Genomic DNA, 47,524 nt, shown 5'->3' with positions numbered 1-47,524 from the left:
CGCGCGATTCGCACGATCTGCACGATCTGCACGAACCGCGTGGCCGTTTTCCCCACTGTACCGATCGGCTGCCGATCGATTTTTCCTCACACAGAAAATGAAACGCGTCCTCCTGTTCCTGGCGACCAACCTCGCCGTCATGCTTGTCCTCAGCTTCACCGCCAGCCTGCTGGGGGTGAATCGCTTCCTGACTTCCAATGGCCTCAATCTCGGCATGCTGCTGGTCTTTGCCGCGCTGATGGGCTTCGGCGGTTCCTTCATCTCGCTGCTGATGTCCAAGACCATCGCCAAGTGGTCCACCGGCGCGCAGGTCATCACCCAGCCCGGCAACGGCACCGAGGTCTGGCTGGTGCAGACCGTGCAGAAGCTGGCCGACCGCGCCGGCCTGCCGATGCCCGAGGTTGCCATCTATGAAGGCGAGGCCAACGCCTTCGCCACCGGCGCCACCAGGAAGAGCTCGCTGGTGGCGGTGTCCACCGGCCTGCTGCAAACCATGTCGCACGACGAGGTGGAAGCCGTGCTGGCGCACGAGGTGGCCCACATCGCCAACGGCGACATGGTCACGCTCACGCTGATCCAGGGCGTGGTCAACACCTTCGTGATCTTCCTGGCGCGGGTGGTGGGCTATTTCGTGGACTCGATGCTGCGCAAGAACGATGAAGAATCGAGTGGCCCCGGCATCGGCTACATGATCACCGTGGTGGTATGCGAGATCGTGTTCGGCGTCCTGGCCAGCATCATCGTGGCGACCTTCTCGCGCCATCGCGAATACCGCGCGGATGCCGGCGCGGCCAGGCTGATGGGCACTCCCACCCCGATGGTGGCGGCGTTGCGCCGCCTGGGCGGCCTGGAGCCGGACGGCCTGCCGCAGAATATGCAGGCGATGGGCATCGCCGGCGGCAAGTCGTGGCTGTCGCTGTTCTCGAGCCATCCGCCGATCGAGCAGCGCATTGCGGCGCTGCAGGCCCGGGGCTGAGCAGGGGCTCAGGGCGGGCGCTTCGCGGGCTGCCGTGCCGGATCGGCCGATGCCTCTTCTCCCCTCGCCTCCGGCTTCGCCCTGAACGCCGCCCTGTACCGCTCCGGCGTGGTCTGCATATGGCGCTGGAACGCCTGCCGCATCACGTCGGCGTTGGCAAAGCCGGTGGCGTGCGCGATGCCCTCCAGGCGCCGCCCGTTCTCCTCCAGCATGCGCCGCACCGCCTCTACCCGCAGCCGCTCCACGTAGCGCGCGGGCGTTTCGCCCACCTGCCGCGCGAATACCCGGGCGAAGTTGCGCGGGCTCATCGCCACCCGTTCCGCCAGCACCGGTACCGACAGGTCGCGTGCCAGGTGCTCCGCCATCCATCCCTGCAACTCGCGCAGTTCCGGGTTTTGCGCGCTCTGTGCCTGCAGCAGCGTGGAGAACTGTGCCTGGTTGCCGGGACGGCGCAGGAACAGCACCAGCTCGCGCGCCACCGCGAGCGAGGCGGCGTGGCCGAGATCGTCTTCCACCAGCGCCAGCGCCAGGTCCATGCCGGCGGTGACGCCGGCCGAGGTGTACAGCTGCCCGGCGCGAATCCAGATCGGGTCGGGATCGACCTGCACCTGTGGATGACGCTCGGCCAGGCGCGCGGCGTGACGCCAGTGGGTGGTGGCCCGGTGGCTGTCGAGCAGGCCGGTGCGCGCCAGCACAAAGGCGCCGGTGCAGACCGCGCCGAGGCGGCGCACGCGCGGCGCCTGCTCGCGGATCCAGGCTACCAGGCGTGCATCGTCGGCCGCCGCCGCATGGCCCGAGCCGCCGACGATCAGCAAGGTGTCGATGGGCCCGGGCAGCATCTCGCCGAGGCGGTGATAGGGCGCGTCCGCCAGCATCCTGAGGCCGCTCTCGGTACGCACCAGGCCATCGTCGCGCACGCTGGCGACGCGGATGTCGTAAGCCTTGCCGGCGTCTCCGCCAAGCCGGTTGGCGTTGCCGAATACCGCGGAGGGGCCGGTCAGGTCAAGCTCCTGCGCGGGATCCGGCGCGACCAGCACCACGATGCGCGGCGGATCGGTTGGCAGGGGAAAGCTGGAAGGCATGGACAGTGACCCGGGGCGCAAGAGTGAGCGCGCAGGCCGCCGGTCCCGGCGGCTGCGCGTGACGTGTCGCCGATCATACTGGCACACACCTTCATCCCGCCAGTATCGCTTCGCGCGGCGCGCTGCGCTGCCAGCCCAGCGTGACCAGCAGCGCCACCGCCAGCGCGGGCAGCACGGCCAGGTTGACCGCTTGCCAGCCATAGCGGTACAGCACCTGCCCGGCCGCGAGCGTGGCCAGCGCGGTGAGCGCCGCGGCGGAGAATTCGGCCAGCGCCTGGGTGCGCGCGCGCTCGGCGGGCCGGTAGCTTTCCGCCAGCAGCGTGGTGCCGCCGACGAACATGAAATTCCAGCCCACCCCCAGGCACAGCAAGGCGGCGTAGAAGGCCGGCAGCGCGGTCGACGCCAGCGCCACCAGCGAACCCGCCGCGGCGAGGCCGATGCCGCACATCAGCATCGGCCCGCGGCCAAAGCGCTGCAGCAGCCAGCCCGAGAAGAACGACGGCGCGTACATGCCGACCAGGTGCCACTCGATGATCTGCGCGCCCTGGGCGATGGTGTGGCTGCACGCCACCGCGGCAATCGGCGTGGCGGTCATCACGAACATCATCACCGCGTTGCCGATGCCGTTGTTGGCAAAGGCGGCCAGGAATACCGGCTGCCGCGCGATCTCGGCCAGCGGGCGCGCCGGCAGCGTGGCGGCGGGCCGGCCGGCTGCCGCGGCGGCCGCCTGCACAGGCCGCTCGCGATAGCCGAAGGCCAGCAGCAATACCGTGGCCAGCCCGAACACGGAGACCACCGCATAGGACCCGGCGAAGGGCTGCGCCACCATCAGGTCGCTGCTCCACGCGGCGATGGCGGGGCCGCACACGGCTGCCACCACGCCGCCCGTGAGTACCGTCGAGATAGCGCGCGGCTTGTCGGCGGGCGCGGCGGCATCGGCGGCGGCCAGGCGGTAGAAGCGGGCGAAGGCCTGGAACACGCCGACCAGCGCGGTACCCACGCAGAAGACGGCGAAGTCGTGGTGCGCGATCGCCCACACCGACACCAGCCCGCCGGCGCAACAGGCCAGCCCGCCGAGGCAGAAGGCGATACGGCGGCCAAGGCGCTCGATCAGGAAGGCGGCCGCGATGGCGGTGAGCGCCGAGGCCACGGTGATCAGCGCGAACGGCAGCGTGGCCAGCGCCTTGTCCGGCGCCAGCGTGTAGCCGACCAGGCCGGTCAGCGTCAGGTCGACCGACAGGGCCGAGGTGAAGAGGGCCTGGCAGATTGCCAGGACCCGGGCCTGGGACATCGCGGGTGGTGCCATCGGGCGCTCCGTCGGAGGGCGTTGGGATGACACCGAGCGTAAGGAAAACGGCAGCGGGCCGACAGACAATGATCCGCAGATTCCTGCCAGGCATAGCGGTGGGCGTGCAATTCGCCTCCGCCGCGCCGGCGGATCCTGCCGGCGCCAGCGCCTAGTTGAACACGTCCTGCCGGTAGCGCCCCTGCGCCACCATCCCGGCCAGCCAGTCGGATGCGGCGGCCTCGTCCATGCCGCCTTGCCGCGCCGCGATCTCGATCAGCGTGCGGCGCACGGCGGGCGCCATCTGCCGCCCGTCGCCGCACACGTAGAAGGTGGCGCCGGCCTGCAGCATCGTCCATACCGCGTCCCGGTCCCGCCATAGCAGATGCTGCACATAGCGCTCGTCCTGCGCGCCGGTGGTGGAGTACGCCGCATGCGCCTGCACCACCCCTTCGGCCTGCCAGCGCGCCACGTCGTCACGATAGAGCCAGTCGTGCTCGGGATGGCGGCAGCCGTAGTAGAGGTGGCTGGCCGCCACCGTTTCCCCTGCCGCCTTCTGCGCCGCGCGTTCTTCCAGGAACCCGCGGAACGGGGCGATGCCGGTGCCCGGCCCGACCAGGATCATCGGCCGCGCGGGATCGGCGTCGGGCGCGAATGCCGGATTTGGCGTGCGGATCGCCGCTGCCACCACGGCGCCGGGCGCGAGCCCCCGCAGCCAGGTGGACGCCACGCCACGGAACATGCCGCGCCCGGACAGCGCGGGGGACCATACCGTGCCGACCGTGATGGTCGCCACGTCCGGCGACACCGCCGGCGACGAAGCGATGGAGTAGAAGCGCGGGCGCATCGCCACGGTGCAGGCCAGCAGGCCCGGCAGCGTCAGTTCGATGGCGGGGTGACGCGCCAGCACATCCACCAGCCCCAGCCGCTGCGATGCCACCTGCGCGGCGTAGCCCTGTTCCGCGTGGTCCGAGCCTAGCCGCTCCAGCGCGGCGCGCGTGACCGGGCAACGGGTGTATTGCAGCAGTGTGCGCAGCGTCTGCCGCGACACCACGTCCTGCAGTTCGACAAAGTGCGTCAGCAGTTCGCGCAAGGGCAGCGCTTCGTCCAGCGGCAGGCCGCGCGCGGCGGATGCAGGCGCGGCGCAGAGCGTGGCCATGGCATCGGGATCGAGATCGAGCCGCTCGCACAACTCGCTCACCGTGGCGGGATGGTTCTGCGGATAGACGGCAAGATGATCGCCGGTGGCATAACGCGCTCCCTCCGGCAGCCGCAGCCGGATATCCCGCGTGGCGGTGCGCGGCGCTTCCTGCGCGAAGTCCCACAGGCCGGCGGGGTCGCTCACCAGCTCGGTGTTGGCCAGCACCGTGAACGCCTGCGTCGACGGCGGCAGCGTGCCCGCGCGGATGGTGGCGATATCGCGCAGCCGCACTTCGATACCGCCAACACCGGCCAGGTCCGGTGCCGCGCCCTGCTCCGCGCGCAGCACCTGCAGCGATTGCCATAGCGCGGCGAGCCACAGTTCCGCGGCCTGGTCGAAGTCGCCATTGCCGTCGGCCTCGCCGCGTGGCAGCAACGGCGTGGCGCCGGCGGCGGCGAAGAAGGCGTCCAGCCGCTTGGGGAAGGCCTGGTAGGTGGCCCACTGCGAGTTGCCGCAGCCGAGCACGGCATAACGCAGGTTTCCGGCACGATAGCTGCCGTGCTCCCCGCTGTCGAGCATGGCTTCGAAGCGCCGCGCCGAGTCGGGCGCGCGTCCGTTGTAGGTGGCCGCGACAATCACCGCGAGGCCCTCGCCGGGTAGCGCGCCCAGCGCCTGGTCGAGGTCGCGCAGCGTGGCATCGAAGCCTGCCGCCAGCGCGCCGGCGTGGACCTGCTCGGCCAGTTCGCGCGCGGTGCCCAGGCTGGAGCCGCACAACACGGCCAGCGGCTGCCCGTTGCCGCTCACCCTGGGAAGCTCGGCCTGCACGCCGGGCGCGCTCGCCGCCGCCGCGGCGATGCGCTCATGCGGGCGGCGCCGGCGCGCGCGCAAGGTGAACGCATCGGGCTTGAGCGTCAGTGTCTCCTTGATGCGGAACTGGTAGTCGTGCGGATCGCTGAAGTCGAAGTTGCGCAACATCAGGGCCAGCGCCAGCTTGGCCTCGGTCAGCGCGAACTGCCGCCCGATGCAGGCGCGCTCGCCGTTGCCGAAGGGCTTGTAGGCATGCGGATGCAGCGTGGCTTCGTTCTCGGGCAGGAAGCGGTCGATATCGAAGCGCTCGGGATCGGTCCACACCTTGGGGTCGCGATGCAGCGCGGTGAGCACCACCGAGATGCGGCGATCCTTGCGGATCCGGTAGCGCCCGCCGAGCAGGGTGTCTTCATACGGCGCCACGGCGAAGCCCGGCGCGGTGGGCCACAGCCGCAGGGTTTCCTTGAGCACGCGGTCGATCACCTGCAGGCGCGCCAGGTCGGCGTAGACCGGCGGCGCGTCGCCGGGCAGCACCGTATCCACTTCCGCATAGGCCTGCGCCAGCACGCCCGGATTGCGCAACAGTTCATACAGGGCGAAGGTCAGCATGCCGCTGGTGGTCTCGTGCCCGGCGATCAGGAAGGTGATGACCTGGTTGCGGATGTTCACGTCGTCCAGGCGCTCGCCGGTCTCGGGATCGCGTGCTTCCAGCATCAGGTTGAGCAGGTCGCTGGCCGGGGCCTGGCCGTTGCCCGCGGTGGCGCGCCGCTGCCTGACCACCTCGTCTACCAGATCGCGCATGAACTGCGTATCGGCGGCGAACTTGCGGTGCGCCGCGTGCATGAACCTGTCCTGCAGTCCAAAGCGGGTGAGCTTGCCCATGGCTTCCTCCAGCGCGCCCACCATGGCATCGATGAACGGATGGAGACGCGCGCTGGAGAAAGAATCGAAGTCATAGCCGAAGCCCGACAGCGCGATGGTATCCAGCGTAAGCCGTGTCATGTCGTCGGCCACCGCGATGTCGGTGTCGGCGCCCTGCCGGTCCCATTTGTCGACCAGGCGGTCGGCCACGCGCAGCATCACGTCGAAGTAGCCCTTCATGGCGCGCTGGCTGAACGCGGGCATCAGGATACGGTGCGCGCGGCCCCAGTTGGCTTCCTCGTTGTCCGCGGTGAACAGGCCGTCGCCAACCACGTCGCGCAGGTAGGACAGCGGCGGCCCGATGATCTTGCGGAAGCGCGCGCCGTCCGCGAGTTCCGCCACCAGTGCCGCAGCACTGACGAAGGGCACGCGCCGCCCGGCGAAATTCATCTCGAAGATGCCGTCGAAATGGCGGCTGCGTTCCAGCAGGTGCTGCGCGAACGCGCCGGACGGGATCTGCAGCAGGTTGCCCACCACCGGCCAGCCGGGATCCTGCGGAATGGGTTCGGCCGCATGCGCGGATGGCGCGGACAGGGTGGCGACGGGAGCGGGAGTGGATACGCGCTGCATGTTCATGGCACCAGGTAGTGGTCGGCGGCGGAACGCCGGGGTTGCACCAAGGGGCCCGCGGGCCGCCTCGTGTCTCGTGTTCGTTGTCGTCTCCGGTCCGTCCTCGCCCGGCCTGGTGCGTGTTCATGCAAGCCGGCGTAGACAACCGTCTACTTTTGCAGCAAAGTAGACGAATGTAGACCGAGTGTCAATTCCAAACCGGATGCCGGCACGCAGGCGTATCCTGCACTCAACATTGACTGGCCTGACACCATGGACGACGTAGCCGGCGGTAAACGCAAACTGATCGACGCGGCACTGCGCCTGGCCGCCGCCCGGCGCAGCTTCGCCGGCCTCGGCCTGCGCGAACTCGCACGCGAGGCGGGACTCAACCCGAATACCTTCTATCGGCACTTCCGCGACATGGAAGACCTGGCGCTCACCGCGGTGGCGGAGGTCAGCAACGAATTGCGCCCCATGCTGCGCGCGGCGCGCTGGGCCATCGCGCGCGACTACCCCGGCGAGGTCGCCACACGGGCCTGCGAGGCGTTTTTCGCCTATGCGGAAGCGCATCCGGATGCCTTCTTCGTCGGCGTGTGCGGCAGCACCGGGCCGCAGCCGGCGCTGCGCGACGCGGTGCGCCAGTTGCTGGCGGACATCGCCGCGGAGATGGCGGAGGACATCGAGCGGCTGGAACTCTGCCCGGGGCTGCCGCGCCCGGTCATCGACGACCTGTCCGGCTACGTGGTGTCCTACCTGTTCCACCTGTCGACCGACTATCTCGAGGACGACGCCCGGGGCCGGCGCCAGCGCATCGAGCAATCCAGGCAATTGATCTGCTGGCTGCTGCGCGGCGCCGCGGAGCAGCAGCGGGCACAGGAATTGGCGCACGCGCAGCCTGCGGCGACGCGCAAGCGCAAGGCGCCGGACCGCCGGCCGCACTGAGCGCGGCAATCACGAGCACCGCGCACCGACACCGAGTCCCGATCACGGAGCAAGGAAGCCCGATGAGCCTGCAGAACCTGTTGCTGTCCTATGGATTGCGCAAGCGCCTGAAACGCGGCGCGCCGCCCGGGCAGATCGACGTGGCCGGCACCCGCCGCGCGATGGCGCGGTTCGGCCACGACGCGCGCGTGCCGGCGGGCTGGCGCATCGAGCGCTCCGGGGAAGCCGCGCTGCCGGGAGAATGGACCCGCCGCGAGGCGGCGCAGGCGCGGGCCGGAGCGAATGCGGACGTCCCCACGCTGTTCTACCTGCACGGCGGCGGCTACTATTTCTGCACGCCCCAGACGCACCGTCCGCTGACGCTGGCGCTGGCGCGCATGGCCGGCATGCAGGTGTTCTCGCTGGACTACCGGCTGGCGCCCGAGCATCCCTTCCCCGCCGCGCTCGACGACGCGGTGGATGCCTACGCGGCCTTGCTGGCACGCGGCATTTCCCCGGGACACCTCGTCATCGCGGGCGACTCCGCCGGTGGCGGGCTGGCGCTGGCGACCTTGCTGGCGCTGCGCGCGCGCGGCATGCCCCTGCCCAGCGGCGCGCTGCTGTTCTCGCCGTGGACGGACCTGGCCGCCACCGGCGCGACCCTGCGCAGCAACGATCGTCACGATGTGATGTTTCACGGCGAGTCGATCGGCCGCGCCGCCCGCCTGTATCTTGGCAACGCCGCGGCCACCGATCCGCTGGCGTCGCCGCTGTACGCCGACCCGGCCGCGCTGGCGGCGCTGCCGCCGCTCTATGTGCAGGCCAGCGACAAGGAAGTGCTGCTCGACGACTCTCGCCGGCTGGTCGAACGCGCCAGGGCGGCCGGCGGCAATGCCGAGCTGCATATCTGGCGCGGCGTGCCGCACGTGTGGCAGCTCTACCATCCCTTCCTGCCGGAAGCCCGGCGTGCGCTGGCCGATGCGGCTGCGTTCGCCAGGCGGATATCGAACGCCTGAATCCCCGCCTTGCCCCATTCCTCAGTGTTTCCCCTGAGCCCGCCACGCAACAGCGGGAAAGCTGGGTGAAGGCTTGCCATGACTACGATGCACAGGCTTGCTCACAGGCCGGACGCGCGTCCGATCCGCGGGCAGCCTCGAAACATCGACAAGACTAGCAAGCCCCGAGGAGATCATCTTGAAAACGAAACACACAGCCCTCGCGCTGGCGATCGGCGCGGCCTGTGCCGGCCACGCCAATGCACAATCGAACGTGACGCTCTATGGTCTCATCGACACCACCATCAGCACCATCAGCAACGCCGATGCAAGCGGCCACCGCCTGACCGGCTACCACCAGCCGGCATGGTTCAGCGGCAACCGCTGGGGCCTGACCGGCGCGGAGGACATCGGCTTCGGCACCAAGGTGATCTTCAAGCTGGAGAGCGAGTTCCAGAGCTACAACGGTGCGATGGATACGCCCGGCGTGCTGTTCAACCGCGACGCCTGGGTCGGCATCAACAGCGATGTCTTCGGCAAGCTGACCTTCGGCCGCCAGAACGCGCTCGGACGCGACCCGATGGCTTCGGGCCTCTATGGCGACCCCTACGGCCCGGCCGCGATCACGACCGAGGAAGGCGGCTACACCAACAACAACAACTTCAAGCAACTGGTGTTCTACGCCGGCAGCGCCACCGGCACCCGCATGGACAACGGCGTGGTGTGGAAGAAACTGTTCGACAACGGCCTGACCGCCGGCGCGGGCTATCAGTTCGGCGAAGTACCGGGCGCGCCGTCGCGCAACACCACGGAAACCGTCACCCTCGGCTACAACGGCGGCAATTTCCACGTCTCCAGCTTCTTCACCCAGGCCAACGTCAATGGCCAGCGCAACCGTACCTATTCCGCCGGCGGCAATTATGTGTGGGACATCGTGCGCGCCAGCGCCGGTTATTTCCACTACACCGCCGAACAGGGCGCCCTGGGCCAGCGCAAGGACGACGCCTACACGGTGTCGCTCAAGGTCGATCCTGCCGGTCCCTTCGACTACGAGATCGGCTACCAGATGATGAAGGCCGGCAATGCCGCGCTCAATGCCGACGGCTTCACCATCAACGCGTACGGCAACACCGCTGGTTCGACCGCGACCGACAGCGGCCGCAAGAACACCATCTACGGCTCGATCTTCTACCACTTCTCCAAACGCACCGAGGTCTACCTGGCTGCCGACTACATGTTCCTGCAGCATGGCTATCACGCCGCGCAGTCCAACGGCTTCGCGCACCAGAGCGAGTTCGCGGTGGGCATGCGCACGCGCTTCTGATCCAGCTGCATCGGCGCGTGCCTCGCGGCGCGCGCCGGGTTCCAGACTTTCCTTGTCCCGGCCACAAGCCGGGTTTTTTTCGTCCTGGTGCGGGAGGGTGGACACTGCGCCGCGCCGCCGTGCCGGACCAGAGCGTAGGCTTCGCTTGCAGTGGCCCCTGGCCAAACCGCCCCTCTCTCCATAAAGGAAGGGGGCGGGCGCTCGCGGCAGTCCGGCAAACCAAAGCAAAAAGCCCACGCCGACGGGGAGCCGGCGTGGGCAAGGGAGATAGCGTCCCCGCGCGTGCGTAGCGATATGGCGGTGCGCCGCCGCGACGCAGAGCTCAGGCCAGGTTGCCGGGCCTCCATTTGAGCAGGTGATTCTCCAGCGTGGTCAGCAGGAAGTCGGCGGCAAGCGCCACCACCGCCAGCACGATCATGGCGGCAAACACGCCGCTGGCATTGAAGGCGCCCTGCGCGGTGGCGATCAGCAGGCCGATGCCTTGCTTGGAGCCCAGGAACTCGCCGACCACGGCGCCGACCAGCGCGAAGCCGAAGCTGACGTGCAGGCTGGCCAGGATCCAGCTCAACGCCGACGGCACCACCACGGCGAAGGTCAGTTGCCGTTTGGACGCACCGAGGATCTGCGCATTGGCGATCAGGTAGCGGTCGGCTTCGCGCACGCCCTGGAAGGCATTGCCGAACACCACGAAGAACACCATCACCACCGCCAGCGCGACCTTGGAGGCCATGCCCAGACCCAGCGCGATCACGAAGATCGAGCCGAGCACCACGCGCGGGATGGAATTGGCAATCTGGATGTAGATGCTGAACACATCGGCCAGCAGCTTATTGCGCCCGAGCACGATGCCGCAGATCACGCCGGCGACCGAGCCGATCAGGAAGCCCAGCCCGGTCTCCTCCAGCGTGACCGCCACCTGGGCCAGCAGCGGCCCCTGCGAAGTACCGTTGACGAACCAGTCGTAGATCTGATCGGCGATCAGCGAAGGCATGGAGAAGAAGAAGGGGTCGATCCAGTGCAGCCGTCCCGCCAGTTCCCAGCCGCCCAGCACCACCACCAGCAGGGCGATGCGCAGGGTGATGATCAGCTGGCGGCGCCGGCGCATGGCCTGCCTGGCATCCCGTTCGAAGGCGTCGAGTTCGTCGGCAAGGGCCGTGTTTGCTTCCATGTTCATTTGCATTTGCATTTGCATTGGCGTTGGCTACGGTTGGCGGCGCTGTATCCGCTGAATCAGTCGATGTGGACTTCTTCGCGCAGATCGGCCCAGATCTCGCGCGAGAGTTCGACAAAGCGCTTGTCGTAGCGGATTTCCGACGTCACGCGCGGGCGCGGCAGGTCGATTTCGTAAACCCGCTTGAGGGTGGCCGGCCGCGCGGTGAGCACGAAGACCCGGTCGGCCATGGCGATGGCTTCTTCCAGGTCGTGCGTGACGAACACCACCGAGCCGGCGTTCTGCGACCAGAGCTGCAGCAATTCGTCCTGCATCAGCGTGCGGGTCTGCATATCCAGCGCGCTGAACGGTTCGTCCATCAGCAGGATCTGCGGGTTGTTGATGAAGGTCTGGGCCAGCGCCACGCGCTTGCGCATGCCGCCCGACAACTGGTGCGGGTAGTGATTGGCGAACTTGGCCAGCCCGACCTTGCGCACCCATTCTTCGGCAAGGCCATAGGCCTGGTCGCGGCCGGCGCCGCGGAACAGTGGCCCCGCCGCGACGTTGTGCAGCACCGAGCGCCACGGGAAGACCGCATCGGCCTGGAACACGAAGCCGATGCGCGGGTCGATGCCGGCCACGCGCTTGCCCATCAGCCGCACCTCGCCGGTGCTCGGCTTGAGCAGGCCGGTGATCAGGCTGAGCGTGGTCGATTTGCCGCATCCCGTCGGTCCGACGATGGCGACGAACTCGCCCTTGCCCACGCGCATGGAGAAATCGCGCAGGGCCACGGTAGCCGAGCCGTCGGGCGCGATAAAGCGGCAGGAGACCCGCTCGAATTCGATCGCCGGGGCGTCTTGCGGCACGGTATTGGTCATGATGGTTCCTTGCAGTCCGCGCGCGCCAGCGGCGCGGACCGGTTGTTCGCCTGGCGCCTTACTTGGCGTGGTCGACGAACTCGTTGGTAAACGTGCGGCCCAGTTCGATGTGCTTGCCCTTGACGGTCGGATCGAACGAGGCGAGCACCTTGAGCACCGTTTCCGGGCCACCGGCGGGCATCCTGCCGTCGTCCGTGAACATGGCCAGCGAGGCGCCCAGGGCCTTGACGTAGAGCTCGCGGTTATTGCCGTAGTAGTCCTTGGGCATCTTCTGCGCGATCTCCTCGGCGCTGTGGGTCTTGATGAAGTGCATGGTCTTGACGAAGGCGCGCGCCAGCTTCTGCACCTGGTCCTTGTGCCCCTCCACCCAGCTGCGCTGCATATAGAGGCTGGAAGCGGGGTAGAGGCCACCCAGCGCCTGGGTGGTGCCCTCGGCGGTGCGCATGTCGACCAGCACCTGCGCCTCGCCGGTCTTGAGCAGTTGCGAGATGGTGGGCTCGGTGGTCATGCCGGCATCGATGCGGCTCTGGCGTATCGCGGCCATGAAGCTGTTGTCGGCACCGACCGGCAGCACCGTGTACTGGCTGGGCGCAACGCCGGCCTTGAAGGCCAGGTACTGCGTCAGGAAGTTGGTCGACGAGCCCAGGCCGGTCACGCCGAGCGTCTTGCCTTTCACATCGGCCATGCTCTTGATCTGGCCCGCCGCGCGCGTGGCCACCATCTCCACCTCGCCCGGCACCTTGCCGAATACCACCACGGCCTCCACATCCTTGCCCTTGCTTTGCAGATCGATGGTGTGATCATAGAAGCCCACCACGCCGTGCACCGCGCCGGCCAGCAGTTCGTTTTCGGCGTCGACCCCGGCCGGTTGCGAAAGGATCTCGACGTCCAGTCCCTCTTCCTTGAAGTAGCCCAGCTGCTCGGTCAGCCTGGCTGGCAGGTAGATGATCTTGGTCGCGCCGCCTACCATGATCGACAGCTTTGCGTCGGCAGCCTGGGCCGCGCCGGCGACCGCAAGTGCGGCAAAGATCAGCGCGAGTGCGCCCTTCCTGTATGGATTCATGTCTGTCTCTCTTGTTTTGCGGCGCCAGGTCTTGGCAGCCGGGCCGTTGGCGGGCTCTGTTCGTTAGGCCCCCGCGCGCTCGCCGCAGCCGCAGCGTTGGGGTCGATACATTCTAGGTAGCGAAAACCTTCACGCAGCTTTCCCCGCCGCTAAGGGAATATCCCGATGCGGCCCGATGTCCCCTGGGGGGCGGGCGGTGGTAAAAGAAGACCCCGGCAACAGCAGATTCCCACCAGGGGCGGTTCATGAAGGTTTTGTTGATCGAAGATAACGCTTCGCTCATCCACTGGCTCGCCAGGTTGCTGAAGGAAGAGCGGTTCATGGTCGATACCACCCAGGATGGCGAGTTCGCCGACCAGTTGCTGATGACGCAGAACTACGACGTCGTGCTGCTCGATCTGCAGATCCCGAGGCTGGCGGGCAAGAACGTGCTGCGCCGGCTGCGCGCGCGCCGCAACAATGTGCCGGTGCTGGTGGTTACCGCCAGTGCCTCGGTCGACGAGAAAGTGGAGTGCCTGGGCCTGGGCGCCGACGACTACCTCGTCAAGCCCTTTGAAGTGCGCGAACTGGTAGCGCGCATCAAGGCCCTGTCGCGCCGTCAGACCGGGGAGAAGCAGGCCGAGCTGGCGTGCGGCGACCTCACCTACAACACCGACACGCGGCAGTTCTATGTCGCGGGCCAATTGCTGACGCTGCGGCTCAAAGAGCATACCGCCCTGGAAATCCTGATGATGCGCCTCGGCAAGACCGTGTCGAAAGCGACCCTGATGGAGGGCGTCTACGCACTCGAGGAAGAGGCCAGCGAAGACGCCATCGAAATCTATATCCACCGGATCCGCAAGAAGCTCGAGGGCTGCCAGGCAACCATCATGACGCTGCGCGGCCTGGGCTACCTGCTGCAGCAGAAGCAATGATCCACAGCCTGCGAGTACGGCTGCTGATGTGGCTGCTGGTGCCGCTGGCGGTATTTGTCGGCCTCAGCGGCTACGCGTCCTACCTCGGCGCCGTGGATACCGCCAACCGCGTGCAGGACCGCGCGCTGCAGGCTTCGGCCGACGTCATAGCGGGCCATATCGGCTGGGCGGACGGCCGGCTCACGGTGAAGGTGCCGCCGTCGGCGCTGTCCCTGTTCGATTCGCCCTACGCCGACCACGTCTTCTACAACGTGGTCGACGACCGCGGCCAGATCCTGGCCGGCAATCCCGTGTTCGAGCAGCCGCCGATGGCTGGCGCCTCCAGCCCCGTGTTCTATGTTTCGCGTTTCCAGTCGCAGCCGGTGCGCGTGGTGCAAACGTCGCGCACCATGTTCGATTCGGGGCAGGCACGCAAGGTCACTGTCACCGTGGGACAGACGATGATCGGCAACCACGAACTGGTACGCGCCTTGCGCATGCCGGCGCTGCTGCGCGAAATGGTGATGCTGGCGCTGGCGGCGGCGCTGGTGATGCTTGGGCTCACGGTCGAACTGCGTCCGCTGCTGCGCGTGAAGGACGAGGTGGCGGGACGCGAGCCGATGGACCTCGTGCCGATCGGAGCCGCCGACCTGCCGCAGGAATTGCGGCCCATCGTCGAAGCCATCAACCAGTGCATCCGGCGCCTGAACGACTATGTGTGCCAGCAAAAGCGCTTTATCGCCGATGCCGCGCACCAGATCCGCACGCCGCTCGCAGTGCTGGGCGCGCAGCTGCAGTTCGCCGCGCGCGTGGACGACGTCACCAGGCTGCGCGAGACCCTCGCCTCGATGGAGTGCAGCACGCAGGCCATGACCAACCTCGCCAACAAGTTGCTGCTGCTATCGCAGGCCGAGGCTGCAAGCAGCGCGGGCACGGCGCAGCCGGGCGCGGACCTGGTGCCGGTGGTGACCGGCGTGCTGGAAGACATGGTGGTGCTCGCCCAGCGCAAAGGCATCGACCTGGGCGCCGAACTGGCGGTCGACAGCGCGCGGGTAGGCGTCAACGAATGGATGATGGCCGCGGTGGTGTCCAACCTGGTCGACAACGCGATCCGCTACACGCCGGTGCACGGCCAGGTCACCGTGGCCCTGGCGCTCGAGGCGGGACGCGCCGTCCTCGCGGTGAGCGACAACGGTCCCGGCATTCCCGCCGAAGCGCGGTCCAGGGTGTTCGAGCGTTTCTATCGCAACGCGCTGCCTGACCAGGAAGGCAGCGGCCTGGGGCTTGCCATCGTCAAGGAGATCGTGCTGGCGGCGCAGGGCCAGGTGGGCCTGAGCGCGGGCATTGGGGGGCGTGGCGTCACATTGACCGTGCGCCTGCCGCTGGCGGCCTGAACGCGGTCCGCTCGAGCCAGCCCTCGCATGGCCGGCCGCCACCGTCGCCGGCGGGGGATGCGCGCGCAGGGACGGGTACGCGCTCAGTCCAGCACTTTGCCGCGCTGCGCCTTGACCTGGCTGCGCTGGCTCTTGCCTTCGAGGCGCCGCATCCTCGACCCGAAGGTCGGCCGCGTGGGACGGCGCGTGCGCGGCGGCACGGCCACGCTGCGCACCAGTTCGTGCAGGCGCCGCACGGCTTCCTCGCGGTTCATCTCCAGGCTGCGATGCTGTTGCGCCTTGATCACCACCACGCCATCGCGCGTGATGCGATGGTCGTGGAGCTGCATCAGGCGCGCCTTGTGCCCTTCCTCGAGCGACGAAGCGCCGATATCGAAACGCAGGTGGACCGCGTTGGACACCTTGTTGATATTCTGCCCGCCAGCGCCTTGCGCGCGGATTGCAGTGATTTCATATTCCGTGTGGGGGATGGCGAGGTCGGGCAGCATGGGACCGATGATAGCAAGAGCACCGCGCCTCAGCCTGGCCGGCGTGTCAATACCAGGCTCGCGACGGCCACCAGCACGCAGCCGATCCCGGCCACCTGGGCCAGGCGCACCTGCTCGCCCAGCAGGACCATGGCCAGGATGACCGCCGACACGGGTGCAAGCGCGGTGAAGAGCGCGGCCTCGGTACCGCTCGTGCGCGCCGATCCCGCATACCAGAACAGAAAGCCGCCGACGGTAGGCACGAGCGCGTAATAGACGACTGCGGCTACGGCCTGCGCCGGGAAGCCGGCTGCCCAGGGCGCCTCGAAGACCGCGAACAGCGTCGAAGCAGCCAGGCCGATGCCGGTCATGATGGCCGACAGCGCCAGCGGCGGGATGGCTTGATCGAGGCGCCGGTTCAGCAGGATGAACAGGCCTTCGCAAGCGACCGCGCCAAGGATCAGGGCATTGCCGAGAAAGGAGCGGGCGCTGCCGGACCCGGACGGAAAGGCCACCGCGACAACGCCCGCGGTGGCCAGCCCGATGGCCAGCAGCAGGAAGCGATGGGGCCGCTCGCGCAGCAGCACGATGGCGATCATTGCCGAGACGACGGGCAGCGTGCCGATGATGACGCCGGCATCCGTGGCCGAGGTCAGGCGCAGGCCGGAGATCAGCAGGGTCGTATAGCCGACGCTGCCCGCCGCGGCCTGCACGGCCAGCATGATCCGGTCGCGTCCGCCGGGCCTTGGCCATGATGCACCGGTCAGCCGCATCGCCACCAGGAAACATGGCAGCGCGATCGCGAACCTGAGCGCGGTCGCCGTGAACGGCGGCAGGCCGCCGGCAATGATCTTGCTTGCGACCACGGTGCTGCCGACCAGCACCATGGCCAGCGTCAGAAAAACATACCCCTCCAGCTTTCTCGGCATGCGCTGCTCCCGGCTATGGAAAGGCTGCAGCCTAATCAGGCGGCCGCGCCGGGTCTTGAACGAAATTGCAGGCGCGCGCCCGGGGATGGCGTCAGGCCACTGCCTGGGCATACGCGCGCGGCGACACCCCGTACTTGCGGACGAAGATCCGGGTCATGTGGCTCTGATCGGCGAAGCCGCTGGCCGCCGCCGCTTCGGCCAGCGGCCTGCCTTGCGCGATCAGCCCGCGCGCAACATGGATGCGGCGCTGCACGAGATAGGCATGCGGCGTCAGCCCCGTCGCACTGGTGAAGGCGCGCAGCACCTGGAACCGGCTCAGGCCGGTCACCCGCGCCAGATCGGCGAGGGAAACGGGGGTGGCCGGATCATCGTCGATCAGGCTGCGCGCCCGCTCGACCGCCGCCGGCGCTGCGTCCTCGCTACGCACGGGGCCGGGCTCCGCCACCCGTGCCAGCAATGTGAGCAACAACGCTTCGCGCTGCAGGTCCATGCCGGCCCCGCGGCCCGTCGTGAGAAGGTGGAAGAGCGCCTGGAAGCCGGCGGCCACGGCGGCATCGCTGGCGACAGGCCGGCTGAACTCGCACAGCCTTGTCCTGCCCTCGCTCAGGTCGTGGCCGGCGCGCGCAATCCATGCCGGATCGAAATAGAGCATCCGCCACGAGCGCCCGGCATCGCCGATCGGCGCGCCATCGTGCACCTCCCCCGGATTGACCATGATGGTGTCGCCCGGACCGGCCTCGACCATGCCGCGTCCGCTGCGCGATCTGTGCGCGCCCTGCCAGATGACGCCGATCCCGAACTGCTCGTGGGTGTGGCGGGCAAAGACGTGGCTCGTGCTGGCCTCGACGGCTTGCACGCCGGGCATGTCGCAGCGAACTATTCGGAACTGTGTTGAACGCATTTTCTCTCCACCCCGGCTCCGGGCTTGCGCGACACATCATGCCGTCACCCGCCATATCGCAGGCAGGTTACCGGTCGCGGGCAGCGAAGCCGGCCGGGCGGGGCGGGAGAGCTAGCGGCCCGGCGACAGTTCGCCCCAGGCCACCAGGATGCGCTGGATGCTGCGCGCGTAGGCGTCGCGCTGGGCGGGGGATTCGGAGTGGTATGCGCCGATTGCCCGCCACGTGTTGCCGTGCCTCACCATCTTCTGCTTGAGCAGCCAGGCGGCGACGTAGATGTTGACGCAGGCATCGGTCAGCGCGCGGCTAGGCACGCCCTGGCGGGCCAGGTCGCCGAAGTGAATGGAGTTGATCTGCAACTGCCCGACGTCGATCGACCCGTTCGCGTTGCGGTTCACCGCGGCGGGGTCGCCCTTCGATTCGAACCAGGCGATGGCGCGCAGGACCGAGGGATTGACGCCCTGGTAGACGCCCGCCTGCTCGAAGCAATCGTGCGCCCTGGCGGCCCCATGGCACAGCGACAGGGACAAGGCCAGCGCGGTGCCGGCCAGCTTGCCGGCGTGCCCGCGGCGCGGGCGCGGGGCGTTAGCGGACACGATTGATGCCTTCGCCTGCCAGATGCGGACGGCGGTCGTTCAATGGTCCCGGCGCGGACGACTGTTGCAGGGCCTGGTCGAGCTGACGTCCGACCGTATCCAGGTACGCACGCGAGGTATCCGAGACGACCAGGCGCACCACCGGCGCGAAGCTCTTGTGTTCCTGCACCGGCAGCGCCGCCTTTAGCCTGGCCCTGCCCGCATGGCCCATGCGTGGCACGGCGGGCTCCTCATTGCCGCTCGCGGGCGGCAGCATCGCCAGGGAAGGCAGCGGCGGATAGACCTTGTCCGCAGCCGGCGCCGCCGTGGCCCCGGCGCCCGGCTCGATGGCAAAGGCCGGCGTGACCAGCATCAGGCTGACTGCAAGCAGAGTGAGGCGGTGCATCGGCTGTGACTCCTTATTGCGCCGGCTTGATGGTGACGCTGTACGGCTGGTTCGTGCCGGCCGTCAGGTTCTCGAGGTGAACCGCGACCGTCCGCTGCGCCGGCACGCCTTTCCAGATCGCCTGGTTGAGGTACGGCAGATCCTGGGCAAGCGCCGTGATGACGACAATGGCCGGCTGTTTCTGCCGGGCCGCCAGCGTGCCCGCCTTGGCAAGCACGGCCGCGAGTTGGGCATCGCGTGCGCCAAGCGCGTCCGGCGGGATCGTGAAGCTGGCAATCGCACCCGCCGGCGCCGGCGTGCCCAAAGTCGCCGGGGATTCGGATAATTGCGCGCAACCGGCCAAAGCGAGCAGCACGGCCGCGCCCGCCAGCGGCTTCGTCAGGCGCAGGCTGCCAGCGATGCGCAAGGCGCGCTTCGCCATGTGCGGATGAAGCGGTGCCCGGCGCCCGGCCGGAGCCCATGCGCGGGGCGGCTCTTCTGCGATATTGCACATGGAATGGCTTCCCGAAACGATTGGATGGATTCGGGCTGCAATTTACCCGCTGGGTCCAGGGGGCAAAAGGCGCAATTCCGGGGAAATAAAGCGTCTATTTTGCGGTTGACAGGCCCTCGGCCAGGCAACCGCAAAGCCCGTCCGCGACGCCATGCGCCGGGCATGGCACTTTCGCGCCGGGCACGTGCTCGACATGCCGCCTGCCGCCAGCCCGGGATGCGCCTTGCGTCATAGCGGGCGCGCGCCGCCGGGACGACCCGCGGCGGTCCACGCCAGCCGAAGGCCGGTCCCGGCATCGGGGACTGTCGCAGTGGCACAACGCGCGGGCTGCAATGTGATGACCTGGGCTGACGCGGGGAACGGAATGGCGTTTGGCATCTATTATCGGCGAGCGCCTTTTATCCGATGGGCAGGCATTAATCGCCACCATGACGTGGGGATTTAATAATCCCGGCGACGCATTTGCCGATTACGCGACTCGCAAAGTGCAAAACCAAGGTCAAACAAGGCTGCGCGGGCTCAATCCGGGCCACGCCAGGTGAAATTTAGCTACAGTGCGGGCCTGCCGACAGGCCAGCTTCGCGCGAAGACTTGAGCGCGCGGTTCGATTCCCGCTGGCTCCACCATGACATCGCATCACCAACGACAACGAACGTAAGCAACCGGCGAACCCGCATTGACAACTAGACAATGGAGGTGGCCGATGTCCAGCGCTGCGGCAGGAGATCGGCGATGTCACCGATCTTCTGGGTAAGCAGGCGCGTGGGCACATCCGTTGCCCCCTCCAACGAAGCATTTGCCGCGCGGCATTCGCTAACCTGAAAACTGCCCCGAGCTGGTTCGCGCTGTGCCGAATGTTGCCTCGCCCGGGTCGCCCGGCACCAGGCATCACTTCTTCTTCCTGGGATCGTCGGCCGGGTTGACATAGGTGATGCCCCAGGGCCCCGCCACGTTGATCTGGATGACGGTTTCCTCCTTGGTCCAGCCAAAGTGGTGCATCTTGGGTGGCATGACGATCAGGCTGCCGGGGCCGAGCGGCGAGGTCTTTTCCGGGTCGAGCTTGTCGCCCATGCCATAGTTGAACGTCCCGGAAAGCACGGTCACCCGCTCCACGCCAGGGTGCCAGTGCGCTGCCACCTTGCTGTCCGCGGGAAGCTTGATCCGGGCCGTGATCGGCCCTTTCTTGTCCATCTGCCCCTCGAGGACGGCGACTTTGGCACCCGGTATGAGCGGCAGGTCCGCCCATTTGATCTCGTCGGGGGTGACCATGGTCACGTGGCTCGCGGGGGCGGCCCATGCCGCGGACATGGTCAGGCAGGCGCCGAAGACCAGGGTGGCAATCGGGGGAAGCTTGTTTTTCATGGCGCGTTCCTTCCTGAGGTGGCAGCCAGACCGGTCGGAGCGGTGCGAGGACGGCACCGACTTCTTCATGCCGTCTCTCACCCGATTCCGCCGCCAGCCGCGCTGGTGACATCCACTGCATGGCAGGTCCAGGCATGCAGGCTCGGGTTTCATCATCGCCCAAAGCAACAATTTGATGCATATCGCGGGCCACCCGCGGTGGGAGGCCGATGGGCGGGCGACTGGCGTTCGCGCGACGTGCCTGTTGCACGGTAAATCGGCGAATGCGTTTCATTTGTGTGACGCCGGCCGGCCAGGTTCAGAACCTGGGATCCGCTGGCGAACGCCAGCCCCCGCAGGGAAGCGGGGGACCCAGAACGCGCGAGAAGCCCACCGAGCGGGGGGCACGATAGGATTGCCGCCACCGCGCGTGTCGGGCGGCGCGGCGCGGCGGCTGGCGAGTCATTGACCTCCAACAGCCGATCCTGCCGTGGCCTCACCTCATTGCGTGCGAACGCCGCCGCCCCCCGCCTTCGCCGCGTCGCCGAAGCCGCCAGTGTTGTGGGGGATGATCCCCATTAATTGCGGCGACACGCGATGTGCCTGGCGCAGTGGGTGGCGCCGCTCACCGCAGCGCCTGCGCTGAAGTCAGGTGCAATTCAGGTGCAGTCGCGCCGCGCGGGAATAGGGCGAAACGCTGGAAACCGTTGTGGGGAGCGGTGCGCCCGGCCGGGATCGAACCAGCAACCCCTGCCTTCGGAGTTTTGGTGATGAACCAGAACGCTTTATAAATCAATGTCTTACGCGACTCGCAACTCACAAATTGCAAAACCAAGGCTAACCAAGGTCACGCAAGGCCAATCCAGTTCACCCTAGGTGCAATTTAGGTGCAGTCTGAACTGCTCGCATGCCGAGCCACCACGCCCACGCAGCTGCCAAAAATCAGTTCGCCGGCACAAGGATTTTCAAAACGTGCCGCTGATTCGACCCGCACCAGATAAGGCTCTGCGAGTCATCAGGAAGCGCAAAGCGGCCTTCGCCGCCGACGACGGGCGCTGCTTTTGCCCCGTTGGCGCGACTTGAAGGCGCTGATTGACCAAGTTCCGCGCCATACGCGCGCGGGGCGGCCGGACTCAAAGGCCCACCGGCCTTTGGTCAGGACCGGGGGATGTTCCACATCCCCTGGCTATGAATTTACAAATTATACAGATATAGATAATATGTACAGATCGATCGCACCTCTGGGTGCCTGCAGGCAGCAAGAGCTGCTCGAGCAGGAACAAGAAAGCGGCCCGCGGTTTGATTGAGACTTTCGCACCAGTTGCAACCTGACCGGCATGGCGCCGCAGGCCATTACGATGGCACGCCTACCCAGCGGCGTGCTATCGATGCTCAGGGGCCCCAGAATCCATCGGCCCTGACAGCGCCTTCAATCTAACAAGACTTAACGATGATGCTGAATCTTCCAACCTTCGAGGACGTGTTAGCGGCCGCGCGCCGGCTTGAAGGCTTTGCCCACCGGACTCCCGTGATGTGCTCCCAGACCGCCGACAAGGAACTGGGCGCCGCATTTTTCTTCAAGTGCGAGAACCTGCAGCGCACTGGTGCCTTCAAGTTTCGTGGCGCATTCAATGCGCTGGCGCGCTTCGATGCCGCCCAGCGCCGCCGGGGCGCTCTCGCCTTCTCCGGCGGCAACCACGCGCAGGGCATCGCACTGTCGGCGGCATTGCTGGGGATACCGTCGACGATCCTCATGCCGCACGACGCGCCGGCTGCCAAGGTGGCGGCGACCAAGGGTTACGGGGGCAAGGTGGTGCTCTATGATCGGTACACCGACGACCGCGAGGCAATTGGCCACAAGCTTGCGGAGGAACAGGGTCTGACGCTGATCGGGTCCTATGACCAGCCGGACGTGATTGCCGGCCAGGGAACCGCCGCCAAGGAATTGTTCGAGGAAACGGGCGAGCTCGATGCCCTGTTCGTCTGCCTGGGCGGCGGCGGCCTGCTCTCCGGCTCCGCGCTGTCCGCGCGCGCCCTGGCGCCGCGGTGCAAGATCTACGGCGTAGAGCCAGCCACCGGCAACGATGGCCAACAATCGTTCCGCTCCGGAGCGATCGTGCATATCGATACGCCGCAGACCATCGCCGACGGCGCGCAGGCGCAGCACCTAGGTCGTCACACGTTCGAGATCATTCGCCGTGATGTCGACGATATCCTTACCGCCACTGACGAGGAGCTGGTCGATGGCATGCGTTTCTTTGCGTCACGCATGAAGCTGGTCGTGGAGCCAACCGGCTGCCTAGGCCTCGCCGCCGCACGCGGCATGAAGGCCGAACTGATGGGCAAGCGCGTGGGCATCATCGTTAGCGGCGGGAACGTGGACATTGACCGTTTCGCGGCGTTTCTTGCAGGCTGAGTTGCGTGATTCGCGCGTGTGCAACCTGGTTCCAGCAAGCATGTTCCCTCTCCTTTGGCAGCATTCTTTGGCAGCATTGTGCACTGCCGTGGGGTGGTGAAACACCACCCCATCCTCGACAGTCTCCGCTATCCGTTGCGCCGTCGACGTGCTTCCCGCTTGCTGTAGCCAGGCACGACACCAGGCGCCAGCGGGACTTTGCTGTCCAGGCCGGGATCTGCGCCACACCTGGGCGAGCCGGCATGTGCAGCGGGGGACGCCCCTGCAGGTGATCAAGGAGCTGGGGGGCTGGGAGACGATGGAAATTGTGCAACGTTACGCCCACCTGTCGGCCGACCACCCGGCGCAGTGGGTGGCGCCGGCACTGAAGTTAGGTGCAATTTAGGTGCAGTGGGCAGGAAGCGGGCGAATCGCCGCAAACCGTTGTAGGACTTGGTGCGCCCGGCTGGGATCGAACCAGCAACCCCTGCCTTCGGAGGGCAGTACTCTATCCATTGAGCTACGGGCGCACAGGGTATGACGGGTACTTCGCTGGCAGCGCGCGAGTGCCGCTGCTGGAAAGTCGCATAGGATACCGTGTTTAGCGCCGGACGTCCATGTTGACCTTGATCAGGGTCGTGTATCGACGTCTCTTTCAAGCCGCTTTTGCCTCCATGCTGTAGGGCTTTGGGGCTATAATCGCGAGTTATTTGTGCAAAAACGGGGCTGCGCAGCGTCCACATGAGGCGGGTGGATGGTAGTGGCGCACCCTGCGCAGCTGGCCCTGTTGGGGATGGTTGGGGACGGTTGGCACCGAATAACAGTCCGATGCACGCAACTGGCCGGGGGGATTGGCCACTGGGCATGCGGCCACACAAGCAGCCGAGCGCGAGCGGCCACAGGTTTCCTGCAAAATTGAGAGTTGAGTATGAGCGACGTCCATAACGCACAAGACGAACACGAGTCTCCCATCAAGACCCCCAAGCAGCTGATCGCTGTGGTGATTGCCGCCTTCCTGGTGCCGATCATCGTGATCATCCTGCTGGTCAACTTTGTCGGACACGGCTCCAAGGAAGGCGCCGGCGCCACGGCCACCGTGGAAGCCGTCAACGACCGCATCAAGCCGGTTGCCTCGCTCGAACTGAAGGACCCCAACGCACCGCGTGTCTTCAAGACAGGCGAACAGGTTTACAAGGAAGTCTGCGCTGCCTGCCACGCCACCGGTGCCGCCGGCGCGCCCAAGTACAGCAATGCCGGTGACTGGGCTGCGCGTATCGGCCAGGGCTTCGACGGCCTGCTGAACTCCGTGCTGCACGGCAAGGGCGCCATGCAGGCCCGCGCCGGCACCACCGCCGACGACTACACCGACTACGAACTCGGCCGCGCCGTGGTCTTCATGGCCGATGCGGGCGGTGCCAAGTTCCCCGAACCCGCCGCGCCGGCTGCTGCCGCTACGGGTGCCGCCGCCTCGGCCGCAGGCGCTCCCGCCGCCGCTGAAGCAACCGCCGCCCCGGCGGCCGCAGCCGCGGCCGCGCCGGCTTCCGCCGAAGTGGGCAAGAAGGTCTACGAACAGGTCTGTGCCGCCTGCCACGCCGCCGGCGTTGCCGGTGCGCCGAAGTTCGGCGACAAGACTGCCTGGGCTCCGCGCCTGAAGGAAGGCATGGACGCAGTGCACGCCTTCGCGCTGAAGGGCAAGGGCGTGATGCCGCCGAAGGGTGGCTACGCCGGCCCGGACGCCGACGTGATGGCCGCAGTCGACTACATGGCCAACGCTTCGAAGTAATCAGCCGGTCATTCCTGGCCACCGTGGCGCAAGCCGCGGCAAGGCCCGAAAAAAAGCCCGCGGCATACCGCGGGCTTTTTCTTGTGGGCGCCGCTATCGGGCGCCGGGAAGCGTATCCGGTATGGCGGGACGCCCGGGCGTTGCTTTCAGGCCCTCACACCACGCGCGAGTAGCGTAGCGGTACCGCCTCGGGCGTACCCGTGTCAGCGCCCTGGCCACCCCGGCCCGTTCCGGCAGCCACGGCATGACCGCCGGCTGCGGCCCGCCGGGCATCTTCGCGCAAGTAGCTGTCGAACACCATGGCCAGGCGGCGTACCAGCAATCTCCCGAGCGGCGTCACCGCGATGCGGCCGGGCTCGCAGCGCACCAGGCCCTCCCCGGCCAGCCGCGACAGTTCGACGAGTTCGTCAGCGAAGTGCGCTGCGAAATCGATGCCATGGCGGGCTTCGACCGCTGCCACGTCAAGTACGCCGTTGCACATCAGCGCACCGATGACCTCGCGGCGCAAGTGATCCTCGCCTCGCATGGCGAAGCCACGCATCACCGGCAGCGTACCCTGGTCGAGGGCGCCGTAATAGTCGTCGAGCGTGCGGGCATTCTGCACGTAGCGGCCTGCCACGGCGCCGATCGATGAGACGCCGAAGCCGAGCTGGTCGTAGCCGGCATGGGTGGAATAGCCCTGGAAATTACGCTGCAGCCGGCCCTCGCGCTGGGCCACGGCGAGCGCATCGTCCGGCCGTGCGAAATGGTCCATGCCGATATAGACGTAGCCTGCTGCGGTGAGTTGTCCGATGGTGCCGACCAGGATGTCGAGCTTTTCGGCCGGCGCGGGCAGCGCGCTTTCGTCGATGCGGCGCTGCGGCTTGAACACGTGCGGCAGGTGTGCGTAGCTGTACACCGAAAGCCGGTCGGGACGCATTGCCAGCACCTGTTCCACGGTGGCGGCAAAGCGCGCCGTGGTCTGGTGCGGCAGGCCGTAGATCAGGTCCATGCTGACCGAGTGGAAACCCAGCCTGCGGGCGGCGTCGACCACGGCCTGCGTTTCCGCCAGCGACTGTACGCGGTGGATCGCCCGCTGCACCTCGGCGTCGAAGTCCTGCACACCCAGGCTGATACGGTTGAAGCCCAGTTCGGCCAGCAACGCCATCTGCGCGTCGCCGATCCGGCGAGGGTCGATCTCGATGGAGTGCTCGCCGTCGGGCAGCAGGTCGAAATGCCGGTGCAGCGCGTCCATCACGCTGCGCATCTCGGCGGGATCGAGAAAGGTCGGCGTACCGCCGCCCCAGTGCGACTGCATCACCTCGCGGCGCGTGCCGAGCTGCCGCGCCACCAGCGCCATTTCGCGCGCGAGGTAATCCACGTAGCGCGCGCTGCGGCGGTGATCCTTGGTGATGATCTTGTTGCAGCCGCAGTAGTAGCAGATGTTCTCGCAGAACGGCACGTGCACATAGAGCGACAACGGGGCCAGCCGGCCGGAATCCGGGACGGGCGCAGCAGCGCAATCGGCCAGCGCCTGGAGGTAGTCCGCCTCGCCAAAACCGGCGTGGAAGCGGTCCGCCGTCGGGTAGGAGGTGTAGCGCGGGCCGTTGATGTCCATGCGGCCGGCCAGTGCCCGGAAATCCGACAAGGCATGCTGGTCAGGCGGCAGCGCGCCGGTGGAGCCTGCCTGCCTGCGAGTGCAGGTTTCGCCGCAATTGCCGGAGCAGCTGCGTGGCTGGCCGGCAACGGGGTCGGGGACATTGGCAAGCGTGGTGGGCGTAGCGCAAGCGGTGGCGGGGGCAGTCGCAGCCATGGGGCGGCCTTCGTGGTGGATTCGATGATCCATCGTAGAGGTCCCCGTCCCCGCACGCGTTGACCGGGGTCAAGCTGTGGCCGGACACATCCCGGCAGATTTCATGCGCGGCGCCCGGCCATTCAGCCGCGCGGCAGCACCAGCCGTACCCGCAGGCCGCCCTCCGGCCGGTTTGCCAGCGTGAGTTCGCCCCCATGGCGCGCAACGATATCGGCGGCAATCGCCAGGCCCATGCCGACCCCGCCGGTGCTGCGGTTGCGCGAGGATTCGAGCCGGTAGAACGGTTCCAGCACACGCGACATTTCTTCCTCCGGGATGCCTGGACCGCTGTCGCAGACATCGATCACGACGCGCTCGGGGCTGTCGGTCAGCTCGATGCGGGCGCTGCCACCGTAGCGATGCGCGTTCTCGACCAGGTTGACCACGGCGCGGCGCAGCTCGGCCGGATAGGCCAGCAAGGGCTCGGCGTGACCGGACAGGCGAACGTCCTGGCCGATCTCGGTGGCATCGTCCACCACCGCCTGCAGCAGCGCCTCCACATCCACCCGCTGGCGCGGCACGGCGGCGCCGTCGCGCTCGCGCAGGTAATACAGGGTCGCGTCGATCAAGCCGTTCATCTCCGCCAGGTCCTGGCGCAGGCGATAGCGCACCTGACTGTCGTCGATACCTTCGATGCGCAGGCTCATGCGCGTGAGCGGCGTGCGCAGGTCATGCGATACCGCGGCCAGGAAGCGCGACTGCTGCGCCAGCTGCGTGCGGATGCGCTGCTGCATGCGATTGAAGGCCTCGGCCGCGGCGCGCGCCTCGGCCGGGCCGCCCTCCTCGTCCAGCGGCGGCGCATGCACATCCTGGGCCAGCCGGCCCGCGCTGCTGGCAAGGCGCTGGACTGGCCTGGCCAGCAGGCGCGCCCCCACCCAGGAGGCGGCGATGATGGCGGCGAGCTGGAACAGCAGGCCAAGGCGCGGTGGGCCGAATACGCGCGAGCGGTGCGGCGGCCGTGGCATGGCGGCGTTCCCGTTACCCGGGTACGCCCCGCCCTGCGGCGGGGGGCCTCCCGGCGCGCCGGGCCGGGCGGACTCGCCTGGCGGCGGTGGTGGTGGCGGTTCGTTGCCAGGCACGAAATGGAACCCGCCCGATCCCGGACGGGGGAACAGGCTCTCGATCACCGTGACGCCGAGCACATGCACGGCCAGCATGATGGCCGCCATCACCAGGAACAGGCGCACGAACATCGAGTCATGGCGGGCCAGCCAGCCCGCGCGCTCAGCCTTCGACGGTGCCGGTGAAGACATAGCCTTCGCCTCGGACGGTGCGGATCAGCGTCGGGTCGCGCGGGTCGTCGCGCAGCTTCTGGCGCAGGCGCGAGACCAGCAGGTCGATGCTGCGGTCGAACACGTCGAGATCGCGGCCGCGCGCCTGGTTGATCAGGAGTTCGCGGTCGAGCACGCGGTTGGGATGCTCGATAAAGGCCAGCAGCAAGCGAAACTCGGCATTGGACAAGGGCACCACGGTCTCTTCGCCGTCCACCAGCTGGCGCAGCGTGGTGTTCAGCCGCCAGTTGCCGAAGCGCAACTCGTGGCCGCCGACCGCGGGGGGGCGCCTGGCGCCGCCATTGCCGCCATTGGCACCGGCGGCCCGGCTGCGGCGCAGCACGGTATGGATGCGCGCCACCAGTTCACGCATCTCGAAGGGCTTGGTGACGTAGTCGTCCGCGCCGACCTCCAGCCCGACCACGCGGTCGGCCAGTTCGGTGCGCGCGGTCAGCATGATGACTGGCAGGTCACCGCGCTCGCGGATTTCCCGGCACAGCGCCAGGCCGTTTTCGCCGGGCAGCGAGAGATCGAGCACCACCAGGTCGTAGTCGCGCACGGCCATGGCGGCGCGCATGGCGGCGCCGCCCTCCGCGCCGTCGGCCTCGATGCCGAAGGTGGCGAGGTATTCGGCCAGCATGGAGCGGATCTGCGGGTCGTCGTCGACGATCAGCAGGTGCAGGGGCGAAGCGGGAGATAGGTCCATCGGGATTCGGGAGGCTTTACAACGGTTTGCGGCGGCAGGTTGGCCGCAGGTTGGCAGGTCTTGCGGCTGGCTGCCGCCAGGATTCACTCTACCAGCCTTGCACGCCTGGCTGATGGGCCCGGTGTGGCGTCTTTGTATCCATCCTGATACGAAGCGCCGGCGCCCGCCAGCCGCTTTGTACGGCATTGCTTCGGCTCGCTGACCAAGCGCTCAAGCATGCCGGGGCGCGCTTTTCTAAGATGGCATGTCGCTAACCCGCTGCTTTGGCGCGCTTGCGCCGGATACCGGCGATCCGGTCGCCGCTTTGCCTTGCCATTGCCCACTATGCTTCATGGGCCGGCATGGCGCCAGCAAGCCCGGGGAACGCTCCCGCATGACGTCCATGGAGACTCCTATGACCCAGCCACAAGCCTTGCTGCCCCGCCTGCGCACCCTCGTTTCTCTCGGCGTACTCTGCGCCGCCGGCGCCATGGCGCTGCCCGCGCACGCGCTGCAGACCGGCGCGCCGGCACTGCCCGGGCCGGCCCAGCCGCCGGTGCCAGTGTCGCTGCGCGACGCGCTGGCACTGACGCCGGCCCAGACCGCCCTGTGGCAAGCCGCCCGCGCCGCCGCGCGCGAAGCGCATGCCCATGCGCTGGAACTGCGTGCACGCCTGATCCGCGAGGGCGGCGACCCGGATGCGGCAGATGCGCCGGCGTCGTCGCTGCGCGCCCGCGCGGAGCGCGAAGACCGCCTGCACGATGCCCTCGACAAGGATCGCCGCGCCGTGCGCGACCGCTGGATTGCCTTTGACGAAAGTCTGGATCCAGGCCAGCGCAAACACCTGCGCGCCATGCCGGAAGGCGCCCGCTGGCTGGGATTGGCGCCCGCGGGCCCGTTCGGGCCGATGCCCCCCGGCCTCTTTCACGGTGCAATGGCAGAAGGGCCCGGGCCCATGACCGGCAGGAGGCCCGGACCGGGGCCAATGCCTTGCGCCTTTGCCGCGCCTGGCCCTGACGACGTACCCGGCGCTGCGGCCCCGCGCTGGCAAGGAAAACGCGATGCGCAGTAAAGACCACGTTCACCCCGGCGACGAGGCCGCCAGCGCCGGACGCCGCCGCTTTCTCGGTGGCGTGCTCGGCGCCGGTGTGGCGGGATGGGCCGGCAATCCCGCGGCCCGGCCACTGCCTGCCGCGCAGCCCGCGCCGGCGGCCTGCCTGCTGACTCCTGCCCTGACCGAGGGGCCCTTCTATATCGACCAGGCGCTGGTGCGCAGCGATATCCGGGATGGCCGCCCGGGCCAGTTGCTACGGCTGCGGCTGATCGTGCTGGATACCGGCCGCGGCTGCGCGCCGGTAGAAGGCGCGCAGGCAAGCATCTGGCATTGCGATGCCGGCGGCAGCTATAGCGGCTATGACCTGGCCAGCATGCCGCCGTCGCCCGGCGGCGCCCACGGCGGAGGCGGCATGCATGCCGCGCCCACCAGCGCCGCGCGCTTCCTGCGGGGCGTGCAGCCCACCGGGGCCGATGGCAGCGCCCGATTCGTGACGATCTATCCCGGCTGGTACGCGCCACGCGCGGTGCATATCCATCTCAAGATCCATCTGGGCCAGAGGGAGGTGCTGACCAGCCAGCTGTTCTTCGACGAGACGCTGAACCGCGAAGTGCATCTCGGCCATCCCGCCTACCGCGCGCGCGGCGCCTCGCCGTTCCTGAACAGCCAGGACCCGATTGCGGGCACGCACCCGGGCCTGGTGCGGGTACGGCGGCTGCAGGATGCCTTGGGCACGCTGGAAGGCGAGTTCACGGTGGGAATCGTGCGCGCCTGACCTGGATCCGGCTTTGGCATCCGCCGCCGCTTTCCCGGTCTCGCGGCCCGGCGGCAGCGCCAAAAAAACGCCCCCGGACACTGAAGTGCGGAGGCGCTGAACAGGGAAGAAGTCGGGCATGCTGCCCGGCCACGCCGAGACGAAGGGACGAATCGGCGCGGCGCCCGCTCAAGAAACGAGCCGGGCATCGGTGATGTTATGCGTGCCGCATGCCGAGGTCTTGTCTTCCTTGTATGACGATGTATCGACTTTGTACGCCGTGCCGGCGCGGGGCATGGCCGGCTTACGAAGCCGCGGGCTTGCCGAGCAGCGCCTTGAGCCCGGCGAGCCGGTCCTTCGGGCTCATGGCCGGGGTTTCGTCCACCGGCGCGGGGGCTTCCTCCAGCTTCATCTCGCCGATAAAGCGTGAAGGCTCGCAGGAATAGGTATCGCGGGCGCGCTTGCGCTTCTTGCACCAGCTGATGTGCAGGCTGCGCTGGGCGCGGGTGATGCCCACGTACATCAGCCGGCGCTCTTCCTCGATCTTTTCGTCGGTCATGTCCTCGTCTTCGCGGCAATGGGGCAGGATGCCCTCCTCCACGCCGACCAGGAACACGTGCGGATATTCCAGCCCCTTGGAGGCATGCAGCGTCGACAGGCGCACCGCGTCCGGGTCTTCCTCGCGGCCTTCGAGCATGCTCATCAGCGCAACCGTCTGGGTCAGCTCGAGCAGGTTCTTGCCTTCGTCGCCAAAGCCATCGGCGGTGTCGAAGCCGGTGGCCTCCTCGCCTTCGCCGGTGGCTTCCGGCTTGGTGCCCTTGCGCTTGAGCCAGTCGAGGAATTCCAGCGTGTTGGTCCAGCGCGACTGGGCCTGGCGCTCGTCAAAGGTGTCGTAGAGGTAGGCCTCGTAGTGGATGCCTTCCATCAGGTCGTCGAGCACTTCGGTGGCGGGATCGCTGGCCGCGCGGCCGGCCAGGCGCACCATGGCCTCGCAAAACACCCGCAGCGGCTCCAGTTGGCGCGGCTGCAGCTTGCCTTCGATGCCGCCCATCATGGCCGCCTCGAACAGCGAGACCTTGGCCTGGCCGGCGAAGGTGCCCAGCACTTCCAGCGTGGCGTTGCCCACGCCACGTTTCGGCGTGGTGATGGCGCGGATAAAGGCAGGATCGTCGTCCGGGTTGGCGATCAGGCGCAGGTAGGCGCAGATGTCCTTGATCTCGGCCTTGTCGAAGAAACTCTGCCCGCCCGACAGCACATAGGGAATGCGCTCGCGGCGCAAGATCTGCTCGAACAGCCGCGCCTGGTGGTTGCCGCGATACAGGATGGCGTAGTCGCGGAACTGCGCGCGCCGCTCGAACTTGTGGGCGGAAAGCCGGAACACCACGGATTCCGCCTCGTGCTCCTCATCGTTCATCGGGTTGATGGCGATGGCATCTCCCATGCCGTGCTCGCTCCACAGCTTCTTGTCGAACAGCTTGGGATTGTTGGAGATGACCGCGTTGGCCGCCTCCAGGATGCGCACGGTGGAGCGGTAGTTCTGCTCCAGCTTGACCACCTTCAGGTCGGGGAAATCGGTCTGCAGCAGACGCAGGTTGTCCAGCGTGGCGCCACGCCAGCCGTAGATGGCCTGGTCGTCGTCGCCCACCGCGGTGAAGGCCGGCGCGCGCAGGTGCGAGCCGCCGGCGAGTTGCTTGAGCAACTGGTACTGGCAGGCGTTGGTGTCCTGGTACTCGTCCACGAGGAAGTAGCGCAGCCGGTTCTGCCAGCGCAGGCGCACCTCCTCGTTGCGAGCGAACAGCTCGGCCGGCAGGCGGATCAGGTCGTCGAAATCCACCGCCTGGTAGGCATGCAGCGTGGCCACGTAGTTGCGGTAGATCAGCGCCGCCTGGTGATCGTCGGCGTTGGCGGCCTCGGCGATGGCGGTCTCCGGATCGACCATGCCGTTCTTCCACAGGGAGATGGTGCTCTGCACATTGCGGATCAGCTTCTTGTCGGTGGTGGCGAGCTGCTCCTGCACCAGGCCGAAGCAATCGTCCGAATCCATGATGGAAAAGCGCGGCTTCAGGCCCACGTGCTCTGCCTCGGCCCGCAGGATCTGCACGCCCAGCGAGTGGAAGGTGCTGACGGTGATCTGCTTGATGGGGATGCGCTTGCCCTCACGCGTGGTCTTGCCCTCCATCAGCTTGGCGATACGCTCCTGCATCTCCTTGGCGGCCTTGTTGGTAAAGGTCACCGCGGCGATGTGCCTGGGCTGGAAGCCTTTGTCCTCGATCAGGTGGGCGATTTTCTGCGTGATCACCCGCGTCTTGCCCGAACCGGCGCCGGCCAGCACCAGGCAGGGGCCGTCGAGATAGCGAACGGCTTCGGATTGGGCAGGATTGAGTCCGTGGGTCATACGTGGCGGGAAGTGACGGATGTGCAACGCGGAGGCGCGCGCTGGCTGGGCGGAGGGTGGATGCTAACACGCGGCCGAGGCGCCTCCGCGGCAATGAAAGTGGCCCGGCAGGGAGGAAGTAACACTTCGTAAGGTCCGGAGCCATGGGCATGCCGGCACCGTCTAATTTTCATGTCCGCACGTGTGCGCTGCGTGCCGGATGCATGTCACGATACATTGGAGCGAATCATGAAGACCCTGCAATCCCTGGGCAAGGTGGCCTTGATCGGTATCGCGGTAGCGAGCATGGCCGGCTGTGCCGACATGAGTCCCAAGCAACGTAACACCGCGATCGGCGCCGGCGTGGGCGCGGTCGGCGGTGCGGTGCTGACCGGCGGTGACGCGCTGGGCACGCTCGGCGGCGCCGCGGTTGGCGGCGTGATCGGTAACGTCACGACCGACAACCCTCGCAGGAGGTAGGCGAGCCGCCCTGCCCTTGCGCCGTTCCCATGGCGCCGGGGTCGGCGCGGACCGCGTTGACAAAGCCGGGGCGCTCCCGTAAATTGCGCGCATCCGACCGGGAGAGCGCGCGAATCCTGCGCCGCCGAAGGGGTATCACCCGAAAACTCTCAGGCACCATGGACTGGTTGGATCGGCTTGCAACAGGCACACGATGCACGCCGTACTCTGGAGAGCGGCACCCGCCATTTTTCGACATGGTCGAATAGATGGTGAGCGTGCCCACCGAAGGGGCGCGCAAGGCCCGGGCCCAACCGGACCCGCCTTGTAATCTCTCAGGTATCGAGGACAGAGGGGTCATCCGCCGCAGCGGATTTGGCAGCGCCATGCGCGTCGAATCCTGTGGCGGATGGCCCTTTTTTCGTTTTCGAACCGAGATTTGCCTTCCCCCGAGGATTCCATGACGCTCCAGGCCACGCCCCTCAATGCTATCCACCGCGCCCTCGGCGCCCGCATGGTCGATTTCGGCGGCTGGGACATGCCGGTCAACTACGGCTCCCAGATCGAGGAACACAAGGCCGTGCGCGGCGATGCCGGCATGTTCGATGTCTCCCACATGTGCGTGGTCGATCTCGATGGCGTGCACGTGCGTGCCTTCCTGCGCGGCCTGCTGGCCAACAATGTGGACAAGCTGCAAACGCCGGGCAAGGCGTTGTACTCCTGCATGCTCGACGAAAAGGGCGGCGTCATCGACGACCTGATCGTCTACTTCTTCGCCGAAGACCGGTTCCGCCTGGTGGTCAACGCCGGCACCGCGAACAACGATATCGAATGGATTGCGGCCCGCAACGCCGCCACCAACAGCGGCGTGAAAATCACCCCGCGCCGCGGCGACAACGCCCCCGATGGCGTCGCGCCGCTGGCCATCGTCGCCGTGCAGGGCCCCAACGCCCGCGCCAAGGTCTGGAGCGCCTTTCCCTCCACGCAGCCCAGCGAAGCCCTGAAGCCGTTCAACGCCGTGGTGGTGCAGGACCCCGCCCTGGGCGAAGTCATGGTCGCGCGCACCGGTTACACCGGCGAAGACGGCTTCGAACTGGTGGTGCCCGCCGCGAACGTCGCTGGCCTGTGGGAAAAGCTGATCGCCGCCGGCGTGGCGCCGGCCGGCCTGGGCGCGCGCGACACGCTGCGCCTGGAAGCCGGCATGAACCTGTACGGGCAGGACATGGATATCCACACTTCGCCGCTCAACGCCGGCCTGGCCTGGACCGTGGACCTGCAAAGCGAACGCGACTTCACCGGCAAGGCGGCGCTGGTCGCCGCGGGCCAGACCCAGCAGTTCGTCGGCCTGATCCTGCGCGATAAAGGCGGCGTGCTGCGCGCCCATCAGAAGGTCATCACCCCCGCCGGCGACGGCGAGATCACCAGCGGCACCTTCAGCCCGTCGCTGTCCCAATCCATCGCTTTTGCCCGCCTGCCGCGCGATGTGGCCATCGGCGCCGAGGTGCAGGTCGAGATCCGCGACCGCAAACTCGCCGCGACTGTGGTTAAACTGCCGTTTGTGCGCAATGGCAAGGCACTCGTGAGCTGAACGCTCGCACCCGGTCACAGCGCGCCTGCCGGCGGTTTCCCCGTCGACCATCGACACCCTCCGGCAGGCGCTGAATAACAAATTGAATCTGGAGAATCCCATGAATTTCCCCGCCGACCTGAAATACACCGAGTCCCATGAGTGGGTGCGCGTCGAAGCCGACGGCACCCTGACCATCGGCATCACCGACCACGCGCAGGACGCGCTGGGCGACATCGTCTTCCTGGAACTGCCGGAAGTGGGCAAGTCGGTCGGTGCCGGCGACGCGCTGGCCGTGGTGGAATCGGTCAAGGCCGCGTCCGACATCTACGCCCCGGTGGCTGGCGAAGTGATCGCCATCAACGATGCCGCCGCCGCGGCCCCCGAAAGCGTCAATGCCGATGCCTTCGACGCCTGGCTGTTCAAGCTCAAGCCGGCCAACAGCGACGACGTGAACGGCCTGATGTCGGCCGACGCCTACAAGGCCAACGTCGGCGCCTGATGCCAGATCGTCATTCCCGCGCCACGGGAGTGACGGATAAAGATTGCCGCGACGCGGCCGGGCCGACCACCCGCCGCACCGCTCCCACGAGATCCTTGCCATGAACGCCCCTCTGCCCATGACCGCCGCCCAAGCTGCCCGGCCCACGCTGGCCGAACTGGAGGCGCGCGACGCCTTCGCCTCCCGACATATCGGCCCCGACGAGACCGAACAGCAGCACATGCTGAAGGTGCTTGGCTATGACAACCGCGCCGCGCTGATCGACGCCGTCATCCCCGCCGCCATCCGCCGCCGCGACGGCATGCCGCTGGGCCAGTTCACCGAGCCGCTCAGCGAGGAGGCCGCGCTGGCCAAGCTGCGCGGCCTGGCGAGCAAGAACCGCGTGTTCAAGAGCTTTATCGGCCAGGGCTACTACAACACCCTGACCCCGGGCGTGGTGCTGCGCAACATCTTCGAGAACCCGGCCTGGTACACCGCCTACACGCCCTACCAGCCCGAGATCTCCCAGGGCCGCCTGGAAGCCATGCTGAACTTCCAGCAGATGGTGACCGACCTGACCGGCCTGGACATCGCCAACGCCTCGATGCTGGACGAAGGCACCGCCGCTGCCGAAGCCATGACGCTGCTGCAGCGCGTCAACAAGCACGCTTCCAGCACCTTCTATGTGGCCGACGACGTACTGCCGCAAACGCTGGAAGTGATACGCACCCGCGCCCTGCCGCTGGGCATCGAGGTCAAGGTCGGCCCCGCTTCGGAAGCCGCCGGCGCCCATGCCTTCGGCGTGCTGCTGCAATACCCCGGCGTCAACGGTGACGTCGCCGACTACCGCGCCATCGCCGACGCCGTGCACGCCGCCGGCGGCCTGGTGGTGGCTGCCGCCGACCTGCTGGCGCTGACCCTGATCGCCGCGCCCGGCGAATGGGGCGCCGACGTGGCGGTGGGCAACTCGCAGCGCTTCGGCGTGCCGCTCGGCTTCGGCGGCCCGCACGCCGGCTATATGGCGGTCAAGGATGCGTTCAAGCGCTCCATGCCCGGCCGGCTGGTGGGCGTGACCATCGACGCGCAAGGCAACAAGGCGTACCGGCTGGCCCTGCAGACGCGCGAGCAGCATATCCGCCGCGAGAAGGCCACCTCCAATATCTGTACCGCACAGGTACTGCTGGCCGTGATGGCGTCCATGTACGCCGTGTACCACGGCCCGCAAGGCATCAAGCGCATCGCGCAACGCGTGCACCGCCTGACGGCCACGCTGGCCGGCGGCCTGGAACAGCTCGGCTATGCGCGCACCAACGCCACCTTCTTCGACACGCTGACGCTGGAAACCGGCTTCAACACCGAGGCCCTGCACGCGGCAGCCACGGCCCGCGGCATCAACCTGCGCCACGCCGGCGCCACCCGCATCGGCATCTCGCTGGACGAAACCGCCGCGCGCGAAGACGTGGCCGCCCTGCTGGAGATCTTCGCCCACGGCAAGCCGGTGCCCGATTTCGACGCACTGGAGGCCGCCGCGCAGGACGCCTACCCGGCCGGCCTGGCCCGCCAGAGCGCCTACCTGACCCACCCGGTGTTCAACACGCACCACGCCGAGCACGAAATGCTGCGCTACCTGCGCATGCTGGCCGACAAGGACCTGGCGCTGGACCGCACCATGATCCCGCTGGGCTCGTGCACCATGAAACTCAACGCCACCAGCGAGATGATCCCGGTGACGTGGCCCGAATTCAGCAAGGTCCACCCGTTCGCGCCGCTCGACCAGACGGTCGGCTACCGCGAGATGATCGACCAGCTCGAAGCCATGCTGTGCGCCGCCACCGGCTACGCCGCGGTGAGCCTGCAGCCCAACGCCGGCTCGCAGGGCGAGTACGCCGGCCTGCTGATCATCCATGCCTACCATGCCAGCCGCGGCGAAAGCCATCGCGACATCTGCCTGATCCCCTCCTCGGCGCACGGCACCAATCCCGCCTCGGCGCAGATGGCCGGCATGAAGGTGGTGGTGGTGGCCTGTGACGAGAACGGCAACGTCGACCTGGAAGACCTGGCGAAGAAGGCCGATCAGCACAGCAGGAACCTCGCCGCGATCATGATCACCTACCCGTCCACGCATGGCGTGTTCGAGCAGGGCGTGCAGCAGATCTGCGACATCGTTCACCGGCACGGCGGCCAGGTCTATGTGGACGGCGCCAATATGAACGCCATGGTCGGCACCGCCGCGCCGGGCCAGTTCGGCGGCGACGTGTCCCACCTGAACCTGCACAAGACCTTCTGCATCCCCCACGGCGGCGGCGGCCCGGGCGTCGGCCCGGTGGCGGTCGGCGCGCACCTGGCCGACTTCCTGCCCAACCAGGACAGCGTGGGTTATCGCCGCGACGACCGCGGCATCGGCGGCGTGTCCGCCGCGCCGTTCGGCTCGGCCAGCATCCTGCCGATCTCGTGGATGTATATCGCCATGATGGGTTCGGCCGGCCTGACCGCCGCCACCGAGAACGCCATCCTGGCCGCCAACTATGTGGCGCGCCGCCTGTCGCCCTACTTCCCCGTGCTCTACACCGGCCAGCACGGCCTGGTGGCGCACGAGTGCATCCTGGACCTGCGCCCGCTGCAGAAGACCACCGGCATCTCCAACGAGGACGTGGCCAAGCGCCTGATGGACTACGGCTTCCACGCCCCCACCATGAGCTTCCCGGTGCCGGGCACGCTGATGATCGAGCCGACCGAGAGCGAGGCCCTGCACGAGCTGGACCGCTTTATCGACGCCATGATCGCCATTCGCGCCGAGATCGGCCGCGTGGAGGACGGCAGCTTCGACCGCGAGGACAACCCGCTGAAGAACGCGCCGCACACCGCCGCGGTGATCACCGCCGACGCCTGGGAGCACAAGTACACGCGCCAGGAAGCCGCCTACCCGGTGGCCTCCCTGCGCACGCAGAAGTACTGGCCGCCGGTCGGCCGCGCGGACAACGTGTACGGAGACCGCAACCTGTTCTGCGCCTGCGTGCCGATGAGCGAGTACGCCGACCAGGCCTGAGCCCGTCGGCAGGCCGTGGCCGGCAGCCGCGATCCCGCCAACGCGCTATGCTCGAAGCGGTAGCGCGGCCACCCGGCCGCGCCTCGCGAACGGAGCATCCATGTGGAATCTCAGCGCCCCCTGGTGGGAATTCGTCCTGCGCGGACTGATCGTCTACGGCAGCCTGCTGGTGTTGCTGCGCCTCTCCGGCAAGCGCCAGATCGGGCAGCTCACATCGCTCGACCTGGTGCTGCTGCTGGTGCTGTCCAACGCGGTGCAGAATTCCATGAACGCGGGGGACAACTCCGTCACCGCCGGGCTGATCCTGGCAGTGACGCTGGTCGGCGCCAACCTCGTGCTGGCCTGGCTGAGCTGGCGCAGCCGGCGCTTCGAGAACGTGGTCGAGGGGCGCCCGCAGGTGCTGGTGCACGAAGGACACGTTTATCCCGACGTGATGAAGAACGCCTATATCACCCGGGACGACCTGCATAAGGCGCTGCGCCATGCCGGCTGCCAGCGGGTGGCGGATGTGCATTTCGCCATCCTCGAGAACGACGGCACCATCAGCGTGATGGTGAAGAAGGAAGTCCCCCAAACTCCGCGCGACGCTGCCAGCTCCCTGTGGCGCGCCCCGGATAACGACAGCAACGACACGCCGGTCTGAAGCCGGCGTCAGGTAGTCCCCAACCAGGAGTTTCCCGTGGCAGTCAGCGTCTTCGACCTGTTCAAGGTGGGCATCGGCCCTTCCAGTTCGCATACCGTGGGGCCGATGCGCGCTGCGCTGATGTTCGCCCAGGGCCTGGCGCGCGACGGCCTGCTGCCGCTGGTCGCCAGCGTGCGCGTCGAGCTGTATGGCTCGCTCGGCGCCACCGGCCGCGGCCACGGCACCGACAAGGGCGTCATGCTCGGCTTGCTGGGCGAAGCGCCCGACACCATCGACCCCGACACCATCGAGCAGCGCCTGGCCGCGCTGCGCGCCAGCCGCACGCTGTCGCTGCTCGGCACCCATCCCGTGCCCTTCGTGGAGAAGGAGCACATCGTCTTCTATCGCCGCGAGGCCATGGCCGAGCATCCCAACGGCATGAAGTTCCATGCCTTCAATGCCGGCGGCGAGCCCATTCGCGAGGGGCGCTACCTGTCGGTGGGCGGCGGCTTCGTGATCACCGCGGGCGCGGCCAATACGCAGATCCTGGAAGCCGACCATCAATTGCCGCATCCGTTTCGCAGCGGCCGCGCCATGCTGGAGATGGCGGCCGCGAGCAAGAAAAGCATCGCGCGGCTGATGATGGAAAACGAATGCGTGTGGCGCAGCGAGGCCGAGGTCAACGCCGGCCTGCTGCAGATCTGGGCCGTGATGCAGGCCTGCGTGGCGCGCGGCTGCCGCACCGACGGCGAGCTGCCGGGCCCGTTCAAGGTCAAGCGCCGCGCGCCCGAGCTGTTCCGCAACCTCACCGAGCACGCCGAGCGCGCGCTGGCCGATCCGCTCTCGGTGATGGACTGGGTCAACCTCTATGCGATCGCCGTCAATGAAGAAAACGCCGCCGGCGGCCGCGTGGTCACCGCGCCCACCAACGGCGCCGCGGGCATCATTCCCGCCGTGCTGCACTACTACGACCGCTTCGTGCCGAACGCCAGCCCGCAGGGCGTGATCGACTTCCTGCTGACCGCCGGCGCGATCGGCATGCTGTACAAGCTCAATGCGTCGATCTCCGGCGCCGAAGTCGGCTGCCAGGGCGAGGTCGGCGTCGCCTGCTCAATGGCCGCCGGCGCCCTCGCCGCCGTGATGGGCGGCACGCCGGAGCAGGTCGAGAACGCTGCCGAGATCGGCATGGAGCACAACCTCGGCCTGACCTGCGACCCGGTCGGCGGGCTGGTGCAGATTCCCTGCATCGAGCGCAACGCCATGGCATCGGTCAAGGCGGTCAACGCCGCGCGCATGGCGCTGCGCGGCGACGGCATGCACTATGTCTCGCTGGACTCGGTGATCAAGACCATGCGCGAGACCGGCGCCGACATGAAGACCAAGTACAAGGAAACGGCGCGCGGGGGGCTGGCGGTGAACATCGTGGAGTGCTGAGACCGTCTCCGCGCTTCCACGGCACTTTCTGCTACGCTTGCCGGGCATCCACCCCCACCCACCTGGAGTCCGGCATGATCAAGATCAGCTTTCTCTACCCGCACAGCAAGGGCGGCAAGTTCGACATGGAGTACTACCTGCAGCGGCACATGCCGCGCGCCATCGAGCTGTTCGGCGCGCATCCCGGCTACCGCGGCGTGGCGGTGGAACGTGGGCTGGGCGGCGGCGCGCCGGGCTCGGATCCGGCTTATACGGTGATGTGCCATTTCCTGTTCGAGTCGGTACAGGACTTCGCGGCTGCGGCCAAGGCAGCCGGCAACGAATTGCAGCGCGATATTCCCAACTACACCGATGCGGTGCCGGTGGTGCAGCTTAGCGACGTGGTGACCATCGCTTGACCCAGCCGCGTCCGCAACTTATCCACAACCGTTTCGTCCATCCCCGGCCCGGCCTGCCCGGCAGATTGCTGGGCAGGCTGGTGTCCTCGCCCCGGCTGCTGGCGGCCCGCCGCGCGCTGCTCTCGCGCCTGCCTTTCATGGTGCTGCAAAGCGAGGTCGAGCGGGTGGTCTACCTGAACTGGCTGGTGGACGCCAAGGCCGCCGCCAGGTACGTGCCGCCCGGCGTGCGCCTGTGGCAGCGTGACGGCAAGACCCTGTTCACCGCGCTCACGTACGCGCACCGGCACTTCGGGCCGGCCGCCGCGGGGCCGCTGCGGCGGCTGTATCCGTCGCCGCTGCAGAGCAACTGGCGCTTCTATGTCGACGAACTGCCCGGCGGCATGCGCGCCGACCGTATCGTGCTGTTCGTCAAGAACACGCTGGACAGCGCCATCTACGCGCTCGGCAGCCGCCTGTTCAGCGACGCCCTGCCATCGCACCTGGCGGCGCGCTTCGTGCACCGGCAACAGGACGACGGCGCGATCCGCACCGAGATCGTTCCCGGCGCCGGCAGCGCGCCTGCGCTGCGCAGCGCGGTGCGGCCCGCCGCCGTGCGCGGGTTGCCCGCCGGTTTTGCCGACTGCTTCGATTCCTGGGAGTCCGCGGTGGCCTTCCTGTGCCTGCAGGACAGCGCCATCTCGCAGGTGGAGGATGCCGGGCGCATCGCGCACGCCGGCATCGACCTGCCGATCGACCTGGCCGCCGTGCAGCCGCTGGAAGCGGCAAGCGACGAGTGCGATCTGCCGATGCTGCGCGAACTCGGCGCGCAGCACGCGCAGCCGTTCTGTTTCCTGGTGCCGGCGGTGCCCTTCCGCGTGCTGTGGGAACGGCTATTGTGAATAGTGAAGCAAAGCGGTGAAGCTAAGCAGTGAAGCGAACGCCGCGACACCATGTCGCGGCGCTATCATGTCCGATCCCACTCCGGCGGTACTGTCATGCAGACCTTCCATCAGCTGTTCGACGAAACCTCGTCCACGTACACCTACCTGCTGATCGACGCCGCCACGCGCGAGGCGTTGCTGATCGACCCGGTCGATCACCAGCTAGAGCGCGACCTCGCGCTGCTGCAGGCCAGCGGCGCCAGGCTGGCATGGGTGGTGGAAACCCATGCGCATGCCGACCACATCACCTCCGCGGGCCATGTTGCACTGCAAACCGGCGCGCACACGGCGGCGCCGTCGGGCTGCGATATCCGCCCCGCGCAAAAGCAGCTGATCGACGGCGATACGCTGCAGTTCGGCACGCAGACGCTGCGCGCCATCCACACGCCGGGACACACCGCCGGCAGCATGAGCTACCTGTGGGAAGAAGCCGCGCCGGCGGGCCCGGTGCGCCGCGTCTTCACCGGCGACACGCTGCTGATCGACGGCTGCGGCCGCACCGATTTCCAGTCAGGCGACGCGGGTACGCTGTACGACAGCCTCACGCAGAAACTCTTCAGGCTGCCCGACGACACCGTGGTCTATCCCGCCCACGATTACAAGGGCCGTACCCAGTCCACCATCGGCCAGGAACGCGCGCACAACAGCCGCGTGGCCGGCCGCACGCGTACCCAGTTCATCGAGATGATGGGGCAGCTCAACCTGCCAAAGCCCAAGCTGATCGACGTGGCGGTGCCGGCCAACCAGCGGCTTGGCTTGCGGGACGGGGAACGGGTGCCGCATGGGGCGTGATGAACCCGCCCCCTTCCGGTAGCCCGCCGGCCCGGAACAAGCGACAAGCACTTCAACGGAGAGCAGAGCATGGCCGAATACACCGCAGAAATCCTCTGGCAGCGTGGCGAGCAGGACTTCCTCGGCAACCGCTACAGCAGGAAGCACCAGTTGCGCTTCGATGGCGGGATCGAGGTACCCGGATCGTCATCGCCCCACGTGGTGCCGCTGCCCATGTCGGATGCCGCGGCCGTCGATCCGGAAGAGGCGTTCGTCGCCTCGCTCTCCAGCTGCCACATGCTGTGGTTCCTTTCCATTGCGGCCAAGCACAGGTTCTGCGTGGACCGCTATTTCGATGCGGCGGTCGGGACCATGGCAAAGAACGCCGAGGGCAGGATGGCGATGACGGTGGTCACGCTCAGGCCCGAGGTCACCTTCTCCGGGGAATGCCAGCCTACCCGCGAGGAGATCGCGCACCTGCATCACACGGCGCACGAGGCCTGTTTTATCGCCAACTCGGTCAAGTCGGAGGTGCGCTGCGAGCCGGTGTACGCCGGCGCGCAGAGCTAGACAGTGTCCTGGTGTCACCCTGCTGGCGGGCCGGCGGCCTCGGCCGGCGCAACCGCAGCCGTCGGCCACCTGCCGCCACCAGCAGGCGCCCTCAGCTCGCCCAGCTGTCGCAGGTCTGCCTGACCGTCTCGCGCAGGCTGCGCGTGTCGGCATCGATCTGGCGCACGCGTTCGGCGTCGCCGTTGCGGCTTTGCGCCAGCGTGCGGATATTGGCCAGCGCATCGAGCGAGCCGAGCGCTTCCGCGTGCGGCACCAGCGCGTCGCAGATCGACATGATGTGATCGGCGATGGGCATGCGCGTCAGTTCGTTGGGATGCACGTATTCGCCTTCCAGGCCGAAGCGGCAGGCCTGGAAGCGGTTGAAGGTGTAGACCAGGTAATCGTCGTCGTGCGGCATGAAGGGGCGCGACAGCAGCAGGTAGCGGGCCAGCGCCTGGATATAGGCGGCGATATCGCAGGCGCGGCCCACCGTCAGCGGCGTGTCCATCACGCGGACCTCGATGGTGCCGAACTCGGGCTTGGGGCGGATATCCCAGTAGAAGTCCTTCATGCTTTCGATCACGCCGGTATTGCGCATCTTCTCGAAGTAAGCGGTGAAGGCATCCCAGGTAAGCAGGAACGGCGCGCGCCCGCTCATCGGAAAGGCCGCGACCGAGTTCAGCCGCGCCGAGGCGAAACCGGTATCCACGCCCTGCACAAAGGGCGACGAGGCGGCCAGCGCGATGAAATGCGGCACGTAGCGGCCGATCGCATGCAGCAGGAACAGCGATTCGTCGGCGCTCGGGCAGCCGATATGCACGTGCTGGCCGAACACGGTGAACTGCTTGGCCAGGTAGCCGTAGAGTTCGGAGATGTACTGGTAGCGGGGCGAATCGGAAATGGTGCGGTCAGCCCATTGCTGGAAGGGATGGGTGCCGCCGCCGCAGATGCCGAGATTGAGCGAATGCGAGGCTTCCACCATCAGGTCGCGCATGGTGCCGAGCTCATCCAGCGCCTGTGCATAACTATGGCAGATGCCGGTGCTGATCTCGATCATCGACGGGCTGATCTCCGGCTTGATGTCGCCGGCATGCTGTGCGCCTTTCAGCGCACGCAGCAGGTCCGGCGCGAACGGCGCCAGGTCGTAGTCGTGCCGGTTGACCAGCTGCAGCTCCAGCTCCACGCCAAAGGTCAGCGCCTCGGAGTGCTTGAACGGTTCCAGTGACATCAGCGCCCTCCTCCATTGCCTCTGACCTCGCCGGCATAGCGAAGTGCCCAGGCGGCCAGGGCAGGCCCCAGCAATTGCTCGATCGCCAGCGCGCACAGGATGATGGCGGCCAGCGGCTCGCCGGTGCCGGGGTACAGCCGCGCGACATCGCTCATCAAAAGGTAGGCCAGGCCCGACATGGGCGCCAGCGCAAGTCCGAGGGCCACGCATTGCTTCAGGCTCAGGCCCGAGAAGGAGCCCAGCGAGGCCACGCCCACCAGTTTGGCGATGTGGCGCAGCAGCACCAGCACCACCGCGGCGCTGCCGCCGATGGCCCAGTCGTGCACGGTCAGCGGCAGGCCGAGCGAGACCACCATCACGATGATCAGCAAACTGCCGGCGCTGCCGAAATGGGCCGGCCAGACGCGGGGCTGGCTGTCCTGGTGCTTGAACACCACGCCGGCCAGCATCAGCGTGAGCGGCATGGAGAGCTTGAGCACGCGCGTCAGCGCCAGCGTGAACAGCACCAGGCCCACCAGCACCAGGAAGCTGTAGTGATCGTCCGACGCCATGCGCGCGTAGATGGCGTGCCCCAGCTTGCCGATGCCCCAGGCCAGCAGGCAGGACCCCGCCAGCAGGTATAGCGGATGGAGCAGCGCGGCGCCCAGGTTGCCATACTCGGAATGCAGCCAGCCGGTGGCCACCTGCACGATGGCGGCGGCGTAGATGCTGTTGAGGGCCGCCATGGCGAGCAGGCGCTCGGTGACCTGGCCATCGGCGCGCAGCTCGTTCTTCAGCTGCAGCACGATGGTGGGCGACGTGCTGACGGCGATGCCGCCGGCCAGGATGGCCACCGCCGGGCTCACGCCCATCCATTGGAGCACCGCGGCCACCAGGCCCCAGGTCAGCAGGCTTTCAAACGCACTGGTGAAGAGCAGCCAGCGGTTGGCCCGCAGCCAGGTGATCGACAGGCGGTGGCCCAGCTCGAACAAGGCCAGCGCCAGCGCCATGTCGATCAGGATGCGGCTCTGCGCGATCATGTTCTCGTCGACGATGCCGCGGCCCAGCATGCCGGCCAGGAGGCCCGTGGCCGCGTAGCCGACGATGCGGGGCAGCCGCAGGTACATGCGGCATATCTCGCCCGCCAGGCCCGCGCCCACCAGCGCCAGCCCGACCCAGAAAAGCCCGCCCGGTGCCAGGGGCAGGCTTGGAAACAATTGGCTCAGTCCATTCATAGATGACATGGTAGCGGAGGCACATGACATTCCATGTCAGAGTTTGTCCGACACCGCACGGAAGTTGCTGGCAACGTGATGCGTTCAGACGTAAAAAAACGCCATCTTACGGGGATGGCGTTTTTATTGCCGCTGAAGCGGCGGTACTGGCGCTGCAGGGGGCTAGACGCCCCAGAACTTCCATGCCGGGCGGGTTGCGCGCAGACTTGCTTCCACGCGCGTGAAGAGCGTGCGCGTCTTGCCTTGCGCGGCGCCCTGCGCGCGCGCCTTGTCGAAGTAGGCCAGCGCGGTCTCGCGCTGCTCCAGCCCCAGCGCGGCCTCGACCGCGCCAAGGTAGGCGTCGCCCTCCCAGCGGTCGCGCGCGGCAAAGGCGGTCTGGAAATCGGTCAGGGCTTCGGCATATTGCTTCTCGCCGTTGCGGATCAGGGCGCGCTGCACGCGCGGAAAGGCCTGGTCCCAGGGATCGCCGGCGGTCAGCGCGATGGCTTGCTCGAACAGCGGCAGCGCCCGCTCCGGCGCGCCCAGGTCGCGCCAGATCAGGCCGAATTCGTTGCACAGCCACGCGTCCTCGATCAGCAGGGCACGGCGCTGCAGCACCTCGATCTCGGCCAGCGCATCGGTGCGGTCGTGCTGATCCATGCCGCCAGCGGCGTTGCGCAGCAGCCCGGCGAAGTGCGCGCGGGCGTGCGCCAGCGCATGCGCGGTCTGGCTACGCTCCTCGACCGGCAAGGCATCGGCGCGCGCATCGACGTGCGCCAGCGCGTCGCGCGCCGCCGACATCACTTCCGCGCCCCCGATCGCCTTCCAGGTGCTCATCAGCCGGCTGAACACCCAGCCCACATTGGACGGATCGCGTTCCAGCGGATAGCGGTTGAGCACATCGCCCGCCACTTCCACCGCCTTCGGGTGCTGGCCAGCCGCCTCGAGGCATGCGAGCAGGTCGATCCAGTGCTCGATGAATTCGCTGGCCGCAATGCCTTTCTCGCGCAGGGCGATGCGCTCGGCGCGCAGGTCCGCGCCCTCCAGCCGCTGCGCCAGGTTGTGGCACAGCAGCGAGTAGAGATGGGGATCGGCATCGTCATAGCCGCCTTCGCCGGTGGCGAAGTACTTCTCGAAGCGCGCCAGGCCCAGCCGGTAGCCCTTGATCAGTTGCGGCGCGAGCGCGGCCTCGGCGGCCGGCACGGCGGCCATGAATTCGGCCAGTGCCACGCCGGCGTGGTAGTAGCCGGTGGCATCGGTGGCGCCCTCGGCGAAAGCGAAGCGCAGCCACGGCTCTGCCTCGCCGGCCTGGTGGCGCCATTCCAGCTCGCGCACCTGCGCCTTCGGGTCCGGCACCTGGCGCTGATAGGTGGCCAGGTCGTCCCAGGCGCCGTCGAGGTCGCCGGCACGATAGCGCAGCGGGGCCCGGATGCGGCGCGCCTGGGGGTGATCCGGCTGGCTGGCCAGCACGATGCCGGCCTGTTCGGCGGCAAAGGCGTCGCCAGCAGCTTCGTCGAGTTCGAGCAGTTCGGGGTTGTCCAGGCCAATCCGCGCCAGGCACAACCGCAGCATCGGCTCGGCCTGCTCGCCGGCGGCATGCACATACGCCAGCGCCTGGCCGAGGATATCCGCCGCGCCAAGGTCCGGCGCCCGGTACAGCAGGTCATACCAGTAGGCGCCGGCGGCAGCGTAGTCGCCCAGCCGGTAGCGCACCAGCCCCGCATGCAGGCGGGCGCTCCACTCGCCCGAGGACAAGCCATTGCGCAGCGCAGCTTCCTCCAGCCACGGCAGCGCTTCCTGGAGGCGCTCCATCCCCATCAGCAGCATGCCGTAGCGGTGCGCGATCACCCCGCGCGAGGACCAGCGGTGCGCCGGGTGCAGCGCCAGCCCGGGCAGCTTCGCCAGCGCCGCGTCGAGCACGGCAAAGGCGGCTTGCGCGTCGCCCCGGTCGTAATGCAGGCGGGCCCGCAGGCAATCGAAATCCACCACTTGCGGCTGCGCCAGCGAAAGCTGGTCGAGAATGACCAGCGCTTCATCGTAGCGCTCGGCGTTGGCTAGCTCGATGGCGTGGTCGTAGCTGACTTCCTGCACGGACACGGACTGCTCCTTCTGGGTGGATGTGCGAGTGCGGGATTATGCGCCATCGGCGCCCTGCACTGCTTGTGAAAACAAGGGGCGATTCTGCCGTTCCGTCAACGCCGGGCACCTGCCCGTTTC

The 47,524-nt window shown here is 67.7% G+C and carries 41 protein-coding genes, 1 tRNA gene, 2 pseudogenes and 2 riboswitches; of the genes and pseudogenes, 22 read left to right on the top strand and 22 right to left on the bottom strand.

What is annotated here, in order from left to right; translation table 11 throughout:
• The first annotated feature begins 97 nt into the window (after positions 1-97).
• A complete protein-coding gene (gene htpX, locus P3W85_RS21540; protein ID WP_017226010.1) occupies positions 98-976 on the top strand; it encodes a protease HtpX in 879 nt (292 codons plus the stop codon).
• Between the two features lie 8 nt (positions 977-984).
• On the opposite strand, the gene P3W85_RS21535 is transcribed toward htpX, so the two are convergent.
• The 3 genes from P3W85_RS21535 to P3W85_RS21525 all read right to left on the bottom strand — a co-directional run bounded on the left by P3W85_RS21535 (position 985) and on the right by P3W85_RS21525 (position 6,782).
• Positions 985-2,058 carry a GlxA family transcriptional regulator gene (locus tag P3W85_RS21535; RefSeq protein ID WP_276266270.1) on the bottom strand — a complete coding sequence of 358 codons (1,074 nt, stop codon included), beginning with the start codon at positions 2,056-2,058 and terminating at the stop codon, positions 985-987.
• Positions 2,059-2,149: 91 nt separating this feature from the next.
• Entirely contained in the window at positions 2,150-3,364 is a 1,215-nt protein-coding gene (locus P3W85_RS21530; RefSeq protein ID WP_276266269.1) for an MFS transporter, read from the bottom strand.
• Between the two features lie 151 nt (positions 3,365-3,515).
• A complete protein-coding gene (locus P3W85_RS21525) occupies positions 3,516-6,782 on the bottom strand; it encodes a bifunctional cytochrome P450/NADPH--P450 reductase (RefSeq protein ID WP_276266268.1) in 3,267 nt (1,088 codons plus the stop codon).
• Between the two features lie 252 nt (positions 6,783-7,034).
• Here P3W85_RS21525 and P3W85_RS21520 point away from each other — a divergent pair, with 252 nt between their 5' ends.
• The 3 genes from P3W85_RS21520 to P3W85_RS21510 all read left to right on the top strand — a co-directional run bounded on the left by P3W85_RS21520 (position 7,035) and on the right by P3W85_RS21510 (position 10,004).
• Positions 7,035-7,706 (top strand): TetR family transcriptional regulator, encoded by a 672-nt coding sequence (locus P3W85_RS21520; RefSeq protein WP_276266267.1) that lies wholly within the window; start codon positions 7,035-7,037, stop codon positions 7,704-7,706.
• 62 nt (positions 7,707-7,768) lie between these two features.
• A complete protein-coding gene (locus P3W85_RS21515) occupies positions 7,769-8,701 on the top strand; it encodes an alpha/beta hydrolase (protein WP_276266266.1) in 933 nt (310 codons plus the stop codon).
• Between the two features lie 178 nt (positions 8,702-8,879).
• Positions 8,880-10,004: a porin gene (locus tag P3W85_RS21510; protein ID WP_276266265.1), complete on the top strand. Its 1,125-nt coding sequence runs from the start codon at positions 8,880-8,882 to the stop codon at positions 10,002-10,004.
• Positions 10,005-10,326: 322 nt separating this feature from the next.
• On the opposite strand, the gene P3W85_RS21505 is transcribed toward P3W85_RS21510, so the two are convergent.
• The 3 genes from P3W85_RS21505 to P3W85_RS21495 are packed head-to-tail and all read right to left on the bottom strand — an operon-like array spanning position 10,327 to position 13,095.
• Complete coding sequence (locus P3W85_RS21505) at positions 10,327-11,190, bottom strand: ABC transporter permease (protein WP_035807170.1); 864 nt, start codon at positions 11,188-11,190, stop codon at positions 10,327-10,329.
• A 44-nt stretch (positions 11,191-11,234) separates the two neighbouring features.
• Positions 11,235-12,032 carry an ABC transporter ATP-binding protein gene (locus P3W85_RS21500; RefSeq protein ID WP_017224881.1) on the bottom strand — a complete coding sequence of 266 codons (798 nt, stop codon included), beginning with the start codon at positions 12,030-12,032 and terminating at the stop codon, positions 11,235-11,237.
• Positions 12,033-12,090: 58 nt separating this feature from the next.
• Positions 12,091-13,095: an ABC transporter substrate-binding protein gene (locus P3W85_RS21495; RefSeq protein WP_017224882.1), complete on the bottom strand. Its 1,005-nt coding sequence runs from the start codon at positions 13,093-13,095 to the stop codon at positions 12,091-12,093.
• Between the two features lie 245 nt (positions 13,096-13,340).
• Between P3W85_RS21495 and P3W85_RS21490 the strand changes: the two genes are divergently transcribed.
• Positions 13,341-14,009: a response regulator gene (locus P3W85_RS21490; protein ID WP_017224883.1), complete on the top strand. Its 669-nt coding sequence runs from the start codon at positions 13,341-13,343 to the stop codon at positions 14,007-14,009.
• Complete coding sequence (locus tag P3W85_RS21485) at positions 14,006-15,382, top strand: sensor histidine kinase (protein ID WP_276266263.1); 1,377 nt, start codon at positions 14,006-14,008, stop codon at positions 15,380-15,382. The genes P3W85_RS21490 and P3W85_RS21485 overlap by 4 nt, the downstream gene beginning before the upstream one ends.
• Positions 15,383-15,465: 83 nt before the next feature.
• On the opposite strand, the gene arfB is transcribed toward P3W85_RS21485, so the two are convergent.
• The 6 genes from arfB to P3W85_RS21455 all read right to left on the bottom strand — a co-directional run bounded on the left by arfB (position 15,466) and on the right by P3W85_RS21455 (position 19,079).
• Complete coding sequence (arfB, locus tag P3W85_RS21480; RefSeq protein WP_017227354.1) at positions 15,466-15,870, bottom strand: alternative ribosome rescue aminoacyl-tRNA hydrolase ArfB; 405 nt, start codon at positions 15,868-15,870, stop codon at positions 15,466-15,468.
• Between the two features lie 29 nt (positions 15,871-15,899).
• The gene (locus P3W85_RS21475) at positions 15,900-16,778 is read right to left on the bottom strand and encodes a DMT family transporter (RefSeq protein WP_276266262.1); all 879 of its coding nucleotides are present in this window, start codon (positions 16,776-16,778) and stop codon (positions 15,900-15,902) included.
• 91 nt (positions 16,779-16,869) lie between these two features.
• Positions 16,870-17,679 (bottom strand): AraC family transcriptional regulator, encoded by an 810-nt coding sequence (locus P3W85_RS21470; RefSeq protein ID WP_276266261.1) that lies wholly within the window; start codon positions 17,677-17,679, stop codon positions 16,870-16,872.
• 111 nt (positions 17,680-17,790) lie between these two features.
• Entirely contained in the window at positions 17,791-18,273 is a 483-nt protein-coding gene (locus P3W85_RS21465) for a lytic transglycosylase domain-containing protein (RefSeq protein ID WP_430869586.1), read from the bottom strand.
• The gene (locus tag P3W85_RS21460; protein WP_276266260.1) at positions 18,263-18,658 is read right to left on the bottom strand and encodes a hypothetical protein; all 396 of its coding nucleotides are present in this window, start codon (positions 18,656-18,658) and stop codon (positions 18,263-18,265) included. Before P3W85_RS21460 ends, P3W85_RS21465 begins: the two co-directional genes overlap by 11 nt.
• Positions 18,659-18,671: 13 nt before the next feature.
• Positions 18,672-19,079 carry a hypothetical protein gene (locus P3W85_RS21455; protein ID WP_276266259.1) on the bottom strand — a complete coding sequence of 136 codons (408 nt, stop codon included), beginning with the start codon at positions 19,077-19,079 and terminating at the stop codon, positions 18,672-18,674.
• Between the two features lie 443 nt (positions 19,080-19,522).
• On the opposite strand from P3W85_RS21455, the gene P3W85_RS21450 reads away from it, so the two are divergent.
• Positions 19,523-19,693: a hypothetical protein gene (locus P3W85_RS21450; RefSeq protein ID WP_276266258.1), complete on the top strand. Its 171-nt coding sequence runs from the start codon at positions 19,523-19,525 to the stop codon at positions 19,691-19,693.
• Positions 19,694-20,039: 346 nt separating this feature from the next.
• Here the strand turns inward: P3W85_RS21450 and P3W85_RS21445 are convergent, their stop codons facing one another.
• The gene (locus tag P3W85_RS21445) at positions 20,040-20,513 is read right to left on the bottom strand and encodes a cupin domain-containing protein (RefSeq protein ID WP_017227349.1); all 474 of its coding nucleotides are present in this window, start codon (positions 20,511-20,513) and stop codon (positions 20,040-20,042) included.
• Positions 20,514-20,953: 440 nt separating this feature from the next.
• Positions 20,954-21,095 (bottom strand): annotated as a pseudogene (locus tag P3W85_RS21440) (phage portal protein); the annotation flags it as partial.
• An 847-nt stretch (positions 21,096-21,942) separates the two neighbouring features.
• Between P3W85_RS21440 and P3W85_RS21435 the strand changes: the two are divergent.
• Together P3W85_RS21435 and P3W85_RS21430 are read left to right on the top strand one after the other, a co-directional pair.
• The gene (locus tag P3W85_RS21435) at positions 21,943-22,908 is read left to right on the top strand and encodes a threo-3-hydroxy-L-aspartate ammonia-lyase (protein ID WP_430869585.1); all 966 of its coding nucleotides are present in this window, start codon (positions 21,943-21,945) and stop codon (positions 22,906-22,908) included.
• Between the two features lie 214 nt (positions 22,909-23,122).
• A pseudogene (locus tag P3W85_RS21430) lies at positions 23,123-23,293 on the top strand (tyrosine-type recombinase/integrase); the annotation flags it as partial.
• A 48-nt stretch (positions 23,294-23,341) separates the two neighbouring features.
• On the opposite strand, the gene P3W85_RS21425 reads toward P3W85_RS21430, so the two are convergent.
• Positions 23,342-23,417, bottom strand: a tRNA-Arg gene (locus tag P3W85_RS21425).
• A 398-nt stretch (positions 23,418-23,815) separates the two neighbouring features.
• On the opposite strand from P3W85_RS21425, the gene P3W85_RS21420 reads away from it, so the two are divergent.
• Positions 23,816-24,670, top strand: a complete 855-nt coding sequence (locus P3W85_RS21420) for a c-type cytochrome (protein ID WP_276266257.1) — start codon at positions 23,816-23,818, stop codon at positions 24,668-24,670.
• Positions 24,671-24,824: 154 nt separating this feature from the next.
• On the opposite strand, the gene hemN is transcribed toward P3W85_RS21420, so the two are convergent.
• The 3 genes from hemN to P3W85_RS21405 all read right to left on the bottom strand — a co-directional run bounded on the left by hemN (position 24,825) and on the right by P3W85_RS21405 (position 28,478).
• Positions 24,825-26,267: an oxygen-independent coproporphyrinogen III oxidase gene (gene hemN, locus P3W85_RS21415; protein WP_276266271.1), complete on the bottom strand. Its 1,443-nt coding sequence runs from the start codon at positions 26,265-26,267 to the stop codon at positions 24,825-24,827.
• Between the two features lie 317 nt (positions 26,268-26,584).
• Complete coding sequence (locus P3W85_RS21410) at positions 26,585-27,754, bottom strand: ATP-binding protein (RefSeq protein WP_276266256.1); 1,170 nt, start codon at positions 27,752-27,754, stop codon at positions 26,585-26,587.
• Positions 27,726-28,478, bottom strand: a complete 753-nt coding sequence (locus P3W85_RS21405) for a response regulator (RefSeq protein WP_276266255.1) — start codon at positions 28,476-28,478, stop codon at positions 27,726-27,728. Before P3W85_RS21405 ends, P3W85_RS21410 begins: the two co-directional genes overlap by 29 nt.
• A gap of 394 nt (positions 28,479-28,872) precedes the next feature.
• Here P3W85_RS21405 and P3W85_RS21400 point away from each other — a divergent pair, with 394 nt between their 5' ends.
• Together P3W85_RS21400 and P3W85_RS21395 are read left to right on the top strand one after the other, a co-directional pair.
• The gene (locus P3W85_RS21400; RefSeq protein WP_276266254.1) at positions 28,873-29,529 is read left to right on the top strand and encodes a Spy/CpxP family protein refolding chaperone; all 657 of its coding nucleotides are present in this window, start codon (positions 28,873-28,875) and stop codon (positions 29,527-29,529) included.
• Entirely contained in the window at positions 29,519-30,286 is a 768-nt protein-coding gene (locus tag P3W85_RS21395; protein WP_276266253.1) for a protocatechuate 3,4-dioxygenase, read from the top strand. Before P3W85_RS21400 ends, P3W85_RS21395 begins: the two co-directional genes overlap by 11 nt.
• 283 nt (positions 30,287-30,569) lie before the next feature.
• Here P3W85_RS21395 and P3W85_RS21390 read toward each other — a convergent pair whose 3' ends face one another.
• Positions 30,570-32,660 carry a UvrD-helicase domain-containing protein gene (locus P3W85_RS21390; RefSeq protein ID WP_017229873.1) on the bottom strand — a complete coding sequence of 697 codons (2,091 nt, stop codon included), beginning with the start codon at positions 32,658-32,660 and terminating at the stop codon, positions 30,570-30,572.
• 228 nt (positions 32,661-32,888) lie between these two features.
• Between P3W85_RS21390 and P3W85_RS21385 the strand changes: the two genes are divergently transcribed.
• The 10 genes from P3W85_RS21385 to P3W85_RS21340 all read left to right on the top strand — a co-directional run bounded on the left by P3W85_RS21385 (position 32,889) and on the right by P3W85_RS21340 (position 42,907).
• On the top strand, positions 32,889-33,119 hold the full coding sequence (locus P3W85_RS21385) for a glycine zipper 2TM domain-containing protein (RefSeq protein ID WP_017229872.1): 231 nt from the start codon (positions 32,889-32,891) through the stop codon (positions 33,117-33,119).
• Positions 33,120-33,207: 88 nt separating this feature from the next.
• Positions 33,208-33,295, top strand: a riboswitch (glycine riboswitch).
• A 21-nt stretch (positions 33,296-33,316) separates the two neighbouring features.
• Positions 33,317-33,460, top strand: a riboswitch (glycine riboswitch).
• 98 nt (positions 33,461-33,558) lie between these two features.
• Positions 33,559-34,686: a glycine cleavage system aminomethyltransferase GcvT gene (gcvT, locus tag P3W85_RS21380; protein ID WP_017229871.1), complete on the top strand. Its 1,128-nt coding sequence runs from the start codon at positions 33,559-33,561 to the stop codon at positions 34,684-34,686.
• Positions 34,687-34,786: 100 nt separating this feature from the next.
• Complete coding sequence (gene gcvH / locus P3W85_RS21375; RefSeq protein ID WP_006157271.1) at positions 34,787-35,167, top strand: glycine cleavage system protein GcvH; 381 nt, start codon at positions 34,787-34,789, stop codon at positions 35,165-35,167.
• A 100-nt stretch (positions 35,168-35,267) separates the two neighbouring features.
• Positions 35,268-38,192 (top strand): aminomethyl-transferring glycine dehydrogenase, encoded by a 2,925-nt coding sequence (gene gcvP / locus P3W85_RS21370; RefSeq protein WP_276266252.1) that lies wholly within the window; start codon positions 35,268-35,270, stop codon positions 38,190-38,192.
• 100 nt (positions 38,193-38,292) lie between these two features.
• Complete coding sequence (locus P3W85_RS21365) at positions 38,293-38,835, top strand: DUF421 domain-containing protein (protein WP_276266251.1); 543 nt, start codon at positions 38,293-38,295, stop codon at positions 38,833-38,835.
• Between the two features lie 36 nt (positions 38,836-38,871).
• Positions 38,872-40,248, top strand: coding sequence for an L-serine ammonia-lyase (locus P3W85_RS21360; protein ID WP_017229868.1), 1,377 nt, complete (start codon positions 38,872-38,874; stop codon positions 40,246-40,248).
• A gap of 74 nt (positions 40,249-40,322) precedes the next feature.
• A complete protein-coding gene (locus tag P3W85_RS21355; protein WP_017229867.1) occupies positions 40,323-40,646 on the top strand; it encodes an EthD family reductase in 324 nt (107 codons plus the stop codon).
• Positions 40,643-41,524, top strand: a complete 882-nt coding sequence (locus tag P3W85_RS21350; RefSeq protein WP_276266250.1) for a DUF2071 domain-containing protein — start codon at positions 40,643-40,645, stop codon at positions 41,522-41,524. The genes P3W85_RS21355 and P3W85_RS21350 overlap by 4 nt, the downstream gene beginning before the upstream one ends.
• 96 nt (positions 41,525-41,620) lie before the next feature.
• The gene (locus P3W85_RS21345) at positions 41,621-42,358 is read left to right on the top strand and encodes an MBL fold metallo-hydrolase (RefSeq protein WP_017230607.1); all 738 of its coding nucleotides are present in this window, start codon (positions 41,621-41,623) and stop codon (positions 42,356-42,358) included.
• Positions 42,359-42,427: 69 nt separating this feature from the next.
• Positions 42,428-42,907, top strand: coding sequence for an OsmC family protein (locus P3W85_RS21340; protein ID WP_017230608.1), 480 nt, complete (start codon positions 42,428-42,430; stop codon positions 42,905-42,907).
• A 91-nt stretch (positions 42,908-42,998) separates the two neighbouring features.
• Here the strand turns inward: P3W85_RS21340 and P3W85_RS21335 are convergent, their stop codons facing one another.
• From P3W85_RS21335 to P3W85_RS21325, 3 genes are all read right to left on the bottom strand, one after another.
• Positions 42,999-44,114, bottom strand: a complete 1,116-nt coding sequence (locus tag P3W85_RS21335; protein WP_017230609.1) for a YbdK family carboxylate-amine ligase — start codon at positions 44,112-44,114, stop codon at positions 42,999-43,001.
• The gene (locus P3W85_RS21330) at positions 44,114-45,337 is read right to left on the bottom strand and encodes a cation:proton antiporter (RefSeq protein ID WP_035817331.1); all 1,224 of its coding nucleotides are present in this window, start codon (positions 45,335-45,337) and stop codon (positions 44,114-44,116) included. The genes P3W85_RS21335 and P3W85_RS21330 overlap by 1 nt, the downstream gene beginning before the upstream one ends.
• 153 nt (positions 45,338-45,490) lie before the next feature.
• Complete coding sequence (locus P3W85_RS21325; protein WP_276266249.1) at positions 45,491-47,404, bottom strand: tetratricopeptide repeat protein; 1,914 nt, start codon at positions 47,402-47,404, stop codon at positions 45,491-45,493.
• Between the last annotated feature and the right edge of the window lie 120 nt (positions 47,405-47,524).

It is taken from the genome of Cupriavidus basilensis, assembly GCF_029335485.1.
In the GTDB taxonomy this organism is placed as follows: domain Bacteria; phylum Pseudomonadota; class Gammaproteobacteria; order Burkholderiales; family Burkholderiaceae; genus Cupriavidus; species Cupriavidus basilensis_E.
Note: the sequence above shows the minus strand (reverse complement) of the source record. Positions and strands in the feature narration are given on the sequence as shown.

What these genes read in the sequence shown, in the direction of transcription:
- P3W85_RS21525 (WP_276266268.1), bottom strand. Translation starts at nt 6,782, where the DNA reads ATGCAGCGCGTATCCACTCCCGCTCCCGTCGCCACCCTGTCCGCGCCA.
- P3W85_RS21435 (WP_430869585.1), top strand. Translation starts at nt 21,943, where the DNA reads ATGATGCTGAATCTTCCAACCTTCGAGGACGTGTTAGCGGCCGCGCGC.
- P3W85_RS21470 (WP_276266261.1), bottom strand. Translation starts at nt 17,679, where the DNA reads ATGCGTTCAACACAGTTCCGAATAGTTCGCTGCGACATGCCCGGCGTG.
- P3W85_RS21420 (WP_276266257.1), top strand. Translation starts at nt 23,816, where the DNA reads ATGAGCGACGTCCATAACGCACAAGACGAACACGAGTCTCCCATCAAG.
- P3W85_RS21460 (WP_276266260.1), bottom strand. Translation starts at nt 18,658, where the DNA reads ATGCACCGCCTCACTCTGCTTGCAGTCAGCCTGATGCTGGTCACGCCG.
- P3W85_RS21530 (WP_276266269.1), bottom strand. Translation starts at nt 3,364, where the DNA reads ATGGCACCACCCGCGATGTCCCAGGCCCGGGTCCTGGCAATCTGCCAG.
- P3W85_RS21445 (WP_017227349.1), bottom strand. Translation starts at nt 20,513, where the DNA reads ATGAAAAACAAGCTTCCCCCGATTGCCACCCTGGTCTTCGGCGCCTGC.
- P3W85_RS21395 (WP_276266253.1), top strand. Translation starts at nt 29,519, where the DNA reads ATGCGCAGTAAAGACCACGTTCACCCCGGCGACGAGGCCGCCAGCGCC.
- P3W85_RS21490 (WP_017224883.1), top strand. Translation starts at nt 13,341, where the DNA reads ATGAAGGTTTTGTTGATCGAAGATAACGCTTCGCTCATCCACTGGCTC.
- P3W85_RS21330 (WP_035817331.1), bottom strand. Translation starts at nt 45,337, where the DNA reads ATGTCATCTATGAATGGACTGAGCCAATTGTTTCCAAGCCTGCCCCTG.
- P3W85_RS21390 (WP_017229873.1), bottom strand. Translation starts at nt 32,660, where the DNA reads ATGACCCACGGACTCAATCCTGCCCAATCCGAAGCCGTTCGCTATCTC.
- P3W85_RS21505 (WP_035807170.1), bottom strand. Translation starts at nt 11,190, where the DNA reads ATGCAAATGCAAATGAACATGGAAGCAAACACGGCCCTTGCCGACGAA.
- P3W85_RS21455 (WP_276266259.1), bottom strand. Translation starts at nt 19,079, where the DNA reads ATGGCGAAGCGCGCCTTGCGCATCGCTGGCAGCCTGCGCCTGACGAAG.
- P3W85_RS21335 (WP_017230609.1), bottom strand. Translation starts at nt 44,114, where the DNA reads ATGTCACTGGAACCGTTCAAGCACTCCGAGGCGCTGACCTTTGGCGTG.
- P3W85_RS21520 (WP_276266267.1), top strand. Translation starts at nt 7,035, where the DNA reads ATGGACGACGTAGCCGGCGGTAAACGCAAACTGATCGACGCGGCACTG.
- P3W85_RS21385 (WP_017229872.1), top strand. Translation starts at nt 32,889, where the DNA reads ATGAAGACCCTGCAATCCCTGGGCAAGGTGGCCTTGATCGGTATCGCG.
- P3W85_RS21405 (WP_276266255.1), bottom strand. Translation starts at nt 28,478, where the DNA reads ATGGACCTATCTCCCGCTTCGCCCCTGCACCTGCTGATCGTCGACGAC.
- htpX (WP_017226010.1), top strand. Translation starts at nt 98, where the DNA reads ATGAAACGCGTCCTCCTGTTCCTGGCGACCAACCTCGCCGTCATGCTT.
- P3W85_RS21410 (WP_276266256.1), bottom strand. Translation starts at nt 27,754, where the DNA reads ATGTCTTCACCGGCACCGTCGAAGGCTGAGCGCGCGGGCTGGCTGGCC.
- P3W85_RS21485 (WP_276266263.1), top strand. Translation starts at nt 14,006, where the DNA reads ATGATCCACAGCCTGCGAGTACGGCTGCTGATGTGGCTGCTGGTGCCG.
- P3W85_RS21345 (WP_017230607.1), top strand. Translation starts at nt 41,621, where the DNA reads ATGCAGACCTTCCATCAGCTGTTCGACGAAACCTCGTCCACGTACACC.
- P3W85_RS21340 (WP_017230608.1), top strand. Translation starts at nt 42,428, where the DNA reads ATGGCCGAATACACCGCAGAAATCCTCTGGCAGCGTGGCGAGCAGGAC.
- P3W85_RS21495 (WP_017224882.1), bottom strand. Translation starts at nt 13,095, where the DNA reads ATGAATCCATACAGGAAGGGCGCACTCGCGCTGATCTTTGCCGCACTT.
- gcvP (WP_276266252.1), top strand. Translation starts at nt 35,268, where the DNA reads ATGAACGCCCCTCTGCCCATGACCGCCGCCCAAGCTGCCCGGCCCACG.
- gcvH (WP_006157271.1), top strand. Translation starts at nt 34,787, where the DNA reads ATGAATTTCCCCGCCGACCTGAAATACACCGAGTCCCATGAGTGGGTG.
- P3W85_RS21400 (WP_276266254.1), top strand. Translation starts at nt 28,873, where the DNA reads ATGACCCAGCCACAAGCCTTGCTGCCCCGCCTGCGCACCCTCGTTTCT.
- P3W85_RS21355 (WP_017229867.1), top strand. Translation starts at nt 40,323, where the DNA reads ATGATCAAGATCAGCTTTCTCTACCCGCACAGCAAGGGCGGCAAGTTC.
- P3W85_RS21365 (WP_276266251.1), top strand. Translation starts at nt 38,293, where the DNA reads ATGTGGAATCTCAGCGCCCCCTGGTGGGAATTCGTCCTGCGCGGACTG.
- P3W85_RS21475 (WP_276266262.1), bottom strand. Translation starts at nt 16,778, where the DNA reads ATGCCGAGAAAGCTGGAGGGGTATGTTTTTCTGACGCTGGCCATGGTG.
- arfB (WP_017227354.1), bottom strand. Translation starts at nt 15,870, where the DNA reads ATGCTGCCCGACCTCGCCATCCCCCACACGGAATATGAAATCACTGCA.
- gcvT (WP_017229871.1), top strand. Translation starts at nt 33,559, where the DNA reads ATGACGCTCCAGGCCACGCCCCTCAATGCTATCCACCGCGCCCTCGGC.
- P3W85_RS21515 (WP_276266266.1), top strand. Translation starts at nt 7,769, where the DNA reads ATGAGCCTGCAGAACCTGTTGCTGTCCTATGGATTGCGCAAGCGCCTG.
- P3W85_RS21535 (WP_276266270.1), bottom strand. Translation starts at nt 2,058, where the DNA reads ATGCCTTCCAGCTTTCCCCTGCCAACCGATCCGCCGCGCATCGTGGTG.
- hemN (WP_276266271.1), bottom strand. Translation starts at nt 26,267, where the DNA reads ATGGACATCAACGGCCCGCGCTACACCTCCTACCCGACGGCGGACCGC.
- P3W85_RS21500 (WP_017224881.1), bottom strand. Translation starts at nt 12,032, where the DNA reads ATGACCAATACCGTGCCGCAAGACGCCCCGGCGATCGAATTCGAGCGG.